This is a genomic window from Kitasatospora sp. NPDC058190 (assembly GCF_042883685.1).
GTDB lineage: Bacteria > Actinomycetota > Actinomycetes > Streptomycetales > Streptomycetaceae > Kitasatospora.
In genome coordinates, this window is the sequence record NZ_JBHVVI010000008.1 from 1 (window position 1) to 56534 (window position 56534).

General features: G+C 68.7%; 53 protein-coding genes and 5 pseudogenes (1 of these 58 running past the window's edge). 27 read left to right on the plus strand and 31 right to left on the minus strand.

What is annotated here, in order from left to right; genetic code table 11:
• On the plus strand, positions 1 to 571 hold a 571-nt coding region (locus tag ACFVWU_RS05445), incomplete at its 5' end, for an IS5 family transposase (RefSeq protein WP_387615966.1).
• Between the two features lie 86 nt (positions 572 to 657).
• Here the strand turns inward: ACFVWU_RS05445 and ACFVWU_RS05450 are convergent.
• The 11 genes from ACFVWU_RS05450 to ACFVWU_RS05500 form a co-directional block, all read right to left on the minus strand.
• Positions 658 to 831: a hypothetical protein gene (locus tag ACFVWU_RS05450; protein ID WP_387615969.1), complete on the minus strand. Its 174-nt coding sequence runs from the start codon at positions 829 to 831 to the stop codon at positions 658 to 660.
• Positions 832 to 871: 40 nt separating this feature from the next.
• Positions 872 to 1699 carry a hypothetical protein gene (locus ACFVWU_RS05455; protein WP_387615972.1) on the minus strand — a complete coding sequence of 276 codons (828 nt, stop codon included), beginning with the start codon at positions 1697 to 1699 and terminating at the stop codon, positions 872 to 874.
• 193 nt (positions 1700 to 1892) lie between these two features.
• Positions 1893 to 3806 carry a glycoside hydrolase family 15 protein gene (locus ACFVWU_RS05460; RefSeq protein WP_387615975.1) on the minus strand — a complete coding sequence of 638 codons (1914 nt, stop codon included), beginning with the start codon at positions 3804 to 3806 and terminating at the stop codon, positions 1893 to 1895.
• A 26-nt stretch (positions 3807 to 3832) separates the two neighbouring features.
• A complete protein-coding gene (locus tag ACFVWU_RS05465) occupies positions 3833 to 4294 on the minus strand; it encodes a hypothetical protein (protein ID WP_387615977.1) in 462 nt (153 codons plus the stop codon).
• The gene (locus ACFVWU_RS05470; RefSeq protein WP_387615979.1) at positions 4291 to 5238 is read right to left on the minus strand and encodes a hypothetical protein; all 948 of its coding nucleotides are present in this window, start codon (positions 5236 to 5238) and stop codon (positions 4291 to 4293) included. Before ACFVWU_RS05470 ends, ACFVWU_RS05465 begins: the two co-directional genes overlap by 4 nt.
• 64 nt (positions 5239 to 5302) lie before the next feature.
• Entirely contained in the window at positions 5303 to 5551 is a 249-nt protein-coding gene (locus ACFVWU_RS05475) for a hypothetical protein (protein WP_387615982.1), read from the minus strand.
• Positions 5548 to 6069 (minus strand): hypothetical protein, encoded by a 522-nt coding sequence (locus tag ACFVWU_RS05480; RefSeq protein ID WP_387615985.1) that lies wholly within the window; start codon positions 6067 to 6069, stop codon positions 5548 to 5550. The genes ACFVWU_RS05475 and ACFVWU_RS05480 overlap by 4 nt, the downstream gene beginning before the upstream one ends.
• Positions 6070 to 6101: 32 nt before the next feature.
• Positions 6102 to 7634, minus strand: coding sequence for a Mur ligase domain-containing protein (locus tag ACFVWU_RS05485; protein ID WP_387615987.1), 1533 nt, complete (start codon positions 7632 to 7634; stop codon positions 6102 to 6104).
• A gap of 75 nt (positions 7635 to 7709) precedes the next feature.
• Positions 7710 to 9146: a glutamine synthetase family protein gene (locus tag ACFVWU_RS05490; RefSeq protein WP_387615990.1), complete on the minus strand. Its 1437-nt coding sequence runs from the start codon at positions 9144 to 9146 to the stop codon at positions 7710 to 7712.
• The gene (locus ACFVWU_RS05495) at positions 9143 to 10642 is read right to left on the minus strand and encodes an amino acid permease (protein ID WP_387615993.1); all 1500 of its coding nucleotides are present in this window, start codon (positions 10640 to 10642) and stop codon (positions 9143 to 9145) included. Before ACFVWU_RS05495 ends, ACFVWU_RS05490 begins: the two co-directional genes overlap by 4 nt.
• A 53-nt stretch (positions 10643 to 10695) precedes the next feature.
• Entirely contained in the window at positions 10696 to 11682 is a 987-nt protein-coding gene (locus ACFVWU_RS05500) for a hypothetical protein (protein WP_387615995.1), read from the minus strand.
• A gap of 373 nt (positions 11683 to 12055) precedes the next feature.
• On the opposite strand from ACFVWU_RS05500, the gene ACFVWU_RS05505 reads away from it, so the two are divergent.
• The gene (locus ACFVWU_RS05505; protein ID WP_387615998.1) at positions 12056 to 13381 is read left to right on the plus strand and encodes a DNA-binding protein; all 1326 of its coding nucleotides are present in this window, start codon (positions 12056 to 12058) and stop codon (positions 13379 to 13381) included.
• A 65-nt stretch (positions 13382 to 13446) separates the two neighbouring features.
• Here the strand turns inward: ACFVWU_RS05505 and ACFVWU_RS05510 are convergent, their stop codons facing one another.
• Positions 13447 to 14484 carry an NAD-dependent epimerase/dehydratase family protein gene (locus ACFVWU_RS05510; protein WP_387616000.1) on the minus strand — a complete coding sequence of 346 codons (1038 nt, stop codon included), beginning with the start codon at positions 14482 to 14484 and terminating at the stop codon, positions 13447 to 13449.
• Positions 14485 to 14725: 241 nt separating this feature from the next.
• On the opposite strand from ACFVWU_RS05510, the gene ACFVWU_RS05515 reads away from it, so the two are divergent.
• Genes ACFVWU_RS05515 through ACFVWU_RS05525 form a run of 3 tightly spaced genes read left to right on the plus strand, consistent with a single transcriptional unit; the run spans position 14726 to position 16532 of the window.
• The gene (locus tag ACFVWU_RS05515) at positions 14726 to 14875 is read left to right on the plus strand and encodes a hypothetical protein (protein WP_387616002.1); all 150 of its coding nucleotides are present in this window, start codon (positions 14726 to 14728) and stop codon (positions 14873 to 14875) included.
• Positions 14853 to 15701 carry a hypothetical protein gene (locus ACFVWU_RS05520; protein WP_387616004.1) on the plus strand — a complete coding sequence of 283 codons (849 nt, stop codon included), beginning with the start codon at positions 14853 to 14855 and terminating at the stop codon, positions 15699 to 15701. Before ACFVWU_RS05515 ends, ACFVWU_RS05520 begins: the two co-directional genes overlap by 23 nt.
• A gap of 3 nt (positions 15702 to 15704) precedes the next feature.
• Positions 15705 to 16532 carry a hypothetical protein gene (locus ACFVWU_RS05525; protein ID WP_387616006.1) on the plus strand — a complete coding sequence of 276 codons (828 nt, stop codon included), beginning with the start codon at positions 15705 to 15707 and terminating at the stop codon, positions 16530 to 16532.
• A gap of 22 nt (positions 16533 to 16554) precedes the next feature.
• Here ACFVWU_RS05525 and ACFVWU_RS05530 read toward each other — a convergent pair whose 3' ends face one another.
• The 6 genes from ACFVWU_RS05530 to ACFVWU_RS05555 form a co-directional block, all read right to left on the minus strand.
• The gene (locus tag ACFVWU_RS05530) at positions 16555 to 18342 is read right to left on the minus strand and encodes a prolyl oligopeptidase family serine peptidase (protein WP_387616009.1); all 1788 of its coding nucleotides are present in this window, start codon (positions 18340 to 18342) and stop codon (positions 16555 to 16557) included.
• 155 nt (positions 18343 to 18497) lie between these two features.
• A complete protein-coding gene (locus ACFVWU_RS05535; protein ID WP_387616011.1) occupies positions 18498 to 19181 on the minus strand; it encodes a RibD family protein in 684 nt (227 codons plus the stop codon).
• Positions 19182 to 19219: 38 nt separating this feature from the next.
• Positions 19220 to 19633, minus strand: coding sequence for a hypothetical protein (locus ACFVWU_RS05540; RefSeq protein WP_387616014.1), 414 nt, complete (start codon positions 19631 to 19633; stop codon positions 19220 to 19222).
• On the minus strand, positions 19630 to 20493 hold the full coding sequence (locus ACFVWU_RS05545; protein ID WP_387616016.1) for a 5'-3' exonuclease H3TH domain-containing protein: 864 nt from the start codon (positions 20491 to 20493) through the stop codon (positions 19630 to 19632). The genes ACFVWU_RS05540 and ACFVWU_RS05545 overlap by 4 nt, the downstream gene beginning before the upstream one ends.
• A complete protein-coding gene (locus tag ACFVWU_RS05550) occupies positions 20493 to 21080 on the minus strand; it encodes a glycosyltransferase family 4 protein (RefSeq protein ID WP_387616018.1) in 588 nt (195 codons plus the stop codon). The genes ACFVWU_RS05545 and ACFVWU_RS05550 overlap by 1 nt, the downstream gene beginning before the upstream one ends.
• Positions 21081 to 21113: 33 nt before the next feature.
• On the minus strand, positions 21114 to 22145 hold the full coding sequence (locus tag ACFVWU_RS05555; protein ID WP_387616021.1) for a phosphotransferase family protein: 1032 nt from the start codon (positions 22143 to 22145) through the stop codon (positions 21114 to 21116).
• A gap of 463 nt (positions 22146 to 22608) precedes the next feature.
• Between ACFVWU_RS05555 and ACFVWU_RS05560 the strand changes: the two genes are divergently transcribed.
• The 3 genes from ACFVWU_RS05560 (at position 22609) to ACFVWU_RS05570 (ending at position 24647) form a co-directional block, all read left to right on the plus strand.
• Positions 22609 to 23160, plus strand: a complete 552-nt coding sequence (locus ACFVWU_RS05560) for a hypothetical protein (protein WP_387616024.1) — start codon at positions 22609 to 22611, stop codon at positions 23158 to 23160.
• Positions 23157 to 23882, plus strand: coding sequence for an HAD family hydrolase (locus ACFVWU_RS05565; protein ID WP_387616026.1), 726 nt, complete (start codon positions 23157 to 23159; stop codon positions 23880 to 23882). Before ACFVWU_RS05560 ends, ACFVWU_RS05565 begins: the two co-directional genes overlap by 4 nt.
• 204 nt (positions 23883 to 24086) lie before the next feature.
• A complete protein-coding gene (locus tag ACFVWU_RS05570) occupies positions 24087 to 24647 on the plus strand; it encodes a hypothetical protein (RefSeq protein ID WP_387616029.1) in 561 nt (186 codons plus the stop codon).
• 438 nt (positions 24648 to 25085) lie between these two features.
• Here ACFVWU_RS05570 and ACFVWU_RS05575 read toward each other — a convergent pair whose 3' ends face one another.
• Together ACFVWU_RS05575 and ACFVWU_RS05580 are read right to left on the minus strand one after the other, a co-directional pair.
• Complete coding sequence (locus tag ACFVWU_RS05575; RefSeq protein WP_387616031.1) at positions 25086 to 26021, minus strand: phosphotransferase family protein; 936 nt, start codon at positions 26019 to 26021, stop codon at positions 25086 to 25088.
• A gap of 400 nt (positions 26022 to 26421) precedes the next feature.
• Positions 26422 to 27645 (minus strand): SAM-dependent methyltransferase, encoded by a 1224-nt coding sequence (locus ACFVWU_RS05580; RefSeq protein ID WP_387616034.1) that lies wholly within the window; start codon positions 27643 to 27645, stop codon positions 26422 to 26424.
• Between the two features lie 936 nt (positions 27646 to 28581).
• Between ACFVWU_RS05580 and ACFVWU_RS05585 the strand changes: the two genes are divergently transcribed.
• Both ACFVWU_RS05585 and ACFVWU_RS05590 read left to right on the plus strand, forming a co-directional pair.
• Positions 28582 to 29739 carry a hypothetical protein gene (locus tag ACFVWU_RS05585; protein ID WP_387616037.1) on the plus strand — a complete coding sequence of 386 codons (1158 nt, stop codon included), beginning with the start codon at positions 28582 to 28584 and terminating at the stop codon, positions 29737 to 29739.
• 35 nt (positions 29740 to 29774) lie between these two features.
• Positions 29775 to 30509, plus strand: coding sequence for a glycosyltransferase family 25 protein (locus tag ACFVWU_RS05590; RefSeq protein WP_387616040.1), 735 nt, complete (start codon positions 29775 to 29777; stop codon positions 30507 to 30509).
• On the opposite strand, the gene ACFVWU_RS05595 is transcribed toward ACFVWU_RS05590, so the two are convergent.
• From ACFVWU_RS05595 to ACFVWU_RS05615, 5 genes and pseudogenes are all read right to left on the minus strand, one after another.
• On the minus strand, positions 30486 to 31181 hold the full coding sequence (locus ACFVWU_RS05595) for an acyltransferase (protein WP_387616042.1): 696 nt from the start codon (positions 31179 to 31181) through the stop codon (positions 30486 to 30488). The two genes, ACFVWU_RS05590 and ACFVWU_RS05595, sit on opposite strands and share 24 nt — an antisense overlap.
• Positions 31178 to 31969 (minus strand): alpha/beta hydrolase, encoded by a 792-nt coding sequence (locus tag ACFVWU_RS05600; protein WP_387616045.1) that lies wholly within the window; start codon positions 31967 to 31969, stop codon positions 31178 to 31180. The genes ACFVWU_RS05595 and ACFVWU_RS05600 overlap by 4 nt, the downstream gene beginning before the upstream one ends.
• Before the next feature lie 270 nt (positions 31970 to 32239).
• Positions 32240 to 33124: a phosphotransferase enzyme family protein gene (locus tag ACFVWU_RS05605; protein WP_387616048.1), complete on the minus strand. Its 885-nt coding sequence runs from the start codon at positions 33122 to 33124 to the stop codon at positions 32240 to 32242.
• Positions 33121 to 34134: a hypothetical protein gene (locus ACFVWU_RS05610; protein WP_387616290.1), complete on the minus strand. Its 1014-nt coding sequence runs from the start codon at positions 34132 to 34134 to the stop codon at positions 33121 to 33123. Before ACFVWU_RS05610 ends, ACFVWU_RS05605 begins: the two co-directional genes overlap by 4 nt.
• Positions 34135 to 34302: 168 nt before the next feature.
• A pseudogene (locus ACFVWU_RS05615) lies at positions 34303 to 34515 on the minus strand (helix-turn-helix domain-containing protein); the annotation flags it as partial.
• 508 nt (positions 34516 to 35023) lie between these two features.
• On the opposite strand from ACFVWU_RS05615, the gene ACFVWU_RS05620 reads away from it, so the two are divergent.
• From ACFVWU_RS05620 to ACFVWU_RS05660, 9 genes and pseudogenes are all read left to right on the plus strand, one after another.
• Positions 35024 to 35881 (plus strand): class I SAM-dependent methyltransferase, encoded by an 858-nt coding sequence (locus tag ACFVWU_RS05620; protein ID WP_387616050.1) that lies wholly within the window; start codon positions 35024 to 35026, stop codon positions 35879 to 35881.
• A gap of 477 nt (positions 35882 to 36358) precedes the next feature.
• Complete coding sequence (locus ACFVWU_RS05625) at positions 36359 to 37798, plus strand: radical SAM protein (RefSeq protein WP_387616053.1); 1440 nt, start codon at positions 36359 to 36361, stop codon at positions 37796 to 37798.
• 81 nt (positions 37799 to 37879) lie between these two features.
• Entirely contained in the window at positions 37880 to 38629 is a 750-nt protein-coding gene (locus ACFVWU_RS05630; protein ID WP_387616056.1) for a class I SAM-dependent methyltransferase, read from the plus strand.
• On the plus strand, positions 38626 to 39711 hold the full coding sequence (locus ACFVWU_RS05635; RefSeq protein ID WP_387616059.1) for a hypothetical protein: 1086 nt from the start codon (positions 38626 to 38628) through the stop codon (positions 39709 to 39711). The genes ACFVWU_RS05630 and ACFVWU_RS05635 overlap by 4 nt, the downstream gene beginning before the upstream one ends.
• A gap of 54 nt (positions 39712 to 39765) precedes the next feature.
• On the plus strand, positions 39766 to 42228 hold the full coding sequence (gene leuS, locus ACFVWU_RS05640; protein ID WP_387616062.1) for a leucine--tRNA ligase: 2463 nt from the start codon (positions 39766 to 39768) through the stop codon (positions 42226 to 42228).
• Between the two features lie 149 nt (positions 42229 to 42377).
• A pseudogene (locus tag ACFVWU_RS05645) lies at positions 42378 to 42614 on the plus strand (XRE family transcriptional regulator); the annotation flags it as partial.
• Positions 42601 to 42801: pseudogene (locus ACFVWU_RS05650) on the plus strand (NUDIX domain-containing protein); the annotation flags it as partial. The pseudogenes ACFVWU_RS05645 and ACFVWU_RS05650, both read left to right, overlap by 14 nt.
• A gap of 43 nt (positions 42802 to 42844) precedes the next feature.
• Positions 42845 to 44068, plus strand: coding sequence for an IS4 family transposase (locus ACFVWU_RS05655; RefSeq protein ID WP_387616065.1), 1224 nt, complete (start codon positions 42845 to 42847; stop codon positions 44066 to 44068).
• Between the two features lie 171 nt (positions 44069 to 44239).
• Positions 44240 to 44515: pseudogene (locus ACFVWU_RS05660) on the plus strand (NUDIX hydrolase); the annotation flags it as partial.
• A 103-nt stretch (positions 44516 to 44618) separates the two neighbouring features.
• On the opposite strand, the gene aspS reads toward ACFVWU_RS05660, so the two are convergent.
• A complete protein-coding gene (gene aspS / locus ACFVWU_RS05665) occupies positions 44619 to 45929 on the minus strand; it encodes an aspartate--tRNA(Asn) ligase (protein ID WP_387616067.1) in 1311 nt (436 codons plus the stop codon).
• Positions 45930 to 47398: 1469 nt separating this feature from the next.
• Between aspS and serS the strand changes: the two genes are divergently transcribed.
• Positions 47399 to 48688 carry a serine--tRNA ligase gene (gene serS, locus ACFVWU_RS05670; protein ID WP_387616070.1) on the plus strand — a complete coding sequence of 430 codons (1290 nt, stop codon included), beginning with the start codon at positions 47399 to 47401 and terminating at the stop codon, positions 48686 to 48688.
• A gap of 107 nt (positions 48689 to 48795) precedes the next feature.
• Here serS and ACFVWU_RS05675 read toward each other — a convergent pair.
• The 5 genes and pseudogenes from ACFVWU_RS05675 to ACFVWU_RS05695 form a co-directional block, all read right to left on the minus strand.
• Positions 48796 to 48933 (minus strand): annotated as a pseudogene (locus ACFVWU_RS05675) (rRNA methyltransferase); the annotation flags it as partial.
• 123 nt (positions 48934 to 49056) lie between these two features.
• Positions 49057 to 49932, minus strand: coding sequence for a carbon-nitrogen hydrolase family protein (locus ACFVWU_RS05680; RefSeq protein ID WP_387616073.1), 876 nt, complete (start codon positions 49930 to 49932; stop codon positions 49057 to 49059).
• A 202-nt stretch (positions 49933 to 50134) separates the two neighbouring features.
• Positions 50135 to 50398, minus strand: a complete 264-nt coding sequence (locus ACFVWU_RS05685; RefSeq protein WP_387616076.1) for a DUF397 domain-containing protein — start codon at positions 50396 to 50398, stop codon at positions 50135 to 50137.
• A complete protein-coding gene (locus ACFVWU_RS05690) occupies positions 50395 to 50625 on the minus strand; it encodes a DUF397 domain-containing protein (protein ID WP_387616079.1) in 231 nt (76 codons plus the stop codon). The genes ACFVWU_RS05685 and ACFVWU_RS05690 overlap by 4 nt, the downstream gene beginning before the upstream one ends.
• Entirely contained in the window at positions 50622 to 51500 is an 879-nt protein-coding gene (locus tag ACFVWU_RS05695; RefSeq protein ID WP_387616082.1) for a helix-turn-helix domain-containing protein, read from the minus strand. The genes ACFVWU_RS05690 and ACFVWU_RS05695 overlap by 4 nt, the downstream gene beginning before the upstream one ends.
• A 280-nt stretch (positions 51501 to 51780) precedes the next feature.
• Here ACFVWU_RS05695 and ACFVWU_RS05700 point away from each other — a divergent pair, with 280 nt between their 5' ends.
• The 7 genes in view from ACFVWU_RS05700 to ACFVWU_RS05730 are tightly spaced (at most 33 nt apart) and all read left to right on the plus strand, a layout consistent with a single transcriptional unit that may run on beyond the window.
• Positions 51781 to 52491 carry a hypothetical protein gene (locus ACFVWU_RS05700; RefSeq protein ID WP_387616085.1) on the plus strand — a complete coding sequence of 237 codons (711 nt, stop codon included), beginning with the start codon at positions 51781 to 51783 and terminating at the stop codon, positions 52489 to 52491.
• A complete protein-coding gene (locus tag ACFVWU_RS05705; protein WP_387616088.1) occupies positions 52492 to 53175 on the plus strand; it encodes a dTMP kinase in 684 nt (227 codons plus the stop codon). It begins immediately after the preceding gene.
• Positions 53172 to 54044, plus strand: coding sequence for an isocitrate lyase/phosphoenolpyruvate mutase family protein (locus ACFVWU_RS05710; protein ID WP_387616091.1), 873 nt, complete (start codon positions 53172 to 53174; stop codon positions 54042 to 54044). Before ACFVWU_RS05705 ends, ACFVWU_RS05710 begins: the two co-directional genes overlap by 4 nt.
• A gap of 33 nt (positions 54045 to 54077) precedes the next feature.
• A complete protein-coding gene (locus tag ACFVWU_RS05715) occupies positions 54078 to 54548 on the plus strand; it encodes an NUDIX domain-containing protein (RefSeq protein ID WP_387616094.1) in 471 nt (156 codons plus the stop codon).
• On the plus strand, positions 54545 to 55474 hold the full coding sequence (locus ACFVWU_RS05720; protein WP_387616097.1) for an NAD(P)-dependent oxidoreductase: 930 nt from the start codon (positions 54545 to 54547) through the stop codon (positions 55472 to 55474). Before ACFVWU_RS05715 ends, ACFVWU_RS05720 begins: the two co-directional genes overlap by 4 nt.
• The gene (locus tag ACFVWU_RS05725) at positions 55471 to 56364 is read left to right on the plus strand and encodes a hypothetical protein (protein WP_387616100.1); all 894 of its coding nucleotides are present in this window, start codon (positions 55471 to 55473) and stop codon (positions 56362 to 56364) included. The genes ACFVWU_RS05720 and ACFVWU_RS05725 overlap by 4 nt, the downstream gene beginning before the upstream one ends.
• Before the next feature lie 25 nt (positions 56365 to 56389).
• A protein-coding gene (locus ACFVWU_RS05730; RefSeq protein ID WP_387616103.1) for a radical SAM protein crosses the window boundary here: on the plus strand, positions 56390 to 56534 show its start. Its footprint extends 1709 nt past the window's final position; the window shows 145 of its 1854 coding nt (coding positions 1–145); the start codon lies at positions 56390 to 56392; its stop codon lies beyond the right edge, outside the window.

The following is a 56534-nucleotide window of genomic DNA, read 5'->3' on the forward strand; positions in this document are numbered from 1 at the left end:
GGACGCCTCAGGTGACCCGAAACGGGAAGAACGGCGACGCATCCGGCGCCGGCGCAAGCTCCGGCTGAAGGAAGCCCTGCTCGGGCGCTCCAGGGGTGGGCAGACCAGCAAGATCCACGTTGCCGGTGAGCGCAAGTGCCGCCCGCTGGTGTTCATCCTGACTGAGGGCCAGGCCGCGGACAGCCCGCAGTTCATCCCCGTGCTGAAGAAGGTCCGGGTCCGGGTGCCGGTCGGCCGTCCTCGCACCCGGCCCGACGCGGTCGCCGGGGACAAGGCCTACTCGTCCCGCGGCAACCGTGCCCACCTGCGCAAACGCCGCATCAAGGCGGTCATCCCGGAGAAGAAGGACCAGGCCGCCAACCGGAAGAAGAAGGGCAGCCGGGGCGGCCGGCCTATCAGCCACGACGCCGAGCTCTACAAGGAGCGGAACACCGTCGAGCGCCTTATCAACAAGCTGAAGGCCTGGCGAGGCATCGCGACCCGGTATGACAAGAGCCCGGAAAGCTACCTCGCCGGCCTTCACCTCCGCGGCGCAATGATCTGGATCAAGGCTCTCACCCGAACCCGTTGATCACGACCGAATACCCGCCCTAGTCGAACAGTGCAGTGTGCCACGGGGTACTGACAATCGCGCCGTGCTCGGCGGGAGGCGGGCGTTCACGTCTCCGCCAGGGCGGTGATCCGCCTCTGGAGGCGCCCGGTGTCGCGGGTGCCTCCGAGGTTCTCGTACTGCCGGAGGCCCGCGGTGTACCAGTCGCGGGCGGCGTCCAGGAGACCTGAGCGTTCGGCCTCGTGAAGCAACCGCTCGCCCTCGGCGCGGCAGTGGCTCATCTCCTGCCGGCAGAAGACATCACGGTGTTGGATCGAGGTCTCACGCGGCCTGGTGGCGCTTCAACCAGGTCTCCGGGTCCTGGACCTCTCGGTTGGTCGGGAGGAGGTCCTCGTCCTTGAGGAGGCGTTCGATCATCGGGAATCCGCCGTAGGTGTAGACCGCAGCGACGAACTGTTCGCCCAGGTCGTAGGCATCGGACATGGGGAACTCAGAAGCGAGGCGGGTGAACAGTTCGCTCGGCTCGGGTTCATCGTCCAGACGTTTGCGGGTGGCGACGCCACACAGCCGCTCGGACGCCCTGGACTGGACCCACGAGGCGTGGCCCTCGGTGATTGCGTTCGGCGCGCGGCGATCGTCATGGGACCGGCGGACCTTCTGGTCCTGGAGGCCGCAGCGCGCCGGGGCGTAGGCGAGGGCCGGGTTCAGCTCGAACTGGGCGAGGTGGGTGATCTCGTGGGCAAGGCAGCAGGTCAGGAATCGGTCGGTGCCGCCGGACTCGGCGTGGGAGGCAGGCATGACCACCAGGTTCGGGCCCTCGGGGCGCCAGATGATGGCGCCCTGCACCATGGGCGCGAACTTGGTCGCCATCGCCCGGCCCTTGACGTTGCCCGCCTTCGCCGTCGCCTTGAGCAGGCGGCTCTGGACGGCGCCCAGTTCAAGGGAATCGACCGCCTTGCCAACGAGCAGCTGGTTGTGCTCGACCTGCCAGGCGACGAACTGCTCCGTAGTCGCTATGCGCACGGTGATGCGACTGGGCAGCGCCAGTTGGGAGAGGTCGGCCGCCAGCGGGATGGCGGCCTCCAGTAGCCGTTCGTAGCGGCGCTGGTCGTCGACGGTGGCGTTGGCATCGTTGTGGATGGTGAACATCGTGGTGTCTCTCTGTGGGTTGGAGGGGGTTCCTGCGAGGTCACTGGGCGGGGCGATCCCGGTTGCCCGGACCGTGCCCTTGCCGACCGGGGTGCGAGGCGGCGTTGGCGGGGCGATGTAGAGGGAGAAAGCGACCGCGACCACATGGACGGCGGTTCGGGCGCCGGGGCGGTGGGCGGCCCAGTCGTCCCACCTATTGCACGCCCGCTACGGTGCGCGTCCCCGACTCCCGCTCGGGGGGTGCGCTGTAGAGCGTGGTGCGTTGAGACGGCAGGTAGGCGGCGTCGCAGGCGGTCAGGCGCAGTGCGGTGTCGGCCAGGGCGAGGTGGCTGAAGGCCTGCGGGAAGTTGCCGACCTGGCGCTTGAGTCGCGGGTCCCACTCCTCGGCGAGCAGCCCGAGGTCGTTGCGCAGCGACAGCAGCCGGTCGAACAGCTCGCGGGCCTCCTGGATCCGGCCGATCATGGCCAGGTCGTCGGCCAGCCAGAACGAGCAGGCGACGAACGCGCCCTCGTGGCCGGACAGGCCGTCGACGTTGCTGCCGCTCTCGTCGTGGGTCGGGTAGCGCAGCACGAAGCCGTCCTCGGTGGACAGCTCGCGCTGGATCGCCTCGATGGTGCCGATCACCCGCTTGTCGTCCGGCGGCAGGAAGCCCACCTGCGGGATGAGCAGCAGCGAGGCGTCCAGCTCCCGGCCGCCGTAGTACTGGGTGAAGGTGTTGCGCTCCGGGTCGTAGCCCTTCTCGCAGACGTCGGCGTGGATCTGGTCGCGCAGCCGCTCCCAGCCGGCGAGTTCACCCTCGGTGGTGGACGGCCGGCGGCGCAGGAGGGTGATGGTGCGGTCGACGGCGACCCAGGCCATCACCTTGGAGTGGACGAAGTGCCGGCGCGGGCCGCGGACCTCCCAGATGCCCTCGTCTGCGTTCTGCCAGTGGTCTTCGGTCCAGCGGGCGAGGGCACGCAGCATCGCGTCGGCGTCGCGAGAGGGGAGCAGTCCGGCATTCTCGGCGGCGAGCAGGGCGTCGGCGACCTCGCCGGGGACGTCGAGCTGGAGCTGGTCGGCGGCGCGGTTGCCGATGCGCACGGGGCGGGAGTTCTCGTAGCCGGGCAGGTGGTTCAACTCGCGCTCGGCCAGGTCGCGTTCGCCACCGAGGCCATACATGATCTGTAGCCGTTCCGCGTTGCGGCCGAGGGTGCCGAGCAACCAGTCGCGCCAGGCCTCGGCCTCCCCGGTGTAGCCGAGGCGGGCGAGGGTGGTGATGGTCAGGGCGGCGTCGCGCAGCCAGGTGTAGCGGTAGTCCCAGTTGCGCTCGCCGCCGATGTCCTCCGGCAGGGAGGTGGTGGGGGCGGCGACGATCCCGCCGCCCGGGTGGCAGAGGCTCTTGAGGGCGAGTGCCGACCGTAGGACCGCCTCGCGGTAGGGGCCCTGGTAGGTGCAGCGCGACGCCCACTCGCGCCAGTACGCCGCAGTGCGGGTGAGCGCCGAGCGGGGACTGCGCATGGCGGGTGCAGTCTTGAAGGAGAGACCCCACGTGAGGGAGAAGGTGACGGACTCGCCCGCGGTGAGCGTGAAGTCGGCGCGGGCACCGCCCTCGGCGACAGTGTGATGGAGGCCGTCGAGCCAGTAGGAGTCGGGGTGGACTGTCACGCACAGGCGCGCGGCGCCGTTGCGCTCGGTGCGGGTGACCAGTGGAGTGGCGGCGCCGTAGCCGGGGCGGGCGCAGAACATCGAGGTCATCTCGACTCTGCCGGTGAGGCCTTCGACAATCCGCGTGATCCGGGCCGTCGTGGTGCCCGGCGGCATGAAGTCGACGACGCGGACGCTGCCGCCAGGGGTGTCCCACTCGTGTTCCAGGACCATGGTGCCGTCGCGGTAGCGCCGCCGGTCGGCCGGCAGGGGGAACCCGTCGGTGGCGGGGCCGATGCGCCAGAAGCCGTGGTCCTCGGTGCCGAGCAGGGCGGCGAAGACGGCCGGGGAGTCGAACCGGGGCAGGCACAGCCAGTTGATGGTGCCGTCGTCGCGGACGAGGGCGCCGGTGGCGGTGCTGCCGATGAGGCCGTGGTCCTCGATGAGGGCCCGGTAGCGGTGCGGGGCAGAGAGAGTGGGCATGGTGTTCCTGATGGCGGTGGTGGCATTCAGCGCCGGGCGGTGGCCGGGGCACTGAGGTGGTCGAGGGCGGCACGCACGGTGGCGGCGAGGTCGGTGGCGACGGCCAACTGGGGCATCGCGGTGAGTAGTTCGGCGCGGATGAACCGCTGGAGGCGGTCCTTGCCGTCGCAGCCGACGACCAGCTCGGTGCGCGATCGGTAGAGGAAGCGCTGCTGGACATCGCGGACCTGCTGCGCGCCGTTCGGGCACCACAGGAGGACGACGCCGATGCGCCGCAGGTTGTGCTCCTGCCACCCGGCCGGTGCTCCCGCACTGGACCCGGGACGGGCACAGGGCCGGGGGTTGAGGATGGTTCCGGTGAAGCCGGCCGCAGCGAGGAGAGCGACGGCGTCGACCTGCCAGCTGGGACGGCCCGCGCCTGAACCGGCGAGATACAGCGACGGGTTGCCGTCGGGGGTGTAGTGCTGCGGGTACTCGACCAGCCTCACCGTGCACCGCCGGAGACGGTGGCCGTGCTGGGCTGGCCGAGCAGGAGGGTCATGACGACGGCGTGGGTGCGGTTGCGGGCTCCGATGGCGGTAGTGGCCCGGGTGATGACGCCGCCGATGGTGTCCTGGTTGATGCCGGTCATCCGGGCTACGGCGCGCACCTCGTGGGTGGCGAGCAGGGAAAGCACCTGGTGGTCGCACGGGGCGAGGTCCGGGAGTTTGCCGGGCAGGGCCGCGCGCAGCTCGGCGGTGTCGAGCTGCTCGGACGTGATGAGGTCGGCGATGGCGCGGGTGCGGTCGGTGAGGCCCCGGCGGTGCATCACCCGCGACATCGTGTTGGCGGCGGAGCTGGCGGAGCAGCCGAGTTGCTCGGCGGCGCCTTCGTAGGAGTGCCCGAGGGCGAGATGCAGAGCGACGCCGTACTCGCGCTCGCTGAGTCCGGTGACGCCCCTGGCGGCCACGTTGAGGGATCCGGCGTGGCTGAGGAGTACGCGGCGCGCTCCACCAGCTTGGGCCTCGTGTGCCGCCACTTCGGTGGTGATGACCAGGCAGTTCCCGACCGGAAGGCTGAGCGCACGGGCCGCGGCGCGGTAGGGGTTGAGGCCCCGCTCGCGGGACTCACCCGTCGACACGGACGCGGACCACACGTTGGGGACGCGCTGCGTGGTGAGCATGCCGGTCACGCCGAGGCCCAGGCGCTCGGTGACCAGGGCGCAGGGGATCGCCATGGAGCCGGCACGCATCAGCAGCCGCACCAGCGGCGCGGGGATGGTGGCCGAGACGGGGGCGCCCGCGGCCAGGAGCACGGGCGCGGCCCCAGAGAGGCGAGTGACGGGCAGCTCGACGAGCGCGTCGGCGTCGACGAGGACGCCCGCGCGGTTGATCAGGTGGCGGTCCAGGTCGCGGGCCGCCAGTCCGTCGGCAGGTGGTCGTAAGGTGCTCATCTTCTGTCTGGGGTCGAAGGGGTGCGGCCCGGGCCCGAACGGCCGCCATGGGTGGTGCAGGTGTTCAGTCCGGTGGGAGCGGTTTCTGCGGGGAGGAGCCGGAACGGCGCTTGGGCGCTGAGCGTGAGGCGATGAGGCGGTCGGCGACGGCAAGGGTGCCGAAGGCGACGAGGGCGAAGATCGCCAGATAGAGCGGCTGGGCGAGCTTGGTGCGGTGCTGGAGGAGGTAGACGGCGGCGGCCCCGGCCTGGACTCCCAGTAGGAAGCAGACCAGTCCGACGGCGGCCTGGCCGCTGGTACGACGGGTGTTCACGCCGCGTGGCCGCAGGGTGTGATGGCACGATTGAGTGGCTCGGCGGGCCACGTGGGGTCGATGTCGCTGAGCAGGACCAGGCCAGCCAGGACGGCGGCGATGCTCGCCTGCACCTGGTTGCGGACCCCCAGCCAGGAGCGCAGGTCCCGGCCGTAGCCGCGCATCGTGGCGGTCGAGACGCCGAAGTCGGCCGCTAGCTCCGGGGCGGTGCGCCCGCCGACCCAGCCCGCGAGGACCCGCTGGAGGCGGCGCGGGAGCTGAACTGCGGTGGTGAGCGCGGTGCAGGGCTCGGTGGTGCTGGTGACGATGCCGTGTGCGGCGCCCCAGGCGGCGAGTTGCAGCACGGTACGCGTGCTGGTGGCCGTGAACAGTGCGCGGACGGCGGCGTCGACCTCGGAAGGGTCCAGGGTGAGGGCGGGGTCGGCCGCGATCGTGCGGGTCTGGGACTCGGCGGCGATGTGGACGAGGAGCCGGACGTCGCGTTCGGGCAGGTTGTGGGCGGGCAGGGTGGTGGCCATGGCAGCAGCAACTCCGGTGGTCGGCGGGTGGTTCACGGACGGTCAGTGGTGGGGGAATCGCTGCGGGCGAGGCGCTCCAGCAACCGGGGGCCGAAGCGGGCGGCTTCGCCGGTGCCGATGACGAGCACCAGATCGCCGGGCTTGGCGAGGTCGGCGACCTGCTGCTCGGCGCTCGGTTCGCACGGGCTCAAACGCACCCGGTGAGCCTTGCTGGCTCCCAAGGGAGGCCTGGCGGCGTTGACGACGGCATCGAGCGGGTCCGGGGCGTTCAGCACGGTCAGTGGGGTGGCGACCGGCAGCAGCACGGCGCGGTCGGCGGCGACGAGGGCCTTACCCAACTCAACGGCATGAGCGCTGGTACGGGCGATGCCGTCCGGCTCCAGGACGACGATGACGTTGCCCTCGGTGAGCATCCGGGCGGCCGTCACATCATCGGCGACCTCCTGGGGGTGCCGGGCGAGGGAGTCGCGCACGGTGATCCGCGCCTGGGTGCCGGCTTCGGTCAGGGAGCGCTCCACGCCCTTGAATTCGGCCAGGCGCTCGGCGATCGTCTTGGCGCTCTCCCCAGCGACGAGGGCGGTGGCGATGGCGGCGCAGGCGGCCAGGGCGTGGTGGTCGCCCGCGATCGGCACGATGAACTGGTGCTGCTTGCCCTGGTGGCGGAGGGTGAGGAGATAGCTTTCCCCGAGCCATCGGGGCTTGAGGACCCACACGTCCGCGCTCTCGACAAGGCCGACGGTCACCACCGTGGGGCCGGGGCGGTCGCTCAGCCTCTCGTGCACGATTTTCGCCCCGTTGTCCCAGAGCGGCAGGACCACGGTGTCGGCGGAGCGGGCGAGGTTCGTGGCAGCGTTCAGGGCCTCGATGGTGTCCTCGAAGTGCGGTGAGTTCATGGTGGCGGCGGTGATCAGCGCCACCGACGGGGACGGCCGCTGGTACACGTTCGGGACATTGGGGCGATGGCTCCACGCGCCGGGCGGTGCGGCCTCGTGCGTGCTGGCGTCCGGGCACAGGTCCACCACGAGGCGTTGGCCGCCGCCCTGGCCGGGGGTACCGCCAACGGCGGGGGCGTTGAGGATCCAGCCGGTTCGGCCGTCGGCCAGGGCCGCGGCCAGAACGGCTGCCGCGGTCGTGGTGCCGTGGCTGCCGCCGACGGCGACCAGCGGATGGCCGAAGTCCTCGCAGAGCACGGCGAGCGCGTGCGCGCGGGCGAGCACCGGCAGTCCCATGGCCTGGGCCCGGTCGAGTTCGGGGTGCGGGGCGACGACCATCCCGGACCACACCACGGCCGTTCGGTCGTTGCGGATGTGCCCTGCGTCGGAGCCGACCGTGAGTTCCACGCCGGCCGCGCGCAGTCGGTCGGCGGCGGGGCTGTCCTGGTGGGCGGGGTCGATGCTGCCGGTGACGTCCAGGCCGCGGGAGGCCAGCCACAGGGCCAAGCCCTCCATGCCGGACTCGGTGGCGCCGACCAGGTGGGTCTTGGTCAGCAGGCCGGGCCCGGTGGGGGCGGGCGTCGCGCTCTTCTTCTGGGGGCGGACGGTGGTGTCCATGAGGGTCTCCGGCATGGTCAGGAACAGGGGGTGGGGTGGAACCGGGCCGGTCGCGGGCCCGGGGGTGTGGCTCCGCGACCGGCCCGGGGCTCAGGCCTGGGTGAGACCGCGCTCCAGCTCGACATCGCTCACGGCGGCGGCGTGGTGGTCCAGGTCCAGGCGGGCGACGGCGGCCAGGTGGGCGACGACGTGCTCGTCGAGCAGCTCGCCGACCAGCGGGCTGGTCTCGAACGCGGAAACGGCCTCGGCCAGTGACTGCGGTACGGGCTCGGCCTCGCGGTCCAGGTAGGCGTCGCCGCGGGTGGCGACAGGGGGCTTGAGCCCGGACTCGATGCCGTGCCGGATCCCCGCCAGGACCGCCGCCGACGCCAGGTAGGGGTTGGCGTCGGAGCCGGGCAACCGCACCTCCAGGCGCAGACTGCGGCCGTGACCGACCACCCGAACCGCACACGACCTGTTGTCCCGCCCCCAGCTGAGGAGAGTCGGGGCGAAGGAGTGGTCCCGCAGGCGCTTGTAGCTGTTCACGTACGGCGCCCACAGCGGGCCGAGGGCGGGAAGCGCAGTCAGGAGTCCGGCCACTGCCTGCTCGCCCAGCTCCGACAGGCCGCTGCCGAACCCGGGGCCGACCAGCAGGACCGGGTGGTCGTCGACGTCGTGCAGCGAGACATGCAGGTGCATGCCGCTGCCGACCCCGCCCGGCAGGGCCGCCATGAACGACGCCGTCATGCCCTGCTCGTCCGCGACCGCCTTCGCGGCGTGCTTGAACAGCACGTGCTGCTCGCACGCCGCCGTCACCGGCCCGTAGGGGAAGGTGACTTCGATCTGGCCCGGCGCGCCCTCGCCTTTCACGGCCTCGACGGGAAGGCCGGCCTCGGCGAGGACCTGCCGCAGACGCCTGCTGAACTCCCGCACAACCTGGGGCTGATCGAGGGCGTAGTCACGGTTGTCCCACACGGCCGGGCGAAGTCCGCGGGAGCCGACCGCCGCCGCATCCCGGGCCGTGCCCTCGAAGAGGACAAACTCCGTCTCCACCCCTACCTTCGCCGTCAGCCCGAGCCCGGCGAGGCGCTGCTCCTGCTCGGCGAGCACGGTGCCCGGGGCGAGCGGCTGCGGCAGGCCCACGCTGATCGGCTCCGCGAGCACCAGGGCGGTGGACGGAAGCCAGGACAGGACGCGGGCGTGCTGGGTGTCGGGCAGCAGTGCGACGTCCCCGAAGCCGGACTCCCATGAGGCCACCCCGGACTGCGGCGGCGTCATCCCGAGGTCGGTCGCGAGCACGTACCCGCACATCTCCGGCGAGAGCCCACCCGAGCGCAGCCGCTGTACCAGCGAGGCCGCGTCGAACTCCTTGCCCTTGAGGCGGCCCTGCACGTCGACGGCCGCGAGCAGTACCGTCGTGATGCCGAAGGCGTCCACCAGCTGGTGCAGCGGCCCGGTCGGCGAGGGCGCCACCGGAGAGTTGACGGCGGTGCGGTACCGGGCGGCCCGCATCGTGGCCCGACTGCCCGGGCGTCGGCGGCTGGTCACACGACCTCCTCGGTCAGCTCGACCAGCTCGGCCGACTGCTGGACCGGCGGCGCGTACGAGCGCCCTGCCTTGAGCCACCACGCCCAGGCCAGCAGCAGCACCACCCCGAGCGCCACGGGGGCGTAGTTGAAGGTGTCGACCGTCACCGGCGAGGACTGCGGCAGGCACACCAGCACGCTCACCACGGCCACCCAGCCGACCGCGATCCACCCGATCACCGGACCCCGGCGACCCAGGTTCCACGGGCCGGGCTTGAAACGGCGGCCCTTGCGCAGCCGGAGGTAGATCGGCACCGCGTACGCCGGCGTCATCCCCACGACGTTGACGGCGGTCACCGCGCCGTACGCGGTCGCGCTGTACAACGACGGCAGCGCAAGTACCAGCGCCGCCCCGAGTGACAGCCAGACTCCGGCCACCGGCGTCCCGGTGCGCTCCGACACTCGGCTCCACAGAGCCGACCCCGGAAGCGCGCCGTCCCGGGAAAACGCGAACACCATCCTCGAGGCCGCCGCCGTCTCCGCGTTGCCGCAGAACACCTGCGCCACGATCACCACGGCCAAGAGCACCTTCGCCCCGGTCGTCCCGAGCGCGTCGATGAAGATCTGCGCGGGCGGCACGCCGGTGGGCGAGCTGAGGACACCGTCGTAGTCCTGGATGGCGAACAACATGCCCGCCAGCAGGACGGCACCGGCGATCCAGCTCACCCAGATCGAGCGGACGATCCCGCGCGGCGCCGACAGCGACGCCCTGGTGGTCTCCTCGCTCATGTGCGCGGAGGCGTCGTAGCCCGAGAAGGTGTACTGGGCGAGCAGCAGCCCGACCGCGCTCACGTAGATCGGGTTGCTCCAACCGGTGTTGTTGACGAAGTGCCCGACCACCCAGCTGACGTCCCGGTGCTGGGTGGGCACGAGCGCGAGCGCCCCGACGATCAGCACGACGCCGCCGATGTGCCACCACACCGAGATGCCGTTGAGCACGGACACTAGCCGCACGCCCCGCAGGTTCAGCACCGCGTGGAGCAGCAGGATCGCGGCGAAGATCCCGAACAGCCCGGCAGGCGTCGGCGAGTACCCGAACTGCATGTTGAGGAACGCGCCGACGAAGGATGCGGCGCCGTAGTCGATGCCGCAGATGCCGCCCACCAAGCCGAGTAGGTTGAGCCAGCCGGTCATCCAGCCCCATCGGGGACCGCCCAACTGGTGGGCCATGAAGTACAGCGCCCCGCTGGTTGGGTAGGCCGAGGTCACCTCGGCGAGGGCCAGGCCGACGAACATGACCAGGCCGCCGACGCCGATCCAGCCCCAGAAGATCACCGCCGGCCCGCCGGTGTTCAGGCCGAACGCGAGCATCGTCATGCAGCCAGACAGGATGCTGATGACGGAGAAAGAGCTGGCGAAGTTGCCGAACTCGCCCATTCTCCGGCGGAGTTTGGGATGGTAACCGAGTTGGCGCAGCCGTTCCTCGTCGGTCGGTGGTGCGGTCTGGGCGGGGGGCATCGGGACAACCTCCGTGCGGAAAGTCGGGTGATGGGAACGGGAGTGGCCGGGGCTCAGGCCAGCGCGGTCGCGCGGCCGGCAAGAGCCTGGTCCCGGGCGGTCAGCAGCAGAGCCTCCGCCTTGTTCGGGGAGTCGGCGACATGGGCCCACGGCGCCTTGGACGCGAACTGACCCAGCGCGCTGAACACCTCGACGGCGGCAGCCATCTGGGCCGACGCCCACAGCGCATGGGCGAGATAGCTGAGATCGACGACCGGCCACGACCCCGGCGCCGCCACGGACCAACTCTCGAACGCGCGCTGAGCGCGGGAAAAGTGGGGCTCCCGGAGCCATTGCCGGAGCACGACGGCGGTGCGCCTCGGCTCGTTGCGGAAGTGGTCGACCGACAGGTACAGCGGCAGAGCGGCGAGCGATGATCCGGCCGGAGCCTTCGACATGGCGAGGTGAACGAAGTCGGAAACCGCCGGCCGGTAGACCTGGAGCCAGTAGCGGAGCATGCGGTGGTGGGCCTCCCGGTTGCCCGGATCGCGCGTGAGCGCCTCGTCGAGCAGCCCCCACGGGCCGAGCGGCAGCATCGGGTCCGACGAGCGATACCGGTGCTCAGGGCGGCTCTTGGCGCGGTCCAGCGCCGCCAGGGCGAGCAAGCACACCCACGGCACAGGGTCCGAGCGCACCGCCTCGGCGGCGGCCCAGCACGACTCGCGGGCCTCCTGCTCCAAGAGCTCGGCCTTCGGCGAGCCGGCCTCGGCTGCGGCCAAGGCGTGCTCGACCGTCACCCTGATCCGCAGGATGGCGAGCCCGGGGTCGTCCGGCTCCTCGTGCCCCCAGTCGGTGAGTACCGTCGACCGGGCGGCGACCAGCGCCAGGACTTGTGTCCGGGAGGTCCGCAGGTCGGCGTTCTGCGTCGAGGCCAGCAGCCGCTGCGTCGACAACCAGCGTCCGGCCCGCAGGTCGTCCACCGCGGTCCGGAGCGCATCGTCGAACCCGGCAGGGTGATAAACCGGCCTGGGCTGAGCAGCAGCGTTGGGCGCGGGTGGCATGACCTGTTCCCCCTTCATGGTCCACCGGGACGTCAATCCGCCTACTGTCTGCGGAGCCCGAGCACGTCAGCGTGAAGGTCGGCGGACAGCTGGGCGCAGCCAGCGGTCGGGAAGAAGAGCGAGAAGCGTCTCGCTCACTTCGCGGACTGCGATCTAGGTGATCGGCCACCTACTGTCGCGTCCTGGCCGAAACAGCGCCACGACACCCGGGTGTCATCTGACGCCTTGCGTAGCCATCACCTTGTCGTCGGGGTGTCATCTCGTCAGATGCAGCTGTGAGAAGCGCTCTTGTCGGGTATGGCTTGACCAGGTCCTCCGCGCGCAGGTGGCGGCCGGGCCGGGGTCGAGACCATAGGGGGCGGAGGCATGCGGAATGGCGAGTAAGACGCTACTGGGTGCCCTGGTCGAGAAGGCGGGATGGGAATTCCCGGACTTCCACAGGGAACTTCGACGCGCCGGGAACGAACTGGCGCGAACCCTCAAAGACCCCCGGTTTCGCGACCTGGACATGTCGGAGGTGACGTTCAGGCGCTGGACCGCCGGGACGGTGAGCCGACCGACCTCCGTATTCACCCAGACGATCCAGCACATGTTCGACAGGACGATCGCAGACCTCCTCGCGCCGCCGAGTGAAGGAGATCCTGCGGCAGTTACCCAGCAAGACCTCGAAAGAGAGCTCGCGATGACCGCACGCGAAGCATCCGACCACGCCGCTTCCGTGGCGTCCGCCTTCCTCTCAGACCTGTCCATCGACCAGGTCCAGGACGACGTTCGCCACCTCGCCCGCACCTACAACAACCGGTCACCCTTCGAGGTGCTCCGTGAAGCCCGGCAGCTTCGGACGAACGCCGAAGGTCTTCTGGATCGCACCCACATTCCCGAGCAGAAGCAGCTGTTGCTGATCGCGATCGGCCAGACGACGGCGCTGCTGGCCCTGGCCGCCTTCGGACTCGGCTCCCTTGGCGAGGCGAGTCGCCTCGCCCGTTCCGCGGGCATGTACGCCGAGGTCACCCGTTTCACCCCGCTGGCCGCGTTCGCGGCCGGCACGCTTGGCATGTTCGCCTACTGGGAAGGGCGGCCGGGTGAGGCGATCCGCTTCATCCGGCAGGCACAGTCGTTCCCCGGTGTCGGTACGGCTGGCCAAGCACGCATCGCTTCGATCGAGGCCAGAGCCTACGGGCACCTCGGCGACCAGCGCAGGGCCGCAGCGGCGGTCGCGCGCTTCCTCGACGTGGACGCCGTCGAACGAGACGACCTCCACGACGATGTGGCCGGCGAGTTCCTTCACGGTCCGGAGCGGCTCGCCCGGTCGCACGGCACCACGTTCGTGCTCCTGCGTGATGGCGCCAGTGCGCTGGAGCACACCCGGCGGGTGCTGGAGCTGCAAGCCAGCCTGCCTGCCGGGCAGAGGATTCTCCGGATCGACGCCGAGGCCAGGACGGACCTCGCCGCAGCGTTGATCCTCAATGGTGAGGTGGAGGAAGCAGTCGAAGTCCTCAAGCCCATCGCAGACCTTGCACCCGACCGGCGCGCCAAGGGTCTGGTCGAACGGGTCGTCCACGTCGGCAAACTGCTCACGACCGGGTCTGTCCGGACGTCACCGGTCGCTGCCACCCTTCGAGAGGGGCTGGAGGAGTACACCCGAGTCGCGGCCCCGCGACAGTTCGGAGGCGCCGCCGCACGGCTGGCCATCGAGTAGAACAACAGAACCGCGACGGACGGGCGACCGCCACCATGGCGGTCGTCCCGTCCGTCGCATCCTGCTCAGCGAAGAGAACCGGCGGCCGCCAGAATTGCCCGTTCCCGGTCCGCGTCGATTCCGAGAGCGGCTGCCCGCGGGTGCGGAACCGGGGCATTGCCGGCCTGGAGCCACTCCCAGGTGTCCCGAACCGTCTCCTGCAATGGGCGGCACCGGAACCCGGCCGCGTACGCCGGTTCGGAGTCGACCTGCCAGACGCCCTCGCCCGTCCGCCACAGCGGCACTTCCGTCCACTGCCGGACGCCGTGCTCCAGCAGCACCTCATCCGGTACCCACCGAAGTTCTCCCTTGCCGCCTGTCACCGCGAGACAGGCCCCCAGGAAACTGCTCATCGTGTCTCGGCCGATCGGCGCGGTGGCGTTGTAGACGCCCCCTCCGGGCCGTTCGGCGAGATCGACGGCGAAGCGCGCGACGTCGCGGACGTCGACCGGCTGGATGGTCTTGCTCGCCGATCCGGGCGCAAGGATCTGACCGCCGCGCTCGATCCTTCGGAGCCACCACGGGAGCCGGCCGACGTACTCGCGGGGCCCGAGGATCACACCGGGGCGAACCAGGCAGGACCGCTCCGCGCCGAAGGTTTCGACCACTGCCCGCTCGGTGCCGGCCTTCTGCCTCCCGTAGTGCAGATTGGGCCCTCGCCAGCCCTCGGGGTTCCTGCCGTACTCGCGATCGGCGTCGGCGGGCCCGTCCAGCACCGGATCGCCCACCTTGAGCGGGTGGTCCGGCCAGCCGGCGTACACCGACACCGTCGAGATGGAGACGTAGCGCTCGGTGGCGCCCTCCAGCGCCCTCGCCCCCGTGAGCACCACCTTCGGCGGCTGCTCTGAAGCGGACGTGTCGATCACCGCGTCCCACGGGCCTTGCGCCGCAAGCCGAGCCAGATCCTCCACCGACGTGCGGTCACCGACTACCTGCCGCACGCCAGGTACCGCCGCACCGGATCGCCCCCGGTTGAACGTCGTCACTGCCCAACCGCGCCCCAGTGCCTCCTCGACCACGGCCGTGCCCAGAAACCAGGTTCCGCCGATTACCAAGATGTCCATGCCCAGAATCCTGCCCAGTACGGAGGCCGGTTGGCCACCTTGCCGTAGTCGCGAGACCGAGTCACCGCAGTTGGCAGCCGTGATCGTGGTGAAGATGACACCTCTGTGCGAATCGACTCCCGAGATGACAGGTGGACGACATGGCCCTGCCACGCCCTGCTCGGAAGACTTGGGCGCTCAGCCGCTGCGATCCCTTCCGACTCCCCGGAAGACCAAGCAGCGCCAGGAGGAGGGAGAACCGATGGAGAGCACCGCACCCGCGGTCCAGCCGGAAGAGGGGAGTGGCCTGCTGGTCGGCGTCCGCGCCATCCTGGCCAGGATGGCCCTCGCCGAACCGATTCCCGACAAGCGACTCAGGACGGTGCTCGATGTCCTTTCAGCCGGATGTTGACACCCGGCACAACCTGACGACAGCACACCAGAAGGCCGCCGCGTTCCTCGGCCTTGTGTGCACCGGACCGCCGGTCTTCGGTACCTCCGGAATCACCATCGGCCGCCAGACCGAGAGCGCCTGGCTTCGCGTCTCCAGAAGCAGCCGACACCGGGCGCCCCGGCCGACTGGCCAGGGTGCCCTCGGCGCGGAACAGCTCATCCCCGCGTCCGTCCCACGGCCCCGGCTCCACGACGCCCTGGACTGGACCGAGGCCGACTGGTTCTACCAGGCCGACGTCTTCGACCTGGTAGGTCCCGCGGTCTCCTCCACCCCTGACCTTCGCGACGACCCCGGCCTGGACGACGGCTGGTGGACCGCCCTTAAGGACGCACTGGCGGGCACCGCGAAAGCGCCCAGCACGAAGATCACTCTCCGTGAGGCGTGGGTGGAAGAGGTCTTCCCGAAGCACCTCGGCATCCCGGCCCCGGCCGAGGTCGAGCGGACCACCGGGCACGGTGACCTCCAGTGGGCCAACTTGACCACCGGGCCGCTCAAGATCCTCGACTGGGAGCGCTGGGGCCTCGTGCCGGTCGGCTACGACCCCGCCGTCCTGTGGGTCAGCAGCCTCCTCGTGCCCGAAGTCGCGGACCGCATTCGCATAGAGTTCGCCGACGTTCTCGACACCCCTACCGGACGTGTCGGCCAGCTGATCGCCCTCGCGGAGATGCTCCAAGCTGTCGATCGGGGGTACTACCCGGAACTCGCCCCTCTCCTCGCCGACCGGGCACGCGAGCTGGCCGGTGTCGCCCCGCCGCTGGGCGCCGACCCCGGCCTCGTCCGGTAGACCATGGACCTTCGGCAGGAGCCCGTCCATCACGTCCTGGACCAGGTGGAGCAGCGCCTCGGCACGGGGCTGGACCGGAACAGCATGGTGCGCAAGCGCCGGACAGTCGGAGCCTGCACCGACCGCGGCAGTTGGATCCGGGTTGAACGACGCCCATGGGCGCGGGCCCGAGAACAGGGCTGGGGCGGAGTCGAAGCCGCAGCGGTGTTGGCTGGCGTCGCGATGCCCCGATGGGTGGGTTCGGTGCAATGGCGCGACACGGATGACGGAGCGATCTGGCGAGCGGACGAGACGTCGCTCCTTCCTGACAGCCCGATCGGCACGACCGTCCTGGCCGCCGACCCCGAGCTTCCAGGCGGTTGGTGGAAAGCCCTGAACGCTTCCCTGGACGCGCTCGCCGCCCAGCCCACGGTCAGGCTGGCGACACCAGACACCGAGCCGATCACCCAGCGGCTGGTCGACCAGGTGATCCGCAGCGCCTTCCCCCTGGCGGTGAACACCCGGGTGGTCTCGTGGTCTGCGGCGCACGCCGATCTGAACTGGGCGAACGTCACCGGCCCCGAGTTCTGCGTGTTCGACTGGGAGGACTGGGGGGCGGCGCCACGTGGCCTGGACTCCGCGTCCCTGCTGGCCGCCTCCTTCGCCGTCCCGGCGCTCGCGGACCGCGTTCGCCGCGAGCGCCGGGCGGACCTTGAGAGCCGGGACGGCATGGTGATGCGCCTCTTCATACTGGCGAAGATCGCCGGGCCGCACGCCCACCCGGACGACCCCCGGGTGGCACCGGCCCGAAACGAGGCCGAGCAGTTGATCGACACGCTTCAAAGGCTCTGATGGCAGCCCTCGCGGTTGGCGATCACGCTGGCAGGCGGCTCATGATGCTCCGGTAGAAGTCGAGTTCGGCGCGGAGCGCCTGCTCCCGCGCCGAGGGCGCCGACAGGTAGTGGTCGCCGTTCTCCAACAGCAGGCCACGGTGGTCATCGCCTCGTCCGGTCAGCTCCTCGGCGAAGTGCATGGCCTCCCCTGCGGACGTGATCGTGTCGGCTGAGCCGTGGATCACCAGCACGGGGCAGCGGATCCGCTCAGGCTTCATCGCACCGGCCGGGCCTCGCAGCGCAGCTGCGTGCGGACGCTGGAACGCCGGAACGGACAGCTCCCACCGTGAGGGGTCGATGATCGCCGAGATGGCCGTTGCGGCAGTGAACGGTCCTGGACGGCATGCCGCCTGGAGCGCCGTGTACCCGCCGGCGCTCGCCCCGCTGACGAACACCGCTCCAGGCGTCGCCTGGCCAATCGTCAGGAGATGCTCTGCGACGGCCGCGCAGTCGTCGACGTCGTAGGTGCCCCAATGGCCGTGCAGCGACTGCCGGAAGGCGCGTCCCTGACCCGTGCTGCCTCGGTAGAGAACTTCGGCGACGACGAAGCCGTGACTGACGAAGTACTGAGTGACCCAGTCCAGCCGTAGGGGAACATCGTCCGTCGGACCGGGGTGGGCCCGTACGAGGAGAGGACTCAGTCGCGTCTCTCCGGGCGGCGGGTGCAGCAGGAAACGCACCGGCCCATCCGGACCAGCGATGGTCTCGACCGAGGGACGAACTGGCGTCCAGGGCATCGGGAACTCGGAAGCTCTGCCCACCGGGGAGGCCTGGGAGTCCGTCTGCGCGGCCAGATCGATCGACCAGATGGCCGGCGGGCTGCTTGCCGTGGAGCCGACCACGGCCAGGAGGCTGCCGTCGACGGTGACGTACGGCTTCACGGACGTGAGATTCGAGCCGAGCCGTCGCCGACGGCCCTCGGAGTCGACGGCGAGCAGCTCGGTGGCGAACCCGTCCATCACCGTCAGAACGACGGTGCCGTCTCCGGTGAAACCGTACGACTGGTAGCCGCCTTCCCAGGGCGCCGGCGCGCAGTCCGCCTCGATCGGCGCGACCGCCTCCACCACGCCATCGCGCAGCCGGTACAGGCTCCACCACCCTGTCCGGTCCGACATGAAGTACAGCAGGCCGTCCGGTCCCCATGACGGCTGCACCGCCGACTCCCCGGGGCCGCCCGCGACAACGCGTCTCGGCCCGACAGCGTCCGACCGGATGTCGGCCAGCACCAGGCGAGTGCTGTCCCACGGCATCTGGTCGCGCTGCCACTCCACGTACGCCAGGGTGCCCGCCGCCAGCCGAGGGGAGCCGAGGAAGCCGCGGGAGCGAACCAGGACCCGGGTCTGCCCCGCCCGGGACACGGCGATGATCTCGTCCAGGGCGTCGTCCCCGCGAACCGCGAGCAGACCGCCGCCCGGTGCCGGAGCGAGGTCTCCGTACTGCGCGGACCCGACGACAGAGTCGATCCGCTCGGGCATGCGGCCAGCAGCTTGCCGGAGGAGGGAACCGTCGTCACCGACGAACCACACTCCCCCCGGTGTCACCGCGAAGGCGCCGCCGCCGTAGGCATGGAGCTGACCTCCGACCGAGACGTCGGGCGGCGTCACCGCGACGGCTGTGCCCGACCGGTCGGCGCGCATGACCCGACGGCATCCGCCGTGATCGGGATCCGACTGCAGCCACCACAGTGAGCCCGACGCTGACCGGAGCTCGTCGTACGCCACCACCTTCCGGGCCACCCACTCGGGCGGGAGCCCGATGCCGTCGGTCATACAGTCGCGTCCTCTCGGCCGGCCTGCTGGCTGCTCGTAGGCTACCCGCCGTCTGGAGAGCCACCGCGTTCGGCCGGGCGCCGAGAAGCGCTCGAGGCCAACAGCGGTGGCCCTCCAGTAGGGAGGACTCGACGACGGGCGTGGCTCTCGAAAGATCAGTTGGACGCAGGCTTGGGGGAGTACCGCAGCAGCACGACGTCGCCGATCGTCCGGGCTTCCAGAAGCGTCATCCGCCGGCTGCTGCCGCCGGGGTAGTTCGCCGGGTGGAGGAACCGTGGTGCGGCGGCGTCGCCGACGAGCAGCGGAGCGATGGCGAGGTGGATCTCGTCGGCCAGCCCCTGGGAGAGGAACTGGGTGTGGATCTGCCCACCGCCCTCAACCATGAGGCGCTCAACCCCACGGGTGGCGAGGTCATCGAGCAATGCGCCGAAGTCGACCGTGGGGCCGGTGCTGACCACGTCGGCCAGGCCATCGAGCGTATCGCGGAGCTTCGGCGCGGCGGCGTCGGCGGTGTAGACGACCTTCTTGTCGCCGAAGTGCCAGAACTTGAGGTCGCGGCTGAGATCGCCGCTGGCGGAGATGGTGACCTTGAGGGGGTACTCGGGCTTGCCGGCCGCGATCCGGTCGGCCCGGCGCTTTTCGCTGTTGACCAGCAGCCGCGGGTTGTCGCTGCGCAGGGTGTTTCCGCCGATGAGGATGGCGTCGGATTCGGCGCGGACCTGGTCGACGCGGTCGAAGTCCTGGGCGTTCGACAGCAGCAGACGCTCGGGGGAGGCGTCGTCGATGTGACCGTCGACGGAGGTTGCAACGCTCAGCAGGACGAAGGGGCGGGAGGCCATCGGCGGTCCGTTCTCTCGGGGCGACAGGGCTCTGGTCATCACATTTCATGGAGCAGGACGCTGTCGAGCGCATGCTGGCAGTGGGCGACTTCCGGTACGCCGCCACACCCTTGCAGCAGGGTGCCGAGGCGCGCCAGCTCGGTGAGGATCCGGGGCGACCTGGTCGCCGTCGCAATCGACAACGCCGAGGCCGCGGTTGTCGCGGCGTGCTCGGGACCGTCGGCGTGGAACCGGGCGATGGCCGCCCGGGCGAGGTGGATACCGCGGTCTCGCTGGTAGCTCGCAGGTAGGGCCCGGATCGCCTTCTCGAAGCCGGATGCCGCCTCACGGTGGCGCCCCAGGGAGGACAACGACCGGGCGCGCTGGGCCTCCAGGGTGGCGCTGGCCCACAGTTCGGCGTCGTCGGGGTGCGCGAAGGTGGCCAGGACCGAGCCCGGCACGGCAGCGGTCACCACAGCCCCAGCTTCTCGACGACGTCGGCGGGCTTGGGCAGCTGGAGGCTCGCCTGGCCGCTGAGGGCGACGGGCACGGCCAGGTCGCGGCGCACCGTGATCATTGCCTCCCAGCGGAGCACGTCGGCCCAGGCGGTGATGATCGCAGTGCCCTTGGCGCCGGTCAGCCGCTCGGAGCCGGGAAGGTCGCGCAGCCGCATGCCGTCGCGTAGCAGGGTGGCGGCGACCTTCGGGCCGATGCCGCGGATGCCGGGGATGTTGTCGGACTTGTCGCCGGTCAGGGCGCGGAAGGCCGGCCACTGGGCGGGGGTGACGCCGTAGCGGGCGAGGACCTCGTCGGCGGTGATGATCCGCTGGGACGACTTCCGGGAGCGGTTGAGGATGCGCACGCGGTCGTCGAGGAGCTGGTAGAAGTCCATGTCCCGCGACATGATCAGGACCGGCCGGGAAGCGGCGGCCTGGGTGGCGAGGGTGGCGATGACGTCGTCGGCTTCGGCGTCGTCGAGCTCGACCCACCGGATCCCGAACGCGGCCAGGCCCTCCTTGACCGGGGCGAGGAACTGCAGCGGCTTGAGTGCGTCCGATGTCGCCTCCCGGTTCGCCTTGTACTCCTGGTCGGTGGCCACGCGGTCGGCGGAGCCGTGCTCGCCGTCGAAGACGACCAGGACCTCGGGCTGCGCGACGTCGAGGTCGTCGCGGATCGTGGCGCGCAGCAGGGCGAAGAAGGCGAACAGGCCGGTCAACTCGCGGGTCTTGTCGCGGGAGTGGATCGGTGCGGGGAAGCCGAAGGTGCCGGCCCACAGAAGGTTGAACCCGTCGACGAGCAGCAACGGCGCAGGGGTTGCTGTGGTTTCGGGCATCACGACACCGCCTCCAGGAAGAAGCCAGCGATTCGGCGCGGCTCGAATTCGGCCGCTCTCCGATACACGGTCTGTGTAGTCGCGGCGTACAGTATGTCATCTTCCAGAAGGGTTTGTGCCGCCTTGTGGAGGGCGGCCGGGCCTTCGTCGTGGTCGACGAGCAGGTGTGCGCTGTGGCCGGTCAGGTCGATCAGGGCGGGGAGGTTGCCGACCCGGTAGGCGACGACGGGGGTGCCGACTCTCATGGCCTCCAGCGCCACCAGGCCGAAGGTCTCCTTGTGGCTGGGGACGATCACGACGGCGGCTCCGGCGAGGCAGGGCAGCACCTCGTCCCAGGCCAGCGCCCCGCGCATCCGGACGCCTGTGGCGCGGGCCGCCGGCTTGCGGCAGCTGTCGAGGAGCTCGGACTGCGACCCTGCGCTGGCCTCTAATCCGGCTTCGGCGAGGGCCACTTCGACCGGTCGGTCCCAGCCGGAGGCGGCCTCCAGCAGATCGAGCACGCCCTTCTCCGGCCCGAGCCGTGCGAGGACGCGCACCGGACCGCTTCGGCGCAGCTGCTCGCGGCGGGACGGCGTGGGCGGGGCCACCGAGTTGTCGGGTAGGAGCGGCGCAGACCAGAGTTAAACCAATGCCGAGCCGTGAGACCTCCCGGCAGCGCGACGCTGCGACTCATGCCTGAGCTGGTCGAGCACGTTTCGCATCAGCTCGTACGTCTGCGGCACTGTGTTGGCGCTTCCCAGCCGATGCCGCTCCAGGCGGATGGCACCGATGTGGCGGGCCTCGTAGATTCGCGAGCGCAGCACTGCGGCAGGGGAACGATCCTGGGCGCCGTAGCTTTCCCAGAACGCCTCCCGCTCGTCTGCCTTCGCCAGCGCCATGCGGATCGTCCAGTCCGCGGCCGGATCACCCCACCAGGTGCGGTCCAGGTCGAGGACTCCGGAGATCACTGGTTCGGGTGTGCTCTCGGCGAGCATCACATTGACCGTCCACAGGTCGCCCGAGAGAAAGCGCGGCTCGGTGATCTCGTCGAGAACTGCACGGTGCTGGCTCGCTACTTCGGCTACCTTGCGCAGATCAGCGGAGTCCAGGCCGACAGCGTCGAGATCGGCAACGATGCCCTCCAAAGAAGCCGCCACGGCCGCGCTCCACGTGGAGTATGCCGGGCCGCCGACAGGACCGAAGTGCGGACCGCGCACCCCGTGGATCTTCCGCGCGATCGACCCCATCTGCCGGAAGAAGCTCGGCCAGCTCGTGCGGGAGTACGTACCGAGACCTTCGGGGGCGGGTACGCCGTCAAGATGGGTCTGGACCATGTAGTCCCGGCCGATCACCTGGTGCGACCAATCTGCCGCAATGACACGCGGCATCAGAGGTGCAATTGCCGTCAACCATGGCACGCTGGCGTACTCGTTGCGCATCAACTGTCGCTCGGAGCGGAACTGCCGACCCGGCTCCGGAGCGATCCGGAGGATCACCGGCCGTTCGTGTCCGGTCACGGCCACGCGGTAGGTGTTGTTGTACATGCCCGAGCCCAACTCTCTGGCGGACGATACGTCGGCACCGAAGACCCGTAGGCAGACCGCCTGGATCTCGTCGGCGGTCACCGGCTGCTGGAACGCCTCAGCAGCTCGTTCGATCGGTAGAAATTCCATGCGGTTCCCTTGAACTTCTGGCTGGCAGTCAGGCATGGAGGGGTGTGCTACGTGGGCGATGGTCAACTGCGTTATTCATTCGGCGAGTCGACGATATCGGTGCTCGCGACGTGTGGTCGCGATTCTCCACAGCGTCCCGCGACGAGCCGGGAGTGAGTCTGCTATCACGCTGACCGTCGACAGCGCGTGGGGCTATGAGGGGCGTCTGGTCCGCGCTTCTCCGTTGCTCACATGGGGGCTCGTCCTATCCGCGACGCGAGGCTCTGACGGAGACGAGTAAGTATCGCACGCGAGCCGAGAGAGCTGCCGATAGCTGGGAGGGCAGACTCCAGCCCAACGGACTCTTCTTGCAGCCCTTCGGGCCGCTGCCGAGACCTATGCCTCCGGCGATCCCCGCTACGGCGCCGGTGCTCTGTCCTACCTGGCCATCCAGAGCTATTCGGCGGGAAACCCTCGGGACGCCGTGACCGCGATGCAGGCTCTCCGGGAGAAGGTCCGCACACTCGGGTCCTCGTACCTGGAGGCCATGCTCCTGACCCGCCAGGCACGCGGGCACGCCAAGCTTGGGGAAGAACAGACGTGCCTGCGCGCGCTCGGCCGCGCTGCCGAACTTGCCGAGCAGGGCCCGGGGGAGCAGGACCCCGGCTGGCTCTACTGGATGAACCGAGGGGAGATCCTCGGCCAGACCGCGAGTTGCTACCTCCAACTCGGCGAGCACACGACCGCGGCAGGCTACTTCGAGCAGGCGGCCTCCACTTTGAACCCCGTCGATCTGCGGACACGGGCTCTGTTCGCGTCGCGGGCGGCATCCGCTCACCTTCTCGCCGGGGAACGGGACGGAGGCTTCATGGCGGCCGATACCGCTCTCACCCTGGCGACGAATGTCCAGTCCGCCAGGCTGAACGAGCACCTGGAGCAGGTGGTGGAGAATCTTCAGGCCATCCCGGGCCCGCGATCGGGTGAGCTGATAGAACGATCACGGCAAGTGATGGCGGCCAAGGAGTTCACACCGTGACCAGCAACGCACTCGTACTGTGGGACGTCGACCGAACCCTGGTGTACGTGGGGGAAGCCGACCGCGCCGTCTATCGCGAAGCGTTTCTCCAGGTCGTCGGCCGCGAGGCGACAAGGCTTCCCGAACGGGGAACCGGGCGCACGATGCCCCTGGCGGTGCGGGAACTGCTCGTGGCGAACGGCATCGATCACCAGGCCGTCGAACGGCTCGCAGAGCAGATCGTTCAGCTGCTGCCCCAGCTGCTCGCCAAACGGTCCGAGCAGCTGCGCGACCACGGCCACATCATGCCCGGCGCCCCCGCCGCGCTCGAAGCGGTCCACGTCCACCCGGGCCTCGTGCCCACGGTGGTGACCGGCAACCTGCAGCGGAGCGCGGAGATCAAGCTCCACGCCTTCAACCTGGATCAGTACGTGGACCTGGCGGTCGGCGGATTCGCCTCCGACGACTCCCACCGGCCCGCCCTCGTCGGCATCGCCCAGCGCCGTGCTGCCGCACGTTACGGCACCGCCTTCGGCCGGTCGAACACGGTCATCATCGGCGACTCGCTCGAAGACGTCCGAACCGGCGCACAAGGCGGTGCCAGGGTGATCGCCGTCGCCTCCGGCACTACCTCAACCGACCAGCTCGCCGCTGCCGGCGCGGACCATGTCCTCGACAGCCTGAGCGACACCCCGGCGCTTCTCCGCGCCGTCGCCGACCTTACGGCGGCGGGCCGCCAGTAGACAGTGCCAGAGCGGCAATCATCGACACTCGCCCGTCCGGTGTTCTGGCGTGCGGCTAGGGTTTGAGGACTGCGGCTCACATCAACTCCTGTCCTGTGGGCAGGGGCGCTGCCGTCTTCGCGCACGGCGGTGGGCGCGATGGTGGGGTTGGTCAGGCGATCAAGGGGAGCTGGAGGGGTACGCGCTGCTTCGCTGCACGACACCATGGACTGGACCAAGGATGACTGGTTCTACCAGGCAGACGTCTTCGACTTCACTGGCCCCGCGGTGTCCTCGACACCCGGCCTTTACGCAGACCCGGGCCTGGAGGACAACTGGTGGAGCGACCTGAAGAATGCACTGGCCAGCATCGCCACGGCCCCCGGCACAAAGATCACCCTGCGCCCAACTTGGATCGAGCAGGTCTTCCCGACGTACCTCGGCATCCCGGCCCCTGCGAACATCGAACGGGTCACCGGCCACGGAGATCTGCAGTGGGCGAACCTGACCGCTGAGCCGCTCATGATCTTGGACTGGGAACGCTGGGGACTCGTCCCGGTCGGCTACGACCCCGCAGTCCTGTGGGTCAGCAGCCCCCTTGTACCGGCGGTCGCGGACCGCATCCGTGCGGAGTTCTCCGACATCCTCGACACCCCGGCCGGACGTATCGGTCAACTGGTCGCCCTTGCGGAGATGCTCCAGGCCGTGGACCGCGGGTACTACCCGGAACTGGTGCCCCACCTCGCCGACCAGGCACGTGAGCTGACCGGGGTCACCCCGCCGTAGGGCCCCGCCCCCGGACTCGTCCGGTAGAAGACCATGGACCTTCGGCAGGAACCCGTCGATCACGTGTTGGACGAGGTGGAGCAGCGCCTTGGTACGGGGCTGGACCGGACCAGCGTGGTGTGCAAGCGCCGGACGGTAGGAGCCCGTACCGACCGCGGCAGCTGGGTCCGGGTTGAACGACGCCCGTGGGCGCTGGCTCGGGAACAGCGCTGGGGCGGAGTCGAAGCTGCAGTGGTGCTGACCGGCGTGGCGATGCCCCGCTGGTCCGGGTCGGCAACATGGCAAGACCCGGGCGACCAGGCGATCTGGTAGGCGAACGAGACCTCGCTGCTGCCGGGCCGCCCAGTCGGTACGGCGGTGCTGGCCGTCGGCCTGAAGCTGCCGGGTACGTGGTGGCGCTCGCCGAACGCCTCGCGGCGGGGCCATGAGCTCGGCTCGTCAGACAGCGACGACCCCGAGAGTCTCGCGGACGTCCTTACGCCCCAACACCGCGGCGCACCAGGCGAAATGCCCGTCGGCCCCGTTGGGATCATAGGCATTGGACGCCGCGATCCCGTATGCGGCGCGGTACCCGAGCAGCAGCTCCATGGGGTAGGCGAACTCTCGCGCCACCCTGGCGGTGAGCCGGTCATCAATCTCCCGTGCGTGCGGCCCGTACATGTCGACGATTCCTGCTGCGATGCTCGCATCCCACGCAGGATCGCCCGCGCCGGACAGGAACCCGAAGTCCAGCAAGGCGGTCAGCCGGAGCTCGTCGTCCACGAGGATGTTCTCCAGGCACACGTCGCCGTGCACCACCGACTGTGGCCGATCACCCTGTCGAGCGATCAGCTCGGCGACTTGGCTGAACATGTCATCGAAGTCGACGACCGCCGTGCGCAGTTGATATCCGAAGGCGGCAATCCGGCGGTGCAGCAGCCCATTCAGCGCTACTGGCCAGCTCTCCGCACCGTCCCACAGCGGCGTGGGCTCGTCCAGTACTGCCAGTTGGCGCATAGCTGGCGTCGCCGGCACCGAGGCCAGGCCACGCAATGCCTCCACTACGGCCTCGTCCGCCCCGGGCGGCATGCCGTCGCGCACGAGCTGCTTGAGCGGTCGGCCCGCCAGCTCTTGCTCGATCGTCACCGAGGTCCCCTCGACCTCGCGGACCTCGAGGATCTGCGGCGTCGCGAACGACAGCCCCGCTGTAGAGACGTCCGCGTAGAACTCCTGCAGACGCTTCAGCTCCGCAGCTTCGCGTCGCCCCCAGGCCTTGCCTATCAGCCCCTGCCCGAGTCGGTAGACCGCACCCTCCATCCCGGCAGCCAGCGGGACCACGTCACGGTGTCCGGCGGAGCTAAAGTATTCGATCCAGTTCGTCTGGTGCGACTGCATGTGTCACCTCGCGGAAGCTGTCGACAGATTGACCATTGCCGGATGCCTGCGCAGAGTAGCGCTCCGCTACGCAGAAGGGCTGCCGAGGTGTTCGGCACTACCGCCATCCATCGGCCAGCGTCGCGTAGCGCGTGAAAGTAGATCTCGTTGGTGACGGGGAGAAGGGTGCGGGCGGCGTCCCTATGTGCGAGCAGGGTGCTGGTGTTGCCGCCGAGGTGGGGTCGGGCAGCAGCCGCCGGCCGTCGGGGCCGACCACGGTTTCCCAGCGGTCGATCAGCAGGCAGCCAGGAGTGATGGCGTCGGCGCAGGTGCGAAGCTTGGCCGGGTGGAACCGGTTGTCGGCGTCGAGGGGAGCGATCCAGTCTCCCTCGGCGACGAACGCGGCGTCGGTGAGGTTCTGTTAGGGCTTTCGCGCGATCGCGCCATAGCAGGAGATGTCTGCGTTCGTCGCTGCGGTGAGACTGGACGGGTCGGGGCGCCATCGAGACACCACCTGCAGACCAGGGGACACCAACTCTAGTCCTTGGAGAAAGCCGTCGATCTCCGCTCTGGTCCGAGCCTGGGCGCTCATCCCGCCCTCCCTGTACAGCTCGACGATCTGCTTCCACTGCGCAGGGGCGTAGTCGGGAGTCACATGGGACAGCGCAAGGAAGCTCCCTGATGGCAAGGCGTCCATCAGCGAGGCGACGATGCCGTACGGGTCCGCGTCGTCATGGACGAAGTGCAGAACCGCGATCAGCATCAGCGCGACTGGCTGGTCGAAGTCGAGGACCTGCCGGACCATCGGATCGGCCAGGATCGATGCAGGTTCGCGCAGATCAGCCTGGATGTAGGCGGTCCGGCCAGACGGTTCGCTCCTCAGCAGCGCCCGGGCATGGGCCAAAACGATCGGGTCGTTGTCGACATAGGCGACACGAGCGTCCGGCGCCTCGGCCTGGGCTACCTCATGCGTGTTGTTAGCCGTCGGAATCCCGGTGCCGATGTCTAGGAACTGCCGGACACCGGCGCGCGCGAGGTAACGCACCGCGCGCGCCAGGAAGAGCCGGTTCTGCTGCGCGGTCACTGGCAGTGTGGGGGCCACCTCCAGCAGCTCCCTGGCCGCAGCCCGGTCGGCTGGGAAGTTGTCCTTGCCTCCAAGGTAGAGATCGTAGAGCCGAGCCGGGTGAGGGCGATCTGTTCGGAGCTCGGCGGGCGGAACGGGACCTGACCCGTTCGGCGGGCCGCCTGCAAGGCAGCTACCGCGGTTCGTCCCCTCGATGCCGGGACTGGAGGAAGGCCAGTCCGACATGGTTGGAAGCTCCCCTTGGCCCGGCGCACCCGTGCCGGCTTCGTGGTCCGGTAACTGAGCCATGCTGCTGCTCTTGGCGAGGAGAAGCCAGGTGGGCCACGGATCCGTGTGGAGCCGTTCGACCGGTACACCCAGCTCAGCAGCCAGAGCCCTCTGAACGTCCTGACCGGGGACGACAGCGCGGTTCTCCCACGCCCAGATCTTCTTTGTGCGAGGCCCTGCCCCGAGGCGCTCGTCGAGCAGGTTAACCAGATCCGTCCGGCTCCAGCCGTGCTGGGCGCGGACCTGGCCCAGGGGGTGCTGCTGTGGCTGCTGCGTGTTCTGGAGCCTGGCCATGTCTGTCCCTAAGAAGGTGAGGTGGATTCTGGAGCGATGAATGCAGGTGTTGGTGCCCGCTCGACGCGTCGGGGGTGCCGCGGCGAGCGGGCGGTCTGGGGGGCTGGCGGAAAACCATCGACTGGGTCGGGTGGCGAGAGCCATCACTCGACCCGGAATCTCCAGGAAGCAAGTGCACGACACGTCCTGGACGGGGACTTGGTCGGAGCCGCGCCGGTGGGACGACGAGCGGGGCCCCTCTCTCCCGCCTACAACCGCCGACCAGGGCGGTCGTCGCTACGCATCGCAGCGGGAGAGGTTCGCGGGCAGGCCCAACTGAGGGCCGGCGGAGTCCATGACCGGAAGCTCGGTCCGGGACATGCTGGGCCAGCGGTCCACCCCCGTGACCGGTTTCGCCAGCTGGTCCGGAGCAGCCTTTGCCGGCCGGTCTTCGCGCTTCGGATGGTTTCCACCTCTCCTGTCTGGTCGTTGGCGGGCACGCAGTGGACGGTGCGACCCTGTCAGGGATGTGGCGGGGACGTCCTGGGACGCCTTGAGCCGAGTTCCCGTCGTTGCTCGTCCAGACTGCGCGACCAGTGGCCCGAGAGCGAGATCCACCATTCGGACACCAGAGTTGTCCGAATGGGCGCCGCGCAAAGGGCGCGGTAGGGGACATGCGCTCGCGGGGCTGGACGGAGTGGACACCGTGATGCTTACAGGCGGAGGTTGCGGGGTGTGTCACGGCGCGTCGTCGGTCCACCGGACGCGGGCATGGAAGTGTTCCAGTCAGGCGTCCAGGACGATGTATCCGCACGGCCTCAACACTCGCGCCTGGGAACCCATGGCGAAATTGACCTGACCCGTGGGCCGCTGTCACGGGTTGGGCCCACCACGAAACGACTAGTAACGCTGGGTGGTCTCACGTACGCTGCCAGAAACCTAGGAGGCGCAGCGCCGGTGGCGAAACGCAAGACCTTCGATCCGGGGCGCGTGCCGGTCTCCTTCTGGCGCGCCGACGATGTCCAGAGCGCGTTGGCCCGTCATGAGATCGGCGCGCTGTTCCAGCTCTACCTGCGCCAGTTCCCGGACTGCACTCAGACCCAGCTCGCCTTGCTGACCGAGCATGACCGCTCGGAGATTTCCAACTGGATCCGAGGGGTGCGCGCCGGCCGGGTCAGCGATATCGATGTGCTGACCCGGATCGCAGATGGACTGCAGATGCCAGACGAGGCCAGAGTGCTGACTGGTCTTGCCCCCGTCTCGGTCCTGATGCCCAGCGTCAGAGCCGCTGCTCCAGCCTCACGCCAACCGGCCGCTGGAGAGCTCCCCGCGGACATGCCGGGTGGCATGCAGGCGCCGAGTCCGACCAACTCCTTGGATTGGCGCGAGGACTTGCGCCGGTTCTGGGGATTGGCGCACTCCTCGCGGGTGGACATCGTGTGCTCGGAGATCCCCGAGCCGGAGCGGCCATACTTCGCCAGCCCGCAGGATCGCAACTACCTGCGTTACGCCAAGTTCGCCGATCTGGACAGCCTCATCTACGTGCGCACCCGGCTGACCCAGCTGCAACCGGACTTGGTCATCCGAGACTTCTCCCCGTCGGAGTACTTCGACACCGGGGTGGACACCCTGGTGGTCGTCGGTGGTCCGCCATGGAACGCGAAGTACCGGGAGTTTCTGCCTCAGCTTCCGTTCCACTTCGCCCCGCACCCGCTGGGCGAGGACGATCCGCTGGTCATCCCGCAGTTGGGGAATCTGACGCTCGGCCCGCAGTGGAGTCCAGACAGCGCCCTGCTCGAAGACATCGCCGTCTTCACCCGGCTGACCATGACGAAGGGGACAACCGTCTTCCTGCTCGGCGGCTGCCTTACCCTCGGCGTACTCGGTGGCGCGCAGTGCTTCCTGCACGGGGAACGGGCCGCGGCCAACGCGCGCTGGCTGACCGAGCTCATCGGTGACGACGACTTCGTACTCGTCACCGATGTCCGCCGGCTCGGCGGAATCGCGGACCTGGCCGACCTGACCGCGACCGAGCCACTCCTGGTGTTGGCGCGCCACAACAACGATCCGTTCAGCGTCGTGGTGAAAAACACCGACCGCTACGGTGGCGTATAGCCAGCGATCGCCGACGACTTCATGGGGGCAGAGCAGTGATCACTTCCGCAGACATTCGCGCGTACGTGGTCAATCTCCCGCGGCGGGCTGACCGTCGCAAGCAGATGGAAGCTCAGCTCCCCGGGCTACTCAAGGCCACCTTTACGTCAGACTGGACCGGGCCGTTCGATGGCCGGGAACTGAACCGGCACGTCCTGTACCAGCGTGGCGTCGCCCTATTCCCCTGGCAGATCGCCTCGGACAACCCGTGGTGGAACCGTCCCCTCAAACTCGGCGAGATCGGCTGTACCCTCGCCCACCTCGCTTGCTGGCAGCACGCGGCCGACACCGGTGGCGAGCCGTTCATCCTCGTCCTCGAAGACGACGCCGTCTTGGCCCCGGACTTCCTCAGCCACCTGCTCACCCGTCTGGCTCAACTCGGCGCGACGGACGAGGCATTCGACCTGCTCTACCTTGGTCGCTTCCCCTTGGAACCTGACGAACCCTACGTGTCAGGCGTCGTCCACCCCGGCTACAGCCACTGCACCTTCGGTTACCTTCTCACCCGGCCAGCCCTGACAGCGCTGCTCGCAACCGGGCTGGAGCAATCCGTCGTTCCCATCGACGAATTCCTGCCCTCGCTCTACATCGACCATCCGCGGCAGGACCTGCGTGCTCGGTTCCCCCGGCAGCTGCGCGCACTGGCCCTCGACCCGCCACTCGTGCGCCAACTCCCCAAGGACGAAGCTGGAAGCGACACTGAGGACTCACCGTTCGTCGACTGGCAGTAGCGGCCGACCTGAGCCCGGAGGACGAAGGCTCTGCCAATGGCCGATCAGTTCCTGGAGCCGCAGTCCAGTCCACTCGGCTGCCGGCGTCCGCACATTGATCCCGGTGACCACATGCTCAGGGGGCACATCCTGGGTCACCACCGCGCCAGCCGCCACGTAGCTGCACGGGCCGATGCGGACTCCACCGACGATCCTGGCGCCGTAGCCGACCACGCAGTCCTCCTCGATTACTGGAGGTTCCTCATCCACCGCCCACCAGTCCTTGTGGGGCTGGGTGTACTCGTGGACGAGCTCGCCCATCACCGTGCTGCGGTCCCCGATCCGCACCGCGTCACAGACGAAACCGGCGACCGTGCAGTCCGCACCGATTGCTACCCGGTCGCACACGTAGGCGCCATATGCGAGACGGGTCCGATCGCCGACACGGCTGTCATACCCGATGCGGACCCGGTCCTCCAACACGCAGTCCTGGCCGACCGTCACCCCCTCATAGAGCACGATCTGATTGAAGAGCAGGCTGCGGTCCCCGATCCGGACCGGGGCCCCGGGCTCTTGCACACCGGCCGTGGCCGCACGGCGCAGTCGGGATTCCTTCGGGTAGCCCAACACGCAGTACTCGCCGAGCTGAACCGTGCCCGCAAGCGTTGCCGGCCCGTACAGCGGGCGTGTCACGTGGAACTCCCAGCACGATCGGCAAGCCAGCTAACGGAGACTGTGATCGCCTCATCCTCACGTTCCCGGGAGTCGAACCCATGGTCGGACCCGTGGATGGAATGGAAACCGCAGCGAGGGTGCTTCTGCGCGGCTTCGCGGGCGATGTCATAGGAGACATAGCTGTCCCGGTCACCGTGGATGATGATCGCCGGAGTCGAGTCCGCAGTAAAGGACTCGCCCGGGTGGTGGCAGCGCATCTCGGCAAACAAGACCCGACCCAGTTCGAACTCCCCATCCAGCATCAACGACCCCTCGTCGTGGAGGCGGTTCTGAGCCGATTCGCTGAAGTTCTCGATACCCCAGGGCAGCTCGGGCTCCAGGAACGTCCGTCGCAGGTTCAGGACCGGGTTCCACAAAACCACTCCTGACAGGCGTTCACCCAGCCAGGGCAGAGACAACGACGTCGCCACCGCTCCGAAGCTTGCCGCGACCATGAACAGCGGCCCGGGATGCTCCCGGACCGCGAAGTCGACGGCCGCCTCCAGGTCCAGCATCTCCCCGGCGATCGTGATCCCCCGCTGAGCGCCACCGCTGGCCCCGTGGCCACGAAAGGAGAAGCGGATGACTGTGAAGCCGGACTCGGCTAGTGCCTCAGCCAGACGGGTGAACATCCCTCCTTCGTCCTTGTCGGCATTGATGCCATGGGCCTGGATGACCGTGCCAACCGGCCGCCGCTCCATCGGGACCCTGTGGACAGCGGCATCCAACACGAGGCCGTCTACCGAGGTCAGTTGAATCTCGTCCAATCCGAACACTCCTCACGATGACACGGTCGACGTCATGACGGTATCCAAGGCCATGCCCGGCCATCCGCTGAATCAGCGAATCAGGCCCCGCCGAAGCGGCAGGCTGCCCCGCATACCAAGGAGCTTGCAGAGATGGGAGCGCAGAGGTACGCCCCCTTTGGGAAGGTAGTCACCGTCTCTGGTCCGGACCGGGGCTGCTCGACCCCAACCGCGTTGTCCGCTTGGGTCACACTCATGCGGCCTGACACTCCCGTTGCGGTCGCTGGGGATTCAGTTCACTGCTGTCCAACCCCAGGGGCGAGAACCGTGCTGGCCTTGGAGACAGGCGAGTCGGTAGTGGGCCTGATCGCGGTGGCGCATGGGGGCGGCGGCGGCGTGCTGGAGGGCGAAGCAGGTGACCCGGAGTTCGCGGATGTCGCGCAAGACCGGGTAGCCGGCCCAAGTGGTCACGTCGGTGCCGTAGGCCTCGCAGAACGCGGCGTACTGCTTATCGGAGACGGTGCCGAAGGTGCCATGTCCAACGGCGGTGGAGGTGAGGTCCCATTCGGGCGGACCCTGGGAGGTCCGTTCGAAGTCGAGGAGATAGACGGTCGTGGGGGTGACCGCGGCGTTGCCGCCCCAGGCGTCGCCGTGGATCACGCTCCGCGGGAGGCCTTCAGGAAGGCTGGACCAGGCGGCCTGGAGGTCGACCAGACGGTGGTGGAGCCACTGTCGCTGCTCGTCATCGAGCGTGGCCGCGTTATCGATGCGGGTGGCGAGGCGGATAAACGGGTCCAGTCGGCCCAGTGGGAAGTCGGGGATGGGGAGTGAGTGGAGGCGTCGCAGGAGTGGGGCGATGTCGGCTGCGGTGCCCGGCCGGTGGCGAGGTAGCTCGTGCCAGAAGGTCACCGGGTGCCCGTCGGTGGCCAGGGGCTCCCGCATGTGGTCGAGCGGCCGCACAGCCGGGACGCCGCAGGTGCTCAGCCAACGGGCGACGGCTAGTTCCCGTACGGCGGCGTCCCATTGGCCTGGGCGGGCGATGCGGACGACGACCTGGTTGCGGAGCCTCCACAGGGCGTTCTCGCCGATGCGGATCGGCTCGGCTTGGTCTGCCGACAGGCCGGCGGTGGCGCAGGCCTTCAGAAGCAGGGCGTGGGAGTGGTCGATGGTGCTCACAGTGCCACCGTAGAGGTGATCTGCTCGCGCAGGTCACGAATGTCCGGGATAGTCCGGTGGCGATGGGCAAGACGGCTCAGTTCACCCAGCTCGTGGTTGGCGCGCAGGGAGCGGAGTTGGCTGGCCTCGGTGAGCGCGATACGGCCGTCGTCCACTGCCTGTGCCGGGTCTCCGGTGGCCATCCGCAGGGAAGCCAATTTGGTGCGGGAGAAGGTGCGGGACCTGGCGAATCCATGGCCGTGGCCATCGACAGCGGTCTGCAGCCGGCTGAGTGCCTCCCGTGGAGGGTGGCCGGCGAGTGCGAGGTCGAACAGGGCGTGCCCGGTGTCGCCGTGGTGCTGGGCACTGTCGTAGTAGGCCATCCACGGCCCCTCGTCGGCAGGGACAAGCGAAGCGAACGAGTCGTCGGATTCCCCGATAGCGGCGAGGGCCTGCTGGGCGTGGCCCATCTTGGCGAGGGCTCGGGCGCGGGCGTTGTGGAGCATCGACCGCTCGGCCGGTGAGAGGCGGTTGGCGCGGGCGAGGCCGAGTTCGGCGAGGGTAAGACCAGCGGTCGGATCCTCGCGCCACGTGGCCTGCCGAGACAGCAGGTTGTAGGAGATGGCCCGCAGCGGCCAGTAGTCCACCTCCTCCGCGCACGAGGTGGCGAAGACGAACAGACGGCGGGCATCCTCGTGGGCGAAGGCGTCAAAAGCCGAGGCACCGACGACGGTCGCCAGGCGGCTGACTGCGGTGAACAGATCGACCTTGAGCGAGGCCGGGCAACTTGCGTTTAGCAAGCCTGCGGCCCAGCGTAGTTGGGCGAGTGCGGTCTCGCGGACGACGCCACCCCCGCCGTAGAGGTTGTCCCAGCTGCGCAGGGTGGTCGCGGCCGTGCGAATTTGCTCGACGTCGGCCGAGTGCACGAGTGAGGGTGTGGCTGCCGCCGAGGTGGTGCTGATCAGTTGGAGCAGGGGGCCGGCGGCAAGGGCCGCCGCACTGGTCGCGGCGAGGAAGTTCCGTCGTTCCATGGGGTTGAGCTCGTTCCACTCGGAGGTAGACCGTGACTCCTCCAGCGTGCTTTCTGTCCTGCCCCATGGGCGAGCCGTTGTGTCGCTGAGAGACGAGTTGTCCGTTTCCCGGGAACAATTGTCCGTTTCAGCCTGAGCCGACACGAGGTATCGATATAGGACGCCGCCGGTCTCCAACGCGGCGTCCAGAGCCGCGGCATGACGGGGACTGCAGGATCGCTCGGCCCTCTCTAACTTGCCGATCAGGTCGCCGCTGACGTGCACCAACTCGCCGAGCTTGTCCTGGCTCAGACCTCGGAGTATTCGCCAGTGCCGGATCTCGGCGCCAAGCCGGTGCGCCGGCGAGCGGGTGGGATCCAACGGCCTGGGCGGTCGGGGCATCTGCTCCTCCGGGCTTCTGTGGTGGCCAGTGGTCGCTGTCCGAATGCCCGTGGGCCTCTACTGAGGTGGGCAACGTCCAGGTGTACAAGCTCTATTACATACCGCGACCACCGTGACGTGGAGCAGGTTGGCGCTATCCACGAGAACGGGCCCACTTCCTGCGCACTGACCGAACCCTGAGTGTCCGGCCCTGCGAGAGTCTCAACCGCCATTCGGGATGGTGTCGGCCGATGACACCTCGCGCAGCGGCGCCTGCGAAACGGACAAACGCCTTGTCCGCTGGATGGCCTGGTCAGCCGGAGCTCCCTGCCCACCGCAGCATCCCCTTCGTGAGCCATCCGCCGTACCGGTTTGGTATTGCAGGGGGTCGGCATGTCTGCATGCTGCAGTGGCCGGTGTCGGCCACGCTGATGGAGGAGGAAACGACGCCGCCGGGGACACCCGACTCCGGACAGGCTAAGCACATCGCTCGGCTGGTCGAGGCCGCCGACCGGCCGAAGGAGCCGCTGTGGATGGCCCAGGGGACGAGTATGCCGCTTGGGCATCCGGAGAGGGCGCGCGCCAATACTTCGACGAGATCGGCATCCAGGAGCTAGACCGGCTGGTGAAAGACGTGCGCGGACGGGTGAGCCTGGAGGTGCACCTTCGGTTCCTGGCGCGATTCGTGCAGCCGGGCTGGCGGGTACTGGAGATCGGCGCTGGCCCGGGCCGCTTCACTGTGGGACTGGCCAGACTGGGCGCGAAGGTACTGGTCACCGACATCTCCGGCGTGCAGCTGCGCCTGAACGCCGACTTCGTCGCAGCGCAGGGGTACGAGAAGGCGGTGGAGCGTCGGGAGGTCCTGGATCTGCGGGAGGTAGGCCGCTTCGGTGGCGAGGGCTTCGACGCGGTGGTCGCCTTCGGTGGACCCCTGTCCTACCTGTTTGAGGGAGAGGCGCAGGCGCTGGCCGGCATGCTGAGTGCAGTGCGGCCAGGCGGGGTGGTGCTGGCCTCGGTGATGTCACTGTACGGAACCTGGAGAGTGGCCTTGCCGATCGCGGCGGAACTTGCCGCCAGGTACGGACCAGAGGTCATCAGCGCGATCCTGGCGACAGGAGATCTCCGTGTGGTCCCCGAGCGGGCGCATGTGTGCCGGCTGTTCACCTGGGACCAGGTTGTCGAGCTGGTGGAGCAGGCGGGTGGCACGCTGTTGGCCGGGTCGGCGAGCAACTGGGCCTCACTTGGGGACTCGGAGGCACTCGCCTACCTGGAAGCGGACGAAGAGCGGTGGAGTCGTTTCCTGGACCAGGAAACGATGGCCTGTAACGCGTCAGGCGCACGTGACGGTGGCACCCATGTGCTGTTTGCTGTCGGTAGGCGCGACTGAAGTGAAGAACCTCTAAGCGGTTCTGCGAGGGTGGTCATGGCGACCTGGACGGTTCCCCAGCCAGCACCACGACGATGAACGACCCAGCCCCTGACCTACGTCAGTCACAGACGGCGAACGGCAGCGAGGGGGCAGGCGGTCAGGTGGAGCGCTGTTGCGCTCACGGGCAACAGCGTGGCGGGTGAACGCACAGTTCCAGCCATCTGCGGGCGCGCCCAGATAAAGGGGCGCGGGGAGGCGCTCTTCGTACTACAGTCTCGCACTAGTAGTGACGGGCCATCACCTCTATGTAGGTGCCACGCGGAGCATCAAGGTCCTCCGCTGTCATAGGCGATCTGACCAATCGACTGCCCGAGCCTCGTGCCTGCCCCCCGGCTTACTGCACCTGGACACCCACACGATCACGTCGCCGCAAGGCCGTCCTGTCACGCGCCGAGCCGGACGCTGACGTGCGGAAGCCCTGGAAGGAGAGCAAGTATGTCAGTTGCAACTGAAGGCTTGGCGAACACCCAGGAAAAGATCCTCCGGGAGAACTTCGAGCGGTCCGGACCGTTCTTCCTGAGCCGTGACCTCCACCCGATGCTCGACTGCGCCTGCGCCCCCGAGTTCGCGACCTACAAGACCTCGGCCGGCGACATCGAGGCCATCCTCGATGTCCCGATCGGCGTCCCGTTCAACGCCAAGCTGCGCGAGGAGTTCTTCGGCGGGATCCTGTTCGACCGAGACCAGCACCGGCACTTCATGGTCGACCGCACCGCCTACGAGATCCTCCGGGAAGCGGCGGCTGGACACTGCACCGGTCGGGAACTGCTGCACCTCACGGAGCACTCCGACGAGACGGGACAGGGGCGCAAGACTCTGGGGGCGCTGCTCCAGAACAACCTGCTGGGACCGCTGGGCACAGGCTCGACCGTCGAGCACTTCGCGGCCCGCGACCTGTCCCTCAACTACCTCCAGAGCCCGATCATCGTCGAGGTCGAGGTCACGTACGGCTGCTTCCGCGCCTGCCGCCACTGCGCCTACGAGTCCTCGCCGGAAGCGAGGATGCCGGAAGAACTCACCGCACCGCAGTGGGGCGCGATCTTCGGCAAGCTCGCTGAGGCCGGAGTGCTCATCGTTCAACTCACAGGGGGAGACCCCCTGTTCCGGGACGACTCCTTCGACATCGTGGAGGCAGCCGACGCGGCCGGCCTGAGCGTCTACGTCCGAAGCGACACGGCGGCCCTGAACCCGCAGAACGTGGACAGGCTCAAGGCGCTCCGCGGACTGTGGCACGTCGGTACGAGCATCGACGGCGCAGACGCCCAGACCCACGACTGGATGCGCGGCCGTGGCGCCTTCGACATGCTGCGCGAACGAGTGGGCGTCCTCGCCGCCGCCGGGATCCCGGTTGCCGCAGGCGCCACCCTCCACAAGAACAACCACACCACCGTCCGGGAAATCGGGCGCAGGGTAACCGAGTTCGGCGCGCAGTGGTTCGACATCGGCTTCCTCTCGCCAGTCGGTCGCGGCGTCAACCTCCGTGATCTCGTCCTCAACGAAGCCGAGATCCGAGAGAGCCTGGACCTCTACCTCCAGGGCGTGCGTTCCGGCGACTACGCCCCCTCCCACAGCCACTATGTCCGGCGAGGACAAACCGCCCAGCCCTTCGCCGACTTGACGGATCTCGTCGACAAACTGCCGTACTTGACGGAATGGCCCTTCAGCCGCATGCGCCTCGACCCGCTGGGCTCCTCCTACACGGCGGGGAAGTTGAAGGGCTCCGACTTCTCCGGCGGCCACAACATGACGGACAGCTCCGTGGCGCACATCTGGGACAACAGCCCGAACCTGGCGCAGTTGCGAGAACTGGGGGCCGGCGGTCGGATCCACAGCCTTGACTACCGGCTCCTGCGGTCGAGCCACGAGTTCTTGTAGGCCCGGATCCACTCCGCTCACCGCTGGCCCGGACGGGCAACCCCCGCCGGGCCAGCGGCGTTCCACGTTAAGGAGATGACGATGACCGGCTTTGAATTCCCGGGCGAGTACTACGAGATCATCAGAAAGGACTTCCGGAACCTGGAGGTAGAGAGCTCCTTCTTCTCTTCCTACCTGCCGGCGGCCGGTCGAGTCCTGGATCTCGGCTGCGGAACCGGGACCAACCTCCGCGCTCTCAGCGACCTCGGGTACGCCTGCACAGGCGTGGACCAGAGCGAACAATTCATCGACTTCGCCATGAAGGCCGGCGGTGATATCGAGTACGTCCACTGCAGCGCTGCCGACTACGAGACGCAGGAGCAGTTCGACCTGATCTATGCCGTATTCGTCACACTCAATTATCTCAAGCGTGACGAGCTCGGAAGGCTACTGGCGAAGGTGCGAGGATGGCTGCGGCCGGGCGGGCGATTCGTTGTAGACATCGGTCACATGTTGAACTTCGCCGACAGCTATCAGCCCTATATCGTCGCCCATCACAGGCATGAAGGCATTCTGATCACGCGGCTCATTCGGCACGCGGTGAATGCGCACACCGCCAACTGGAGGCACGAGGAGACCATCCTGGTCCGGGAGGCGGACGGACGGGTCTCAATGTATGACAACTTCTTCGACCAGATGGCGCTGACCGCCCCGGAGCTTCGCCAACTGCTGAAGGAAGCTGGCCTTACGGTCACCGAGGAGTACGGGAGCTTCCGAAAGGAGATTCCGTCGCCTCGCGGGAAAGGCCACCTCATATTTATCGCCGAATCCGTTGACGGCACAAGCTCATGACCTTGAGGATCAGCTCGGGGTTTCCCACCGGCAATGGGATTGTCCATCAGGTTGGGACGCGCGAGTTCGTCATTGATCGTGATCTTCGAGACTCAACTGGGGATCGTTGGTACTGGCATGTGCGGCTGAATTCGGAGCGCGATACCGTGGTGCGCATTCGCTTGGCGCGACCACTACTGATTGGCCAGTTCGGGCCAGTCGTCAGCAGGGCGGAGTCTCGTAGCTGGCTTTGGGAATCAGCGGGACCTGACTGCGCTTTCGAAGTCCCCCTGCAAGGCCAGACAGTGACGGGGCTCTCGGCAACCATGCCATACGGGCCTCGGGAACTCGGGGCGTTCCGCGCCGGACTGGGGGCCTCTGCCAGTTGGCGGATCCTGACGCGCAGTGAAGGCGGCCGCAATGTTCCATTGCTTATCGTGCCCAAGCCGAAGTCGAAGTTCCTCGTGCTTCTCACAGCCCGGCATCACGCCTGCGAGGCCATGGCTTCGTACGTGCTGGAGGGGGCGGTCAGTGAATTCATTAGACTGCGGCAAGCAGGAAACCGTATCGCCTCCCAGTGCGAACTAGCGGCACTGCCTATCATGGATGTGGATGGCGTCGCAAATGGTGATCAAGGGAAGGCTAGAGAGCCCTGGGATCATAATCGGGACTACGGCGACTTAAGTGTGTATCGATCCGTATCTGCTCTGCGCGAGATGCTGGCTGCTGACAGCCGGGCAACATTCGCGCTCGACTTGCACACACCCGGTCTTCGTGGACCTATTGAAGAAGTTCCGTATGTCGTCTTCTCTGGTGACCCCGGCGACTATGAAATAGCCAATGGCTTCTTGGCGACACTCAAGTCACTGCCCGATGGTCGGAGTTTCCAGGAATCCAGTCTGCTACTTTTCGACCAGGAATGGAATTCCTTCTCGTCTCGTTCTGGGCAGTGCTGCTCAGCTTGGCTTCGGAGTCGGAAGAATACCCGCGTCGCGCTCACCATCGAGTACCCGAACGCAGTTGATCAAGGTGTTCCAGTGACCGTCGATCGAGCCAGGATGTTTGGGGCGCTTTTGCTGCGAACACTCACCGCCCTGATGTGATACAATGCGCGCCATCTCTATGGCTCGGCAAGTTCGTTGCGAATTAGGATTCCAATGACCGAACTCAACCCACCGCAGTTCGACCCTCGTGCGATCGAAGAGCGCTGGCAGAAACTCTGGCGGGAGGAGCGGACGTGGGAAGTATCGAACACGTTAGCTGCTGACAAAAGGGCGTACGTCCTTGAGATGCTGCCCTACACGAGCGGAGAGCCGCACGTAGGCCACCTCAAGAACTACGCGGTCGGCGACGCAGTGGCTCACTTCCTGCGCCGGCAGGGCTACTACGTCTTGCACCCGATGGGCTTCGACGCCTTCGGGCTGCCGGCAGAGAACCACGCGATCCGCACCGGGAAGCACCCCCGAATCTCCACGGACGAGTCGATCGCCTCCTTCCGTGAGCAGTTCAAGCAGTGGGGTATCTCCATCGACTGGAGCCGGGAGATCAGCACCCACCAGCCGACCTACTATCGCTGGACGCAGTGGATCTTCCTGCAGCTCTTCAAGGCAGGCCTGGCGTACCGCAAGCGGTCCGCCGTCAACTGGTGCCCATCCGACGCCACGGTGCTGGCAAATGAGCAGGTGGTGGACGGGCAGTGCGAGAGGTGCGGCAGCCTGGTCGAACTCAAGCAGCTTGAGCAGTGGTTCTTCCGGATCACCGACTACGCCGAGCGGCTGCTGAACGACCTCGACGGTCTTGACTGGCCAGCGCACGTCAAGAGCATGCAACGTACGTGGATCGGACGATCGGAAGGCGCAAGCGTCACCTTCCGGTGCGCCGAGGCGGATAGCGAGATCCAGGTCTTCACCACGCGGCCCGACACACTGTTCGGGGCTACGTTCATCGCACTGTCCCCTGAGTACCCGGACCTTGAGCGCCTCACCAGTGGGACACCGGAGGAAGCAGCGGTCCGCGAGTACGCCAACGCGGCTCGCCGCGCGGGACACAGCGACCGCGGGAACGACGAGCGGCCGAAGACGGGCGTTGTCACCGGCCGGCATGCCATCCATCCCCTGACGGGCAACAAGATCCCCATCGTGGTGGCGGACTACGTGCTCATGGAGTACGGAACCGGCGCGATCATGGGCGTGCCCGCGCACGATGAGCGCGACTTCGACTTCGCCCAAAGGCTCAGACTCCCGATCCAGCCTGTCATCGGCCTTGCCGACGGCGCGACGCCCGAACTTCCGTACGCCGGCGAGGGTGTTGTCATCAACTCTGCCGAGTTTGATGGCGTGCCCAGCCGAGACGCAGGCGCACAAGTCACGGCCAAGCTCACTGACATCGGGCAGGGCGAGGCCGTCGTCAGCTACAAGCTCCGCGACTGGCTCCTGTCCCGGCAGAGGTACTGGGGCTGCCCCATCCCCATCGTGTACTGCGACGGATGCGGACTGGTTCCAGTCCCTGAGGACCAACTCCCTGTCCCGCTCCCCGATGTCGAGGACTATGCCCCCAAAGGCAAATCTCCTCTGGCCACCGCTGAGGACTGGGTCCACACCGAGTGCCCGCAGTGCGGCGGCCCGGGACGCCGGGAGACGGACACCATGGACACGTTCGTCGACTCGTCCTGGTACTACCTGCGGTACTGCGACCCGAACAACAGCAACGAGCCGTGGAGTAAAGAGGCGGCGCGCGCGTGGATGCCGGTCGACCAGTACATCGGCGGAGTCGAGCACGCCATCTTGCACCTCCTGTACTCGCGCTTCCTGTGCAAGGCACTCGCCGACCTCGACTTCCTCCCCGTGCAGGAGCCCTTCGGCACGCTCTTCACGCAGGGGATGATCACCAAAGACGGCGCGAAGATGTCCAAGTCCAAGGGCAACACCGTGTCACCGAGGTCGATCGTCGAGAAGTACGGTGCTGACACGGGCCGCTGCTACGTCCTGTTCATGGGCCCCCCGGAGCACGGTGCAGACTGGTCCGACGAGGGACTGGAGGGTGTTCACAGGTTCTTCAAGCGGGTCTGGAGGTACACCGACCAAATCACGAGCGCCGGCTCTGACTTGATCGGCACAGCCGTGGACCCCGAGCGTGATCTCGCCCTGCGGCGGAAGACAGCCTGGGCCATCCAGAAGGTCACCGAGGACATGTCCGGGCGGTTCGCCTTCAATACCGCCATTTCCGCGCTGATGGCGCTGTCCAACGACTGCAGTCGGGCCTTGCAAGACGGCATCGCGAAGAAGACCGTGACCGAGGCGGTCAGCACCCTGGCATCGCTCCTGCTGCCATTCGCACCCCACGTCTCCAGTGAGATCTACCACCGGCTCACCGGAAAGCGCGTGTGGGAAGAGCCGTGGCCGGTTGCGGACGAGTCACTGCTTCGGTCGGAGACGATCACGCTCGTCGTCCAGATCAACGCGAAGACGCGAGCCGAGATGAGCGTTCCAGCGGATGCTTCCGAGGACGAAATCCGTCAAGCAGTCCAGGCTCTTCCCTTGGTCCAGCAGGAGGTCGAAGGCCAAAGCATCAAGCGAATCATCGTTGTACCAGGTCGACTGGTGAATGTTCTGATCGCTTAGCGGTGCTGGCTACCAGTGCCGCAGACGGCGGCACTGGTAGCCAGCCGCAGAACCGGATGTCCCTTCAACCGGGGCCCAACCCATAGCAGTCGAGGATGGGGTGTCCGAGGGGTCATCCGCTGACAACGGCTGCTGCATAGTTGTTGCCAGAGGTGAGGCTCCACGACACCACGCTGTACAACTCCCTCTTCCGCTACGACGGCAACCTGCTGGTCAACCCGCACATCTTCGGCCAGCCGGCCAGCGCCAACCCTCTGCTCCACCTCAAGCGAGTGGACGCCACCGGCTGGTTCGACAACTACGCTCAGAGCTTCGAAGCTGTCTGGGCCGACGCGCGGCCCTGGATGCCCGACCGGGAGGGGACCGCCGCACATGGGCAGGACTGAGTACTACAACGACCCCAACGCCCCCAAGGCCAACGCCCTTATCCCCGCCAGCAATCTGCTCGTCGTCGACGACTCCGGCGCCATCCTGCTGCAGCGCCGCCGGGACACGGGCCAGTGGGCGCTGCCCGGCGGCGCCCAGGACATCGGCGAGACCGCCGCCGAGTGCGCGGTGCGCGAGTGTCTAGAGGCAATGCCGGTGACTTTGTGGTCCGTTCCTCGTTGGTTGTGGTGTGGCGAGGGTGGGGCAGGTCAAGTCGCCTGCGGGTGAGCGGTTGTCGGATCGGATCGCGATCGGGGTGTTGACCCAGGCGTTTCCGCCGGGTCTGGTCGATGAGGTGATCGCCGAGACCGGGCGGGGCGAGAAACGCAGCCGTTTGCTGCCGGCGCGGGTGGTCGTGTACTTCGTCCTGGCGATGTGCCTGTTCTTCGGGCAGGGCTACGAGGAGGTCGCCCGGCTGCTGGGCGAGGGGCTCGGGGACGGGCGGCGGTCGTGGCGGGTGCCCACGACCGCCGCGATCGGGCGGGCCCGCCGGCGTCTGGGCCCGGAGCCCTTGCGGCTGCTGTTCGCGCGGGTGTGCCGTCCGGTGGCGGTGCCCGGGACAGTGGGTGCCTGGTACCGGCGCTGGCAGCTCGTCGCGGTGGACGGCACCACGCTGGACCTGGCGGACACCGAGGCCAACGACGCCTTCTTCGGCCGGCCGGGATCCGGACGCGGGAGCAGCGCGTTCCCGCAGGCCAGGCTGGTCGGGCTGGCGGAGTGCGGCACCCACACCGTGTTCGGCGCCGCGTTGGGGCCGCTGTCGGTCAGCGAGCAGACCCTGTCCCGGCAGTTGTTCGCCCACCTGAGGGCGGGGATGCTGCTGCTGGCCGATCGCGGCTTCTACGGGTTCGAGCTGTGGCAGCAGGCCCGGGCCACCGGCGCGGACCTGCTGTGGCGGGTCAAGAAGAACGCGGCGCTGCCGGTGACGCGCATCCTCGACGACGGCTCCTACCTCAGCACGATCCACGCCGAACAGGACCGTAAGACGCGCCGCAACCCGGTGACCGTGCGAGTCATCGAGTACACCCTGGCCCGCACCGGCGAGGCCACCCTCTACCGCCTGGTCACCACCCTCCTGGACACGCGGGAGGCACCGGCCGCCGAACTCGCGGCACTCTACGTCCAGCGCTGGGAGATCGAGACCACCCTGGACGAGATCAAGACCCACCAGCGCGGCCCCCGGCTCGTCCTGCGCTCCAAGTACCCGTGGGGAGTCGAGCAGGAGGTCTACGGCCTCCTGCTCGTCCACTACGCGATCCGACAGCTGATGCACCAGGCCGCCCTGCACGAGGGCATCGACCCCGACCGCCTGTCCTTCACCCGCAGCCTGCGCGTCGTACGCCGCCAGGTACCCGCCCAGGCGGGACTTTCCCCCCGGCAGACTCGCCAGGGCACTCACCCGCACCCTGGCTGAAATCGCCGAACGCCTGCTACCCGAACGCCGCCAGCGAACCTGCCCCCGCGTCATCAAACGCAAGATGTCCAACTGGCCCCTCAAACGCGCCCAACACCGCAACTGGCCACCACCACAACCGGCAACAGCCACCATCACCCAGCCATCAACAACCCAAAGTCACCGGCATTGTGTCTAGAGGAGACCGGCATTCAGGCCGAGATCACCGGTTTCCTCGGCGTCTACACCAACCCGAACCACATCGTCGCCTACACCGACGGCGAGATCCGCCAGCAGTACGAGAACACCTACATCGGCCGCCCGATCGGCGGCGAGCCCACGATCAACGACGAGGCCGATGGCGTCCGCTTCGTCCGGCCCGCCGACCTGGACCAGTACGACATCCACCCGAGCATGTGCCAGCAGATCGGCGACTACCTCGCCGGCGCCTACCCCTACTTGGGCTGAGCCAGCAGTTCCGTCTCCACAGACTTGCCCAATGGCCGCTACCGAGACGGCGTCCCACGACACGAGGTTCCTGCCCGTGTCGTGGGACGCGGCCGCAACCGGGTTACGGAGTGAGTCGGTTCGGCCCGCGGAACAGGAAGGTCGCCTCGCGGATCGAGGGCAGGCCGAGCATGGCCATCAGCACCCGGCCGAGGCCCATGCCGAGGCCCCCGTGCGGCGGGCACCCGTAGCGGAACGCGTTGAGGTAGTCCTGCATCGGCTCCGTGCTCATGCCCTTCTCGGCGGCCTGCTTGAGCAGCACGTCGTACCGGTGCTCGCGCTGCGCGCCGGTGGTGACCTCCAGGCCCTTCCACAGCAGGTCGAAGCTCAAGGTCACACGTGGGTCATCGGCAGGCCGCATGTGGTAGAAGGGCCGGATGCCGACCGGGTAGTGCGTGATGAACACGAACTCGTGCCCGGTGGCCTCCTTGATGTGGGCCGAGACACCCCGCTCACCCTCCGGGTCCAGGTCTTCCTTGACCCCTGCCGGGTCCCAGCCGCCCTTGCGCAGGATCTCCTGCGCCTCGGCCATGGTGAGGCGCGGAAAGGGCGTCGTGGGCACGGTGACCTCGACGCCGAAGTGCTCCGCGATCGCCTCGCCGTGCCGGTCGGCGACCTTGGCGATCGCGTGGGCGAGCATCCGCTCCTCGAACGCCATCACGTCCTCGACCCCGTCGATCCAGGCCAGCTCCACGTCGACGCCGGTGAACTCGGTGGCGTGCCGGGAGGTGAACGACGGTTCGGCGCGGAAGACCGGCCCGATCTCGAAGACCCTGTCGACGCCGGCCGCGATCGCCATCTGCTTGAAGAACTGCGGCGACTGCGCCAGGTAGGCGCTGCGACCGAAGTAGCCGAGCTCGAAGACCTCCGCACCGGACTCCGAGGCGGTGCCCATGAGCTTGGGGGTGTGCATCTCGGTGGCACCCTGCGCGTAGGCGTACTCCCGCATGCCCTGTTCGAGGGTGGTCTGCACCGCGAACACCAGCTGGGTGGCGGGACGGCGGCGCACGTCCAGGAAGCGCCAGTCCAACCGCTGCTCCAGGCCGGTGTGGTCGTCGATCGGCAGCGGCGTAGCGGCCGGGTTCAGGACCTCGACCGCCTCGGGGACGATCTCCAGGCCGCCGAGCTTGACCTGGGCCGCGTCGACGACGCGGCCGGTGATCCTCACGGCTGACTCGGCTGTGAGTGCTTCGAGCCGGGCCTCCAGGGGCCCGTCGTCACGCCTGTGGGTCACCTGCACCATGCCGGTGTTGTCCCGCACGATGACGAACTGCATCTTGCGCTGCAACCGGAGGGCGTTCACCCATCCGCAGACGGAGACGGTACGGCCGACGTGTTCTCGCAGGTCGGAGACGGGTACGCGGCTGTGGATCATTGCGGGTCCTCCGAAGGACATCGTCATGATCCCTTGGGAGTGCGGGCGAGAAGGGCAACTCGCGGTACCACCGCACTTTCGCCGCCACACAGTGGCGGCCTCATTTCGGCCCGGTGACGGGGGCCGGCCGGCGGGGCATTGGACCACCGGGCGGTGGCCGTTCCTCCCCGCGCTCAGGAGGGTCTTCGCCTCGGGGCGCGAGACCGCCTTCCCAGCTTCCGGCGGCTCTCTCTGCTCGCGTGATCCCTGGCTACTCGTCTCCATCAACGCGTTGCCCAGCAGGATACGGAGCGTATGGCAGCGATGGCAATCAAGAAACTCACGTGGATGGGTGAACCTGCCGTGAGCTCGACCGTGCACGGGCGGTGGTCGCCGATTCCGAGGAGCTCACCCCACGGCTCGAACGGTGCCGGGCTCCCCCAGTTGGGGGACTCCCAGGGCACGGGGTCGGTGCCCGCAGGGGTCAGCTTGTGTACTCGGCGGTGCGCGGCGCTGAGCCGGTGGCCGGTGCGGCAGGCGGGCTGGTGTGCTGGGATGAGTTTCGCTTGGCGGCGGCCTCCTTGGGGAGCTGGTACCCGCTCGCACGGGGGGTTCGGCAATGGGGCACGTGGGTGCGGTTGTCTCGGTCGCGACCGCGGCGGGCGTGGTTGCCTCCGGGGGCGAGGACGGCACCATCCGGGTCTGGGACCTCGCATCGTGTGAACTGCTCCACGCGTTCAACGCCTCCACCACGTCGACAGCCTGACCATCCTCGAGCAGGACCAGCTGCTGTGGCAGGACTTCCTGAATCACCAAGTCACGGCCGCACCGCTCCAGGCGCCCGTGACGGCGGCACACACATCATCTTCGCCGCCCAGCCTCGGGTAACTGCAGGTGACCCTCGCGTCGGGCACGGCAGTGGGAGTAGCTGATCGCGATGTCGCCGGCGTCGATTTCATCGGGGTGGAGGACGTCCCTGGATGATGGGCTGGTGAGGCTCAGGGCAGGGGCTGTGAGAGCGGGTTCGTAGTCATGGGGTTCTCTTAGCCGACACGGCGTCGCTGATGGATCAGCTCCGTCTGGCGGTAGCAGTGTGGCCACGGAGTACCGGCCAATCATGCGACTGTCCGGACTACGGCCCAGCGAATCTGACTACCCCGCGGGCGGCGATTCTTCGTTGCCGGTCATAACCGGCCGTTCTATCCTCTCTGGCAACGCGCTGACGGAGACGAGTAGCCGCAGGAGAACGCGAGCCGAGAGAGCTGCCAGTAGCTGGAAAGGCAGCCTCGCGTCCTGAGGTGAATCCACTCCCGAGTGCGGGGAGGAACGACCGTTCGCGGTCCAATGCCCCGCCGATTCGCTCCCGTTACCGAGCTGTTGAGGCCGCCGCCCCCAGGTGGTGGCGAAGGCGTGGTGGCACCGCGAGTCCCCTTCTCGCCCACGCCCCCAAGGGATCAGGTCGAACTCCGACTGATCGATGGGACTTTCAGATGCTGGACATCACGTTGCTCCGGGAAAACCCTGAGCGCGTCGAGCGCGCGCTGGCGAAGCGCGCGACCTACGTAGACCTAACTGGCTTCCTCGCCCTGGACGAGACCTACCGGCGCTGCAATTCCGAGGTGGAGCAACTGCGTGCCGAGCGCAAGCGAATCTCGCGCGAACTCGCGCAACTGCCGCAGGCGGAACCGGGCGCCCTCGCCAAACGCGCCGAGGCGACGGACCTCGGCACGTACCTGGCTGCTCTCGAGGAACGGCTCGCCGCACTCGGCGAGGAGCGCCAGGCGTTCCTCGACCAGTTGCCCAACCTCCCCGACGAGGACGTTCAGGCCGGCGGCAAGGAGCAGAACGAGGTCATTCGCGAGCACAGCACCCGGCCCGAGTTCGACTTCCAGCCGCGCGACCACGTCGAGCTCGCCCGCCGTCTGGGGCTGATCGACTACGAGCGCGGCGTGAAGCTCAGCGGCGCCGGCCACTGGGTCTACCGGGGCAATGGCGCGTTGCTCGAATGGGCACTACTCAACTTCTTCGTCGAGACCCACCTCCGTGACGGCTACGAGTTCATCCTGGCGCCGCACCTGCTGACCTACCAGGCCGGCTACACCGCGGGCCAGTTCCCCAAGTTCGCCGACGACGTCTTCGCAATCGAGCAAGGGCCGGCCGGACCCCAGCGCTTCCTGCTGCCCACCGCAGAGACGGCGCTGATTAGCCTTCACCGCGACGAGGTGCTACCCGAACCAGACCTGCCCCGACGGTACTTCGCCTACTCGCCCTGCTACCGACGCGAGATCGGCGGCTACCGCAGCACCGAGCGCGGCACCCTGCGCGGCCACCAGTTCGACAAGGTCGAGCTGGTCCAGTTCACCCGCCCTGACACCTCGGACGCCGCGCACCAGGAACTACTCGTCAAGGCCGAGGAACTGGTCGGTGCACTCGGTCTGCACTACCGGGTGACTCGGCTGGCGGCCGGCGATACCAGCGCGGCGATGGCCAAGACCTTCGACGTCGAGGTCTGGCTGCCGAGCATCGATGCCTACGTCGAGGTCAGCTCGGTCAGCAACGCCCGCGACTACCAGGCCCGACGCGGCAACATCCGCTACCGCCCGGCCACCGGGGGCAAAGCCGCGTACGTACACACCCTCAACGCCTCGGGCCTGGCCACCAGCCGCCTGCTCCCCGCATTGCTCGAGCAGCACCAGCAGCCGGACGGGACAGTCACCGTCCCCGAGGTCCTGCGCCCGTGGCTCAAGACCGATCGGCTGATCCCCACAACACCGCGTTGATCGTGACAGGTGCCGAAGACCTGCGGCGCACCGCCATTGACCGCTGGAGCCACCACACGATCGCCGTGACGTGTGCCATCACGGGCAGCACCTGGGCCTGACCTCGGTCATCGCGAGTGCTTCCCGGCGGCGATCCGCTGCCGGGAAGCCTCGTACAGGACCGCGGTCGCCGCACTCGCCGCATTCAGCGAGCTGGCCGCCCCGGTCAACGGGATGGTCACCGTGTAGCCGCACAGGTCCCGCCACAACTCAGCCCGGACTGCTGGCCACGAGCATCTGGCCGTCCACGACCTCGCGCTCACGGTCACGATCAGACCGTAGGAGCGAGGTGGGCAGGAGAACCGAACGGTTCCGGTAGCGGCTCGGGCTCAGAAGGTCGTGCGGGCGTCGCTGCGGGGGTCGTCGGCTGGGATCCGCTGGTCGTAGAGCCCAGCTCGGGCTATACGTCGCCACGGGCGGGCGTAGCGAATGGCGGTCTCGATGTCCCTGTCCTGCGAGTCGAGGTCGATGTCCGCGACCGCGAGGGCGGGATTGCCATCCGCAGGACAGCGAGCTAGCCACCGTCCACCGGGCCCCACGATCCCGGCGGGCACCGTGGTGCTGAACTGCGCCGGGACGGAGTAGCCGAGCCAGTAGCTGTAGATCGTCCCGTACGCCTGGGCGATGCGAGCCCGGGGTGCGTCGTCCACCATCACCGACAGCAGGACGCAGTCGACGTCCATGCGCTCGTACTCGGCGAACACTTCCGGGAAGTTGGCCTCGATGCACAGAGCGTTGCCGAACCGGATGCCGTCCACCTCGAAGACGAGCGGCTGCTGTCCCGGGGAGTATAGGAAGGAGACCTCAGTGTCCGAGAGGAAGCGCTTGTCATACCGTGCGACCAGACAGCCGCAGTCGGAGATGACGTAGAGGCTGTTGTGCGGCCGATTCGGCGGCGTGAGCGGGTGGATCGACCCGAACACCGTCCACAGGCCGAGCTTCCCCGCCAGTGCGGCGATCGAGTCCGCTTCCTCGCGCAGCACATTCCACGCCGCGCGGCTCCAGTCGGCCGGAACCAGGCTGCCGGCTGGCCCGGCCGCCATCACGTGCTTGCTCGGGTAGACGAGCGCCCCCTCGGGGAACTGGACCAGCCGCGCGCCTACCCCGGCGGCCTTGACCATCAGGGCCCGGATCTCTTGCCCGGCCGCCCGAAGTGCTCGTTGCTCAGTGGGGTCTTCCGGCACCGTGCTCTGCGCGACCGCCAACCGCAATGTCCTCGCCACTCCGTGGACGGTACGGCACGTTCAGGTCCACGACCAGACGCACGGTGCTCATGGCATGGTTTCCGGGAGTGATCGCCGCTCGTTCGGCGGTGTGAAGTGCTGGCCGCCCGTTCGGCTGGCCGTGGTGACCCCACTTCACTCAGCCGACCGACACGGCCGGCCAAGCGTCAGCCGTCGCGGTTGGCTATGCCGCAGATGCCGGGACGAGCCCCATGTCGGCGTCGAACTCGCCGTCGGCGAGGCCCAGCAGGAAAGCCTTCCACTCCTGGGCGTCGTATCGCAGGACGGTGTCCGGGTTGGCCGAGTGTCGGAGGGCCACGGCGCCTTCTGGGAGGAACGCGACTTCCAGGCGGTCGGCCGGATCGCTGCCGGGCGCCGCCAGCCACACCACGGTGCTGAGGTCGAGGGCGTAGAGGGCCGCCTTGGCAGTTCCTGCGGGGTGGCTCATACCGCGACCAGCCCGCCGACGAGGAGAGCAGCGGCGAAGTCCCGCATCGACTGGTTGCTGGTCCTGATTGGTTCGATCTGGAGGTTCTTCGAGTCGCGGATCGCGACCGCAGGGAGCGTCGGCACCGGGGCAAGCTCCACGCATTGGCCGTTGTTGGCCGTGTACGTGCTCTTGTGCCAGCTGGCTCCGGTGAGGGGGGCCGCGTACAGCTCCGTTGCATTGATCATTCTGATGCCAGTTTTCTCTCGGTCTGCTCGATCAGTTCGAGGCTCTCGTCGACGCTGAGGGCTGTGGCGCCGAGGTAATTGGACAGGCGGTGGATACGCCGCAGACCCAGTGCATCGTCAACGAAGACGCTACCAGTCACGTGCTCCGCGAACGCGGCCTCCGGGGCCCTCTGCCCTTCGTTCGTGAAGGTGCTGAACGCTCCGGTCAAAGTTCCCTCCTCGCCCTTACTGAAGGGGATCACGCGGAGATCGACATTGGGTAGGGCCATCATCGCGCGGAGGTGGCACAGCTGCGCAGCCTGGACGGCAGGGCCGCCGACGTGGAATTCGATGGCGGCCTGGGTGATCACACCGGAGAACCGCAGAGGTTCGGCCTCGTGCTGGATTCGGCGCTGGCGGCGCATCTTGACCTCGACGAGGCTGTCGATCTGGTCGGGGCCGAGTGCGGCGAAGCCGACGGCGGTGACCGCGCGGGCGTAGTCCTCGGTCTGTAGCAGGGAGGGAATGTAGACGGCCTGGTAGTCGAACACCTCGGCCGCCTCGTGCTCGTAACGGATGAACTCGGCGTACCGCGAGCTGAGGACATCTGCGTAGGCGTCCCACCACATGCTGGTCCGCTTGCGTCCGCGTTTGAAGAGCGCCTCCAGGTGGCTGCGCTCTTGGTCGGGGACCTGGAACAGCTCCATCAGGGCGTCGAAGTCGTCGGAGGTAGCGCTGCGCTGTCCGGTCTCGATGCGGGTGACCTTGGAGACGCTGCACCCGAGGACAACCGCGACGTCTGCGGCGGTGAGGTCGCGGTCTTCGCGCCTGCGCCGTATGTCGGCGCCGAACTGCCTGCGTGCGGTGGCCGGGCTGCTCGGGATGGTCGCTGCCATCTGGTCCCTTCCGAGGTCGAGGCTCGCCTTGTCTGGCCAGGGTAGGCCACCTTCGCCCGGTCGCGGACAGTGTATGCGGGCGTTGCTGTTCATATGACTGGCATCAGGACTGGCAAATTGCCAGTCACATGCTTGACGCGGCGTCACTGAACGCGGGACGCTACCGATGTGACGCAGTGCACTCCCGGCGTTCCGGAGTGCTATCGCTGCGTGCCCTCGGTTTGCCTCGGAGAGGACACCCATGGCTCTCGAACACCCGTCGCCCCCATGCCCGGCCGCAGTGGCCGATAGCTGGGAGCGACTCGCGGACGGCCTGATCGTCCAGCGGATCCACCTCCACCGGAGGGAGCTGGAGGACGCCGTCGACAAGGGGGCCGCCGAGTGCGGCCTGCCCGCGCAGGCCGCACCGCTCGCGCTCATCAGCCGGCCGGCCCCGCCGCCGGACGCGGCCTTGCCGGTCGTCGCGGCGGCCGGGCTCCTGCCCTTCGTCACCGTCCCCCAGCAGATCGGCCGCGCCACGGACACCGGCCCGCTGGCCGCCCCGGCCCGCAGGGTCGCCCAGGCGCTGACGGCCGACGGCCTGGAGGAAGCCGTCGCCCAGGGCATCGAGGCGGTCTGTGACGCGTCCGCCTGGTGGGTCGGGGCGTTCGGCGTGCTGCGGCACCTCGGCGGCCACCACGTCCACATCGACGACGACGTCACCGACATCGTGGCACTGCCGCCCCTCACCGACGCGACCCGCGCGGTCGCCCTCGGCGCCGCGACCCGCGTCCTGCGACGCCGCCTCCAGCGCGCCGGCGACAGCGACCCGCGGCTGCGGACCGCCTACTGCCGCGCCGTCACTGAGGCCATCGTGACGGAGGCCGGCATGCCCGCCCTCCTGGAGAGCCTCGGCGAGCTGCGCCTGGTGGACCTCGTCGCCAACGCGCTCCCGTGGCGCGGCCAGTTCCTGAAGTACCGCAGCGGCCTCGGCGCCGGGCAGGTGGAGTAGATGAACAGCGACAACCCGCACCCGTGCTTCCTCGTCGTGGTCGAGGGGCTCGACGGCACCGGCAAGACCACCCTGCGCAAGGGCCTGTTCCGGCTCATCGAGAGCCTGTACGGCACGACCCCGCTGTCGATCCTGACGACGAACTGGCTCGACCCGAGCGTCGCCGCTGACCTGGAGGAGGGCAAGTACCGCCCCAGCGAGGCGAACCGGTCCCGCTACCTCGCGGCCCTGCGCGCCGACAAGCGGGCCTCCGTCGAGCAGCTGGTCCTGCCCGCGCTGCGACACCGGCCGGTGATCGCCGACCGGTGGCTCCTGTCCGAGCTGGCGTTCTTCGCCGTCAAGCACGGCGCCCCGACGAAGGAGACGTACGCCGCGCTGGAGGACGCCATCGCCGTCCGGGCAGACCTGACGCTCCTGCTGGAGCACAGCCCCGAAGGGGCGATGGCCCGGGCCGCGAGCCGCTCGGGCGACGCCGTGCGCGCGGACTGGGACGTCCTGGACGTCCAGACCCGGGTGCGGCACACGTACGACGAGGTCGCAGCCGACCCGGCCGCCTTCCCCAAGCTCGGCCCGGTCGTCCGCATCGACGCCGCCCTGGACCGCGCCGGCGTCCTGGCCGCCGCCTGGAGTGCCCTGCGCGAGCACCAGCTCCTGCCCGCGCTGCCCCTGAAGGAGACCACGTGAACACCACCGCCCTCTCGCCGATAGCCCGACCGCTCGCTGCGGCGATCCACAACGCCATTGTTAACGGGCGCCCGGTGCGGGCGGTGGGCGCCGCGAACGCGCTCGCCGCCAAGATCGCCGCCGACAGTGGGTTCGATGCCCTGTGGGTGTCCGGTCTGGAGGTCTCCACCGCGCTCGGACTGCCGGACGAGAACGTCCTCGGCCCGCGTGACCTCACGGACGCGGTTCTCACCCTGCGCCGCGCCACGGACCTACCGGTGATCGTCGACATCGACAACGCCGGCGGAGCCGTCGGCACGGCGGGTCGCTTCGCCCTGGACCTCGCCCGGGCCGGAGCCAGCGCCGTCTGCCTGGAGGACAGCGCCTACCCCAAGACCAACTCCTTCTCGCTGCACCGCGACCAGGGCCTCGCCGACCTCGACCTGATCCGCGCACAGCTCAAGGAGATCCGGGCCCAGGCCGGACGGCAGACGTTGCTGATCGCCCGCACCGAGACGCTGATCTGCGGCGGCTCGCTCGCCGAGGCCGTCGCCCGCGCCGATGCGTACGTGGCGGCCGGCGCGGACGCCGTCCTGCTGCACTCCAAGGACGAATCCGGCGAGCAGGCGTTGAGCGTCGCGAAGGCGTGGCCGGGGCTGGCCCCGCTGGTGAGCGTCCCCACCGCCTTCCCGCACCTGGGGCCGGACGAGCTCGGTGCGGCTGGCTACGCACTGATCATCTACGCCAACCAGCTCAGCCGGGCCGCGATGGCCGCGATGCGCGAAGCGGCCGACCACTTCCACGCCACGGGCGCCTTCGACACGGCGCGCCTGGCCAGCGTCCAGGACCTCCTGCAGGTCGCTGACCCCGCCGCCCGCGCCTGTCTATAGCCGCCCACCACCAAACGGAAGGAGGAGCCCAGCATGACGGAACTGCCCAAGATCAGCGTCTCGGTGAAGGCCGCGATAGTTCACGACGACGAGATCCTGCTGCTGTCCTACGACGACAGCGACGACGGCGGCGACTTCCACTACAACCTGCCCGGCGGCAAGGCCGTCGAGGGGGAGTCGCTGCGCGACGCGGTCGTGCGCAAGGTGCTGCAGGAGACCGGCCTGAACGTGCGCACCGTCCGGGAGCTGTTCGTTGTCGAGTACGTCCCCGGACAGTACGGCTTTGACCTCGGCAACCAGCACAAGACCCAGCACAACTTCCTCGCCGAGATCACCGACGGCAACACCGTGCCCCGCATGTCCGACCCGATCGACCCGATGCAGGTCGGCTTCGAATGGGTACCCCTGGCCGACCTGTCCGGAAAGCACCTGCTGCCGAACGTGAACCAGCCGCTCCTGGATGCGCTCGCCCACCCCCGGGACATCCTGGTGGACCGGTGGTGAGCGCCCCGGCCGCGAGCCGGCCGACCGCCCTGATCGTGGCTGGCGCCACCGACCGGAGCACGCTCGCCCAGGCACTGCCCGACTGGACCGTGCGCAATGCCGACAGCATCGAGGCCGCCGACGACACCACCACCATGGTGGTCTTGCGCTCCGGCGTGCGCCTGGGCGCCGACCAGCTCCGGCACCTGCCGGCGCTGCGACACGTCATCCGCGCGGGCTCCGGCCTGGACGGCCTGGACCTGCCGGAGCTGGCCAGCCGCGGAATCTCGGTGCACCGCAACCCCGCCCCCGCCGCCGACTCCGTCGCGCAGTGGGCGCTCGCGGCAATCCTGTCGCTGGCCCGGCGCATCCCGCTCGGGCAGTCGGCCCTCGCCGCGGGCGTGCACCTCAAGGCCGGCTGCCTGACCCGCCCGCTCACCGAGGCCCGGCTCGCGATCTGGGGCGCGGGACCGATTGGCCAGGCGTGCGAGGGCGCCCTGGCCCCGCACGTCGGCGAGATCGCCTACGCGGCCCGACCCAGCATTCCCGCTGGTATCCACCAGCTCCCGGCCACCGCCCTCACCGAGTGGGCCGACATCCACCTGGTCGCCCTGCCCGGTACACCCGAGAACCAGGGCGCCTTCGGTCCCGCCTTCCTGGCATCTGCCCGCGAGCGCCGCCCGATGCTGGTGTGCGTCGGCCGCCTCGCCACCCTCGACGTACCGGCCTGCCTGGAAGCCCTCGACGAAGGAAACCTCGCTGGCCTCGCCCTGGACCCCGTCGAACGCGAGGACATGCGCCTGCTGCCCCGCGGCGGACCGCCGCGCAACCTGATCGCCACCCCGCACATCGGCGCACAGCGCACCGACGTCCGCGACCGCCTGGACACCTGGGTCGCCACCACCGCCCGCACCGCGGCCGACCGGTACGAGCAGGTGAGCCCATGACGCCCTGGCACGCCGAGCGCCTGCGGATCGCCCACGCCACCGCCGCGGTGCTGGCCGCCGAACACCCGGGCGTGCAGATCCGGCTCGAAGGCGCCCTCGCTCACGGCCTCGCTCACGCCCGCTCCGACATCGATCTACGGATCGTCACCCCCGCCGGGCGACCGCTTCGGGTGGTCTCGCGAACGGTCGACGGAATCCGCGTCGACCTCCACACCAGCACCGCCGAAGACCTCAGCGAACTGCGAGGCCTCCTCGCCTCCTTCGACCTGCCCCGCGAGGGCGACGTCGCCGCCTTCCGCACCGTACGGCGACACCTGACCGACCTGACGACCCTGCGCACCGCCGTAGTCCTCGACCATGGCGAGCAGAGCCCGGTGCTCGACAAGAACGAAGCGGACCTCTACGCCCGGTGGGCACTGGCGGACCGCGTCCAGGCCGCGATCAGCCTGACGGAGGACCTGCTCGGTCTCATTGAGGCTCGTCAGCGCCTCGCCGAGCAACTCGTCTGGCAGCACCTGGCCGTGGTGGTCGCGCAGGCCGAGGCAGCCGCAGCAGGGCAGCCGCTGCTGGGGGACAAGTGGCTGCCCGCCCTGCTCGGTCTCGCCACCGGCCCCGGCCACGCCCCGCGACCCATCCCCGCGCTGCCCGACACCAACCGGCCCTACGGCGCCGAGGCCGCCTTCCGGGCGGTCCAGGGACGGCTGTGCGAAGCCCTGACCGCCCGCTGGGGCGTGCCGGAACCCGGAGACGCCGTCCTCGACCCGGCCCGGTCGGGCCTGGGCTGGCTGCCCCAGCGGTGCAGCGACGGCTGGGCCCTGCAGCGCGGCGACGACCTCGTCCCGCTCAGCCCCGCCCAGTTCCACGCCTGGGCGGCCATCGCCCGCTCCTAACCACCCCTATCGGCCGGAGGCACCCATGCCGGACACCACCACACGCACAGAGCCCGCCGGCCTCGACTCCCTGTGGCTCACCCTGGAGGACACCGCCGCCGACACCGCCGTCTCGGTGATCCTCAAGCTGCGCGGCGAGACCTGCGACGCCGACTGCCTCTACTGCTTCG

Bases quoted from the DNA above. Each gene is read 5' to 3' on its own strand.
- ACFVWU_RS05630 (WP_387616056.1), top strand. From the start codon at position 37,880: ATGACCGGCTTTGAATTCCCGGGCGAGTACTACGAGATCATCAGAAAG.
- ACFVWU_RS05520 (WP_387616004.1), top strand. From the start codon at position 14,853: ATGTCCTTTCAGCCGGATGTTGACACCCGGCACAACCTGACGACAGCA.
- ACFVWU_RS05505 (WP_387615998.1), top strand. From the start codon at position 12,056: ATGGCGAGTAAGACGCTACTGGGTGCCCTGGTCGAGAAGGCGGGATGG.
- ACFVWU_RS05450 (WP_387615969.1), bottom strand. From the start codon at position 831: ATGAGCCACTGCCGCGCCGAGGGCGAGCGGTTGCTTCACGAGGCCGAA.
- ACFVWU_RS05495 (WP_387615993.1), bottom strand. From the start codon at position 10,642: ATGCCCCCCGCCCAGACCGCACCACCGACCGACGAGGAACGGCTGCGC.
- ACFVWU_RS05575 (WP_387616031.1), bottom strand. From the start codon at position 26,021: ATGCAGTCGCACCAGACGAACTGGATCGAATACTTTAGCTCCGCCGGA.
- ACFVWU_RS05530 (WP_387616009.1), bottom strand. From the start codon at position 18,342: ATGACCGACGGCATCGGGCTCCCGCCCGAGTGGGTGGCCCGGAAGGTG.
- ACFVWU_RS05570 (WP_387616029.1), top strand. From the start codon at position 24,087: ATGGACTGGACCAAGGATGACTGGTTCTACCAGGCAGACGTCTTCGAC.
- ACFVWU_RS05580 (WP_387616034.1), bottom strand. From the start codon at position 27,645: ATGGCCAGGCTCCAGAACACGCAGCAGCCACAGCAGCACCCCCTGGGC.
- ACFVWU_RS05485 (WP_387615987.1), bottom strand. From the start codon at position 7,634: ATGCCGGAGACCCTCATGGACACCACCGTCCGCCCCCAGAAGAAGAGC.
- aspS (WP_387616067.1), bottom strand. From the start codon at position 45,929: ATGATCCACAGCCGCGTACCCGTCTCCGACCTGCGAGAACACGTCGGC.
- ACFVWU_RS05610 (WP_387616290.1), bottom strand. From the start codon at position 34,134: ATGGAACGACGGAACTTCCTCGCCGCGACCAGTGCGGCGGCCCTTGCC.
- ACFVWU_RS05500 (WP_387615995.1), bottom strand. From the start codon at position 11,682: ATGCCACCCGCGCCCAACGCTGCTGCTCAGCCCAGGCCGGTTTATCAC.
- ACFVWU_RS05525 (WP_387616006.1), top strand. From the start codon at position 15,705: ATGGACCTTCGGCAGGAGCCCGTCCATCACGTCCTGGACCAGGTGGAG.
- ACFVWU_RS05460 (WP_387615975.1), bottom strand. From the start codon at position 3,806: ATGCCCACTCTCTCTGCCCCGCACCGCTACCGGGCCCTCATCGAGGAC.
- ACFVWU_RS05535 (WP_387616011.1), bottom strand. From the start codon at position 19,181: ATGGCCTCCCGCCCCTTCGTCCTGCTGAGCGTTGCAACCTCCGTCGAC.
- ACFVWU_RS05545 (WP_387616016.1), bottom strand. From the start codon at position 20,493: ATGCCCGAAACCACAGCAACCCCTGCGCCGTTGCTGCTCGTCGACGGG.
- ACFVWU_RS05555 (WP_387616021.1), bottom strand. From the start codon at position 22,145: ATGGAATTTCTACCGATCGAACGAGCTGCTGAGGCGTTCCAGCAGCCG.
- ACFVWU_RS05705 (WP_387616088.1), top strand. From the start codon at position 52,492: ATGAACAGCGACAACCCGCACCCGTGCTTCCTCGTCGTGGTCGAGGGG.
- ACFVWU_RS05685 (WP_387616076.1), bottom strand. From the start codon at position 50,398: ATGAGCCACCCCGCAGGAACTGCCAAGGCGGCCCTCTACGCCCTCGAC.
- ACFVWU_RS05725 (WP_387616100.1), top strand. From the start codon at position 55,471: ATGACGCCCTGGCACGCCGAGCGCCTGCGGATCGCCCACGCCACCGCC.
- serS (WP_387616070.1), top strand. From the start codon at position 47,399: ATGCTGGACATCACGTTGCTCCGGGAAAACCCTGAGCGCGTCGAGCGC.
- ACFVWU_RS05455 (WP_387615972.1), bottom strand. From the start codon at position 1,699: ATGTTCACCATCCACAACGATGCCAACGCCACCGTCGACGACCAGCGC.
- ACFVWU_RS05470 (WP_387615979.1), bottom strand. From the start codon at position 5,238: ATGAGCACCTTACGACCACCTGCCGACGGACTGGCGGCCCGCGACCTG.
- ACFVWU_RS05625 (WP_387616053.1), top strand. From the start codon at position 36,359: ATGTCAGTTGCAACTGAAGGCTTGGCGAACACCCAGGAAAAGATCCTC.
- ACFVWU_RS05715 (WP_387616094.1), top strand. From the start codon at position 54,078: ATGACGGAACTGCCCAAGATCAGCGTCTCGGTGAAGGCCGCGATAGTT.
- ACFVWU_RS05690 (WP_387616079.1), bottom strand. From the start codon at position 50,625: ATGATCAATGCAACGGAGCTGTACGCGGCCCCCCTCACCGGAGCCAGC.
- ACFVWU_RS05635 (WP_387616059.1), top strand. From the start codon at position 38,626: ATGACCTTGAGGATCAGCTCGGGGTTTCCCACCGGCAATGGGATTGTC.
- ACFVWU_RS05695 (WP_387616082.1), bottom strand. From the start codon at position 51,500: ATGGCAGCGACCATCCCGAGCAGCCCGGCCACCGCACGCAGGCAGTTC.
- ACFVWU_RS05510 (WP_387616000.1), bottom strand. From the start codon at position 14,484: ATGGACATCTTGGTAATCGGCGGAACCTGGTTTCTGGGCACGGCCGTG.
- ACFVWU_RS05515 (WP_387616002.1), top strand. From the start codon at position 14,726: ATGGAGAGCACCGCACCCGCGGTCCAGCCGGAAGAGGGGAGTGGCCTG.
- leuS (WP_387616062.1), top strand. From the start codon at position 39,766: ATGACCGAACTCAACCCACCGCAGTTCGACCCTCGTGCGATCGAAGAG.
- ACFVWU_RS05480 (WP_387615985.1), bottom strand. From the start codon at position 6,069: ATGGCCACCACCCTGCCCGCCCACAACCTGCCCGAACGCGACGTCCGG.